We start from the raw sequence: 56642 nt of genomic DNA, 5'->3' as shown, positions 1-56642 counted from the left end.
GACAGCTTCCCCGGCCGCTACGCCACCGGCCAGACCTGGGTCGAGGCGCTGCCGCCGGCCGCCGAGGGCGCCGAGCGCCGACCGGCCCGGGCCGGCGACGGCGTCAGCCCGATCATCATCACCGGCAACGACCTCGCCGCCGCCTGGGCGGTGGGCCGCCGTGGCGAGCCGCTCTACCCGGTGGTGGGCGGCGACCAGCGCCAGCGCGAGATGGCATTCCGCGGCGGCGTCAACATCGTGATGTACACGCTGACCGGCAACTACAAGGCGGATCAGGTGCACGTGCCCGCGCTGCTGGAGCGGCTGGGGCAGTGATTTTTTTGAACGCCACGACACGCGCCGCCGCTCCCCCTCCCCCCTCTGCGGGGGAGGGTACCCTGCGGAGCAGGGGGGGAGAGGGGTGCGACGGTGCCGGACTGAGCGAAGGCCTTCTTGACGGTCGCGTCATGTCCGGAAGCCAGGCTCCCCTCTCCCGACCCGGCCTGACGGCCGGCCCACCCTCCCCCGCAGAGGGGGAGGGAGACGCCGCATCACGGATCCGGAGCGCTCCGCCCCATGCTGAGCCTCAGCTTCACCCCCCTCCTCCCCTGGCCGGCCATCGCCGTCCTCGGCGTGATCGTCGCGGTCCTGGCGGTGTTCGCCGTGCTGGCCCGGGGCCGGACCGCACTCCTGCGCGTCCTCGTCCTTGCGCTCGTTCTGGCGGCGCTGACCAACCCGGCCCTCGTGCGCGAGGATCGCGAGCCCGTGAAGGATGTGGCGGCCATCGTGGTCGACCGGTCCGGCTCCCAGCAGCTCGGCGACCGGCCTCAGATGACCGACGCGGTCCGCGCCGAGTTGCAGCGTCGCTTCGGGGCGCTGACCAACATCGAGCCGCGCTTCATCGACGTTCCCGACGCCAAGGACGGCGACGACGGCACCAAGCTTTTCACCGCGCTGGGCCAGGCGCTGGCCGACGTGCCGCCGGAGCGCCTCGCCGGCATCGTGATGCTCACCGATGGCGTGGTCCACGACATCCCGGCCTCGCTCGCCCAGCTCGGCATCAAGGCGCCGCTGCACGTCCTCGTCACCGGCCATCCGGACGAGCGCGACCGGCAGATCAAGCTGCTGGAGGCACCCCGCTTCGGCATCGTCGGCAAGGACCTGACGATCCGCGCCGAGGTGATGGAGCGCGGCGGCACCGGCCACGCGGTCGTCACGATCCGCCGCGACGGCGAGGAGATCGGCCGGCGGGACGTGGCCACCGACAAGCCGTTCTCGCTGACCACCCGGATCGAGCACGGCGGCCCGAACGTCGTCGAGATCGAGGTCGAGCCGCTGCCGGGCGAGCTCACCACGGTCAACAATCGCGCGGTCCTGCCGATCGAGGGCATCCGCGAGAAGCTGCGGGTCCTGCTGGTCTCGGGCGAGCCGCACCAGGGCGAGCGGACGTGGCGCAACCTGCTGAAGTCCGACGCCAACGTCGACCTCGTCCACTTCACCATCCTGCGCCCGCCGGAGAAGCAGGACGGCACGCCGATCTCCGAACTCTCCCTGATCGCGTTCCCGACGCGCGAGCTGTTCGTCCAGAAGATTAAGGACTTCGACCTGATCATCTTCGACCGCTACGCCAACCAGAGCGTGCTGCCGCAGGCCTATTTCGACAACATCGTCCGCTACGTCCGCGAGGGCGGCGCCCTGCTGATCGCGGCCGGCCCCGAATTCGCCGGCCCGGCGAGCCTCGCCCGCACCCGGCTCGCCGGCATCCTGCCGGGCGATCCCGACGGACGGGTGGTTGAGAAGCCCTACAAGGCGACGCCGACCCAGACCGGGCAGCGCCACCCGGTCACGCGCGCCCTGCCGGGATCGGACGCGAACCCGCCCGCCTGGGGCGACTGGCTGCGGATCGTCGAGGCGCGCACCCGCGCCGGGATCCAGCCGATCCTGTCGGGCGCCGAGGGGCTGCCGCTGTTGGCGCTCTCGCGCGAGGACAAGGGCCGCGTCGCCCTGCTCCTGTCGGACCACGCCTGGCTCTGGGCGCGGGGCTACCAGGAGGGCGGCCCCTATCTCGACCTGCTGCGCCGCCTCGGCCACTGGCTGATGAAGGAGCCGGCCCTGGAGGAAGAGGCCCTGCGCGCCCAGACCACCGGCCGCGGCCGGGAGGTCCGGGTCGAGCGCCAGACCATGGCGGATCAGGCCGATCCCGTCACCGTCACCGGTCCCACCGGCAAGGTGACGACGCTGACGCTGAAGCCCAGTGAGCCCGGCCTGTTCACCGCCACCTTCGACGCCGAGACGCTGGGGCTTCACACCCTGCGCTCGGGAAACCTCGTGGCCTTCGTCAGCGTCGGCCCGGCCAATCCCCGCGAACTCGCCGACGTGTTCAGCGATACCGGGCACCTGAAGGCGGTGGCCGAGGCCTCGGGCGGCTCGGTCCGGCGGGTCGCCGAGACCGGCGGCGCCGTTCAGGTACCGCGCCTCGCCACGGTGCGCAGCGGGCGCCTCGCGGGCGGCGACTGGATCGGCTTCCGGCCGAGCGACAGCGCCAACATCCGCGGCGTCGAGGTCTACCCGCTGGCGCTGGGCCTCGCGGCACTCGCCGCCCTCGCCGCCGCCGTGCTGGCCATGTGGCTGGTGGAGGGCCGCCGGGGCCGGGCTGCGTGAGGGGTTTTTTCGAACGGTGTCCCCCTCCCCTCTCGGCGGGGGAGGGAAGACCTGCGCCTCGGCACGCCGTGCGCCTGCGCGCTCGACGGCTTGGGCTTCCCCGGCCTATGAGCCTCGATGCCCATCCGCGCCCGGCGCGGCCCAAACCAACGGAGACAGCCTGCCCGTGACAGCGCAGACCGTGACCGGACGCCTCCTCGCCGCGACGCTCCTCGTCGCCTGCCTCCAGCTCGCCCCGGCCCGCGCGCAGGAACCGTCCGCGATGCCGTCGACGCCGCCGACGCTGCCAGCCGCCAACGGCCAGTGGACGCACGCGATCACGCTGATGGGCCAGCCGAAATATGGTCCCGACTTCAAGCACTTCGACTACGCCGATCCGGCCGCGCCCAAGGGCGGTGTCGTGCGCCTGGGTGCGCAAGGCGGGTTCGACAACTTCAACATCGTCGTGGCCGGCCTGAAGGGTGATCTCGAAGGCGGCGTCCAGCAGATCTACGACTCGCTGATGACCGAGTCTTCGGACGAGCCGTTCACCTCCTACGGCCTGCTCGCAGAGGCGGTGCGGATCGCCCCCGACCTCGGCTCGGTCTCGTACCGGCTGCGCGAGAACGCTCGCTGGCATGACGGCAAGCCGATCACCCCAGAGGACGTGGTCTGGTCCTTCGACGTGCTGAAGGCCAACAGTCCGTTCTACGCCGCCTACTATCACACCGTCGCCAAGGCCGAGGCGACCGGGCCGCGCGAGGTGACCTTCACCTTCACGGAGACCGGCAACCGCGAGTTGCCGCAGGTGATCGGGCAGCTCCGCATCCTGCCGAAGCATTGGTGGACCGCCAAGGACGCCAACGGCAAGCAGCGCAGCGTCACCGAGACGACCCTGGAGCCGCCGCTGGGCTCCGGTCCCTATCGGCTGGCGAAGTTCGAGCCCGGCCGCACCGCGACCTACACCCGGGTGCCGGATTACTGGGGCAAGGACCTGCCGGTGAATGCCGGCCGCTACAACTTCGACACCGAGCGCTACGAGTATTTCCGCGACGGCACCGTCCTGGTCGAGGCGCTGAAGGGCGACCTCTACGACTTCCGCGTCGAGAACATCGCCCGCAACTGGGCCACGGCTTACGACGATTTCCCGGCCGTGAAGGAGGGGCGCCTCATCAAAGAGGCCTTCCCCGACCGCGGCATGGGCATCATGCAGGCCTTCGCGTTCAACACCCGCAAGGACAAGTTCAAGGATCCGCGGGTGCGCCGGGCCTTCAACCTCGCGATGAACTACGAGGAGATGAACAAGGCCCTGTTCTACGGCCTCTACAACCGGATCAACTCCTACTTCTTCGGCTCGGAGCTGGCCTCCTCGGGGCTGCCGGAGGGCGACGAGAAGGCGGTCCTCGAGAGCGTCAAGGACAAGGTCCCGCCCTCCGTGTTCACCACGCCCTACGCGAACCCTGTCAACGACAACCCCGAGGCCGTGCGCAAGAACCTGCGCGAGGCGGTCGGCCTGCTGCGCGAGGCCGGCTACGAGCTGCGCGGCGGCAAGATGGTCAACAAGGCGACGGCTGAGCCGCTCACCGTCGAGTTCCTGGAGTTCCAGAACACCTTCGAGCGCGTGATCCTGCCATTCTCCGCGCAGCTCAAGCTCATCGGCATCGACGCCACCCTGCGGGTGATCGACCAGGCGCAGTACCAGAACCGCATCCGCAACTTCGATTTCGACGTCACGACGACGTCGTGGGGCGAGTCCCTCTCGCCAGGCAACGAGCAGCGCGAGTACTGGGGGTCGGCGGCGGCCGACAAGCCCGGCTCGCGCAACCTCATCGGCATCAAGGATCCCGGCATCGACGCGCTGGTCGAGAAGGTGATCTTCGCTAAGGACCGCCCCGGCGTGATCGCCGCGACGCGGGCGCTCGACCGGGTGCTGCTGGCCCACGACTACGTCGTCCCGCAATGGTCCTCGAACCAGCAGCGGACCCTGCGCTGGAACCGGTTCGGCCACCCCTCCATCCTGCCGCTCTACGCCAGTTCCGGCTTCCCGACGACGTGGTGGTACGACGAGAAGCTCGCCGCCAAGACCGGGGCGCCCCGTTGACGGGCCGTCTCTGGACGCCGACCCGACGGGGGGTTGTCCTCGGCGCCGCCGCCCTGGCGACGGTCCGGTTGGGATGGGCGGATGAGGGGGAGCGTCACGGGCTGTCGAGTTTCGGCGAGCTGAAATATCCGCCCAGCTTCGAGCGCTTCGACTACGTGAACCCGATGGCGCCCCGCGGCGGGCGCTTCTCGGCGCAGCTTTCCGGCACGATCGGCAATCAGGCGTTCAACACCTTCAACACGCTCAACATCTACGTGCTGCGCGGCGAGGGGGCCGCCGGCCTGAACCTGACCTTCGACAGCCTGATGGTCCGCGCCCTCGACGAGCCGGACGCGCTCTACGGGCTGGTGGCGCGGTCGGTCACGGTGAGTCCGGACGGTCTCACCTACACCTTCGCCCTGCGTCCGCAGGCGCGGTTCCACGACGGCTCGCGGCTCACCGCGCGGGACGCGGCCTTCAGCCTCAAGCTCCTGCGCGAGAAGGGACACCCGGAGATCGCCGAGGTGATCCGTGCCATGACCGACGCCCGCGCCGAGGGCGACGAGCGGCTGGTCGTCACCTTCGAAGCCGGCCGCGCCCGGGACCTGCCGCTGTTCGTGGCGCAACTGCCAATCTTCTCGGCGGCCTATTACGGCGGCCGCGACTTCGAGGCCTCGACCCTGGAGGCGCCGCTGGGCTCCGGTCCCTACCGGGTCGGCACGGTCGATCCCGGCCGCTCCATCGGCCTGGAGCGCGTGCCGGATTACTGGGCGGCCGAACTGCCGGTGAACGTCGGCCAGAACAACTTCGACACGATCCGCTACGAGTACTTCCGCGACCGGACCGTGGCGTTCGAGGCGTTTAAGAGCGGCGCCTTCACGTTCAGAGAAGAGTTCACCGCCCGGGTCTGGGCCACCGGCTACGACTTCCCGGCCCTGGCCGAGGGGCGCGTCGTCCGCGAGATGGTGCCGGACGCACGTCCGAGCGGCACGCAGGGCTGGTGGATCAACACCCGCCGGGAGGCCTTCCGCGATCCCCGGGTGCGCGAGGCGATCGGCTTGTGCTTCGACTTCGAGTGGTCGAACCGGAACCTGATGTACGGCGCCTACACGCGCACGGCCTCGTTCTTCGAGAACTCGGACCTCAAGGCCACGGGGAAGCCCTCCGCCGAGGAACTCGCCCTGCTTGAGCCGCTGAAGGATCTGCCCCCGGAGGTGTTCGGCGAGGCGTGGTCGCCGCCGGTCTCGGACGGGTCCGGCCAGGATCGGGCCCTGCTCAAGCGCGCCGACGCGCTGCTGCGCGAGGCAGGCTGCACCCGCCAGGGCGGCAACCTCGTGCTGCCGGGCGGGCAGCCGCTGAGCCTGGAGTTCCTCGACGAGGATCCGGTGTTCCAGGCGGTGACCCAGCCCTTCATCCGCAACCTGGGCCTGCTCGGGATCAAGGCGAGCCTGCGCACGGTCGATCCGTCCCAGTACCAATCCCGGCTCAAGGAGTTCGACTTCGACGTCACGCCGCGCCGCTACAGCAGCGGACTGACGCCGGGCGCGGAGCTGCGCGAGACCTACGGCGCGCGGGCGGCCGCCACCGCGGGGTCCAACAACCTGTCGGGGATTGCGAGCCCGGCCATCGACGCCCTGCTCACCGCCATCGCCGACGCGAAGTCGCGCGCCGATCTCACCACCGCCTGCCGGGCCCTCGACCGGGTGCTGCGGGCCGGACGCTACTGGGTGCCGATGTGGTACGCCTCGACCCATCGTCTCGCCCTCTGGGACGTCTACGGCCGCCCGGCGAACCCGCCGAAATACGACCTCGCCGCGCCGGCCACGTGGTGGTTCGACGCCGACAAGGCCAAGCGGATCGGGCGGGACTGACGCGATGCTCGCCTACATCCTGCGCCGCATCGGCCTGATGATCCCGACCCTGTTCGGGATCATGCTGATCACCTTCACCATCGTGCAGTTCGCCCCCGGCGGCCCGGTGGAGCGCGTGCTGTCGCAGCTTCAGGGCCAGCGCGACGGAGCCATGTCCCGCGTCACTGGCGGTTCCGGCGATCTCGGCGGGGCTAGCCGGCCATCGGGCGGAGGCGGCGAGGCGAGTTCGCGCTATCGCGGCGCGCAAGGGCTGAGCCCGGAATTCATCGCCAAGCTGGAGAAGCAGTTCGGCTTCGACAAGCCGGCGCCGGAACGCTTCGCCAAGATGCTCTGGGACTACGTCCGGTTCGATTTCGGCCGCAGCTACTTCCGCGACGTCACCGTGATCCAGCTCATCAGGGAACGCCTGCCGGTCTCGATCTCGCTCGGCCTGTGGATGACGCTCCTGTCCTACGCGATCTCGATCCCGCTCGGCATCCGCAAGGCCGTGAAGGACGGCGAGCGCTTCGACCGCTGGACCTCCTTCGTGGTGATCATCGGCTACGCGATCCCGGGCTTCATGTTCGGGCTGATGCTGATCATCCTGTTCGCGGGCGGCTCGTTCTACCAGTGGTTCCCGCTCCGGGGCCTGACCAGCGAAGGCTGGGACGGGTTTTCGACCTGGCACAAGGTCACCGACTACGCGTGGCACATGGTGCTGCCGTTGACCGCCCTGGTGATCGGCGCCTTCGCGACCTCGACCCTGCTGACCAAGAACTCGTTCCTCGACGAGATCCGTAAGCAGTATGTGCTGACCGCGCGGATGAAGGGCCTGTCCCAGCGGCGGGTGCTCTACGGCCACGTCTTCCGCAACGCCATGCTGATCGTGATCGCGGGCTTCCCCGGGGCCTTCATCTCGGCCTTCTTCACCGGCTCTCTGCTAATCGAGACGATCTTCTCCCTCGACGGGCTCGGCGAGTTGTCGTTCCGGGCGATCGTCGGACGGGACTACCCGGTGGTGTTCGCGACCCTCTACATCTTCTCCCTGCTCGGGCTCGCGGTGAACCTGCTGTCGGATCTGATCTACGTCTGGATCGACCCGCGGATCGATTTCTCGGCGCGGGCGACCTGAGGCGCGATCTCAGGACAAGGGTAAGCCCGGATCCGGCAGTGCGACGGTCGAGGTCGCCTCGAGGATCTGATCCGGCCCGCCCTTCGGCGGCCAGAGTCCGGAGGCGTAGGCGTTCCCGCGCAGCGTCGCGCGCTCCTCCAGGCTGGAGAAGGCCCAGATGTGCGTGATCCGGGGCGGGCCGTCGAGGGCGTAGAGGTTGGTCACGAGGTGCGACGTGTAGGGACTGGCCGGCCCGATCGCCGCCTCCCAGGCAGCCAGTGTCGGAGGCAAGCCGCCGGGCTTCAGGCGATAGGTGCGAAACTCGTAGACACCGCCGCGGGCTCCGGTGCGCAGCGGCGGCAGAAACGGGAACAGCGCGTAACTGTCCATCGTCAGGGCCGTGAGGAGATCGCCCGCGTTGAACGGCGCGGCGCTCATCAGGGCGCGCCGCCGCTCCGACGTCATGCCCTCGGGAGTCTCGAAGCCGCGCAGGAGGAGCACCCGCCCGAGGGTGCCGATCTCGGTCCGCCAGCAGCCGAGCAGGGTCCCGGTCTCGGCCTCGGCGGCCCAGGCCCGCGCCCGCTCGCAGACCTGACCGACGGCGAGGAGCGGAGAGGACAGTGTCGTGAACTCGTAGAGCATGGCCCATCCGGTATGCGGTTGAACGAAGCGGCCGTCACCGTCTTCACGAGCGGCGCGAAGTGACCCAGGGCAGCGCGCCATCGGCAGGCCTGGCATCCCTGAATGGCTTCGCTCCACGCGCACGGAATATAGGGCCGTGGCCCTCGACCGGCGGCGGCATGACGCCTCCGCCGATCGCGCCATCTCCTCGAAGCTAGATCACTCCGGCTCCCGGGCCAGGATCACGCAGGCGCCTGCCCCGCGACAGCCGGACCCAGCACCCGCGTCACCGTCAGGCGCAGCGCCTGGGCGCTCCGGTAGCCCACCGCCTCCGCCACCGCCCGGGGCGAGCGTCCCTCCGCCGCCAGCGCCAGGGCGCGGATCACCCGGGCCCGAGCCCGCCAGTCCCCGAAGCTCAAGCCCGTCTCCGTGCGGAAGCCCCGGGTCAACGTGCGCCGGCTCGCTCCGGCGCGGTCGGCCCAGGCATCGAGATCGGCCTCCGAGGCCGGATCCTCGATCAGCCCGAAACAGACCCGGCGCAGGCGCGGGTCGCGGGGCAGCGGCAGGGCGAGGGGCGTCGCGGGAGCGCGGCCGATCTCGTCGAGCACGAGGGCGGCGAGGTGGCCGCCGCGGCCATCCTGGTCGTACAACACCGGCTCCTCCGCCAGCGCGATCAGAGCCGCGGCGAGGAGGGACGAGACTGCGATCACCCGGCAACTCTCCGGGAAGTCCGCGACGGCGATCGGGTCGAGATAGGCCGAGCACATCGCCACCGCGCCGTGGGTCGCCACCGCGTGGGGCAGACGCGGCGGGATCCAGAGGGCGTGACCCTCGGGCACGACCCAGGTCCCGTCCTCGGCCGACGCCATCATCAGGCCGGCCGTGGCATAGAGGAGTTGCGCCCGCGGGTGGAAATGGCGGTCCAGCACCATCCCGGCCGCGTAGGATTTGGGCATCACCGCGACCGCGCGCGGCACGTCCTGATAGTCGGCGGCGTTCGTGGATCGCGCAGGGCGCGGCGCCTCGGCCGGCGAGAATGGCCCGTTCGCATACATACTCGGCCCGACACCTCCATCGGGTCAGGCTATCAGGAAGCGATCCCGGAGGATATGCCGCGATGGAACCGGACACGCTGTCCCGCCGCACCCTGCGCTTCGTGAACGTCGCGCACGCCCTCGATCACTTCGTCCTGCTGATCTACCCGACCGCGGTCATCGCCATCGCGAGCCAGACCGGCCTCGGCTACGGCGAGCTGATCGGGCTGGCCACCGGCGCCTTCGTGGCCTTCGGCCTGTGCTCCCTGCCGATGGGGTCGCTGGCCGACCGGTTCGGGCGCCGCAACATGCTGGCGATCTTCTTCTTCGGCTACGGCCTGTCGTGCCTCGGCGTGGCGAGCGCCTCGACGCCCCTCGCCTTCGCCGTGTGGCTCTGCGTGCTCGGCCTCGCCTCGGCGATCTACCACCCGGTCGGCTCGGCCATGCTGGTGACCCACGCCCGCCGGCTCGGGCGCGACCTCGGCATCAACGGCGTCTGGGGCAATTTCGGCGCGGCCTCGGCCTCCGGCATCACGGCGCTGCTCGCCGCGACCGTGAGCTGGCGCGCGGCCTTCGTGGTGCCGGGCCTCGTCTGCCTCGCCTGTGGGGCCGCCTTCGTGGCGATGGTGCCGGGGGACGGCGAGGCCGCGGGCCGGAAGGCCGGCGGCGCGGCGGTGATCCCGGTGACCCGGCCCTGGGCCCTCATGGCGATGTTCGCCCTGTCGATCTTCGCCGGCGGCCTGACCTTCAACCTCACGACGATCAGCCTGCCCAAGGTGATCGACGAGGGTGTCGGCCACGCGCTGCCCCTGGCGATCACCGGCTCGCTGGCCACCGGGGTGTTCCTGTTCGGCGCGCTGATGCAGCTCGCCATGGGCCGGCTGATCGACCGCTACAGCCTGCCGTCCCTGTTCGTGGCCCTCTCGGTTCTGCAGCCGCTTGGACTCGGGATCGCGGCGCTCTCGACCGGCGTGCCGCTCCTCCTCGGCCTGATGCTGGCCATGACGGCGATCTACGGGCAGGTGGTCATCAACGACGCGATGATCGCCCGCTACGTGCCCCCTGCCTACCGGGCCCGGGCCTACAGCGTGCGCTACTTCGTGGGCTTCACGGCGAGCGGCTTCGTGGTGCCGGCGATCGCGCTGCTGCACGACCGCGGCGGCTTCGGACTGGTGCTGGGCGTCGCCTCCGCCTGCGGCGCGGTGATCTGGCTGTCGGCGTTCGGCTTCCTGAAGCTGACGCAGGGTGGCGCGCGGCCGGGCCTCGCGGCGGCGGAGTAGAAGGGCCGTTTGCGAGCCGGGGCCGACGCTGCTACGCGGCGGCCATCCGACCCGCGCGCTTCCCGTAGCTCCACCGTAATCCTGCCGTGACCCTGCCGTGACTCCCTTGTCCCTCGTCATCCGGCCCGAGCGGCCGGAGGATACCCTCGCCATCGAGCGGCTACAGGCCCGCGCCTTCGGACCCGGCCGGTTCGCCCGCACGGCCTATCGCCTGCGCGAGGGCGCGGCCGAGCGGCTCGACCTCGGAGTCACCGCCTCCGTGGGAAGCTTCCTCGTCGGCTCGGTGCGGATGGGGCCGGTGCGGACCGGAGCGACGCCGTTCGTGATGCTCGGTCCGCTGGCAGTGGATCCGAGCTTCGAGGGCCGCGGCATCGGCGGTGCCCTGACCCGCGCGGCGATCGAGGCGGCCCGTCAGGCGGGCGAAGGGCTGGTCATCCTGGTGGGCGACGCGCCCTATTACGGCCGTTTCGGCTTCGTCCCCGTGGCAGCCGGGCGCCTGAGCCTCCCCGGACCAGTCGATCCGGCGCGCCTCCTGTGGCTGGAACTTGCGGCGGGCTTCCAGGATCGCGTCGCCGGTCTCGTCGAAGCCGTGCGATCCGGGCCACCATAAAACATCGCCCCGCCCGATCGGCCGATCGAGCGGGGCGGACAACGGCGTGTTAGCGGCGGGTGCCGGAACCGCTGGTGCCGGACGTCCCGGACGTCCCGGTGGCCGAGCCGCCTGTCCGCGACGTCGAGCCGGTCGATTCCGAGGTACCGGACTTCATCTCGTGGCCGGGGGCGTAGCCGGACGCGCCGGGGCTGCCCGCCTTGCTCCCATGCTCCTGCATTTCATGACCCGGCGTGCGGGACGAGGCGCCCTGCTCGGCCGCGAAGGCGGTACCGCCGAGGGCGAGCGTAGCGAGGACGATGATCGGCAAGCGCTGCATGGCGTGTCTCCAGTGGGTTGGGGCCTCTCAATGCCGTCCCCGCCAAGACCGTTCCGAAATACCCGGCCCGACGCAGGTGCGCCGCGCGTCGCGCCTCACGCCCGCCGCAGCGCCAGACCAGCGATCAGCCCGGCCGCGAGAAGCGCCAGCGCGACCGGCGTCGCCGAGGTCGCGGGCCAGGCCGAGGCGGCGGCCGTGAACACCGCCCCGAAGGTCATCTGGGTGAAACCGTACAGGCTGGAGGCGGAGCCCGCCGCGTGCGGATCGACGTTCATGAGGCCGGCCACCGCGTTGGGGCTGAGCAGGCCGACGCCCACCGCGTAGGCGAAGAGCGGCACGATCAGGCTGACGACGCCGAGCATCCCGGTCCGGTCCACGGCCAGCAGCGCCAGCGCCGCCGCGATGCAGAGGAGGTTGCCGCTCCGGGCGGCCTTCCGGATCGGCACCCGCGCGGCGAGCCGGCTCGCCAGAACGGCGCCGCCGACCATGCCGAAGACCACGATGAGGCAATCGAACCCGACTTCCTGCGAGGAGCGTCCGAGCCGGTCGACGAGGAGGAACGGCGCCACCGCCAGGAAGGCGTAGAGGCTGGTGCCGCCGCAGGCCCCCGCCACGAGGTAGGCGCGGAACACCGGGATCCGCACCAGCCGGAGATAGCCGGCGAGCACCGCGACGAAGCCCGGCAGCGCCACCTTGTGGCGGTTGGTCTCCGGCAGGGTGAACACAACCAGCGATCCCAGCACGGCGACGAGGGCGGCCAGCACCACGAACACGGCGCGCCACCCGAAGGCTTCGTTCACCACGCCGCCGATCGCGGGGGCCAGCGCCGGCGTGAGCGTCATGGCGGTGGTCAGAATCGCGAGCTTGCGGGCGGCATCCTCGCGGGTCGAGACGTCGCGCACCATCGCCCGGCCGATCACCAGCGAGCCGCAGGCGCCGAGCGACTGCAGGACGCGGGCGACGAGCAAGACGCCGATGTTCGGCGCGGGGATCGCGAGCAGCAGGCCGGCAAGGTAGAGGCCGAGGCCCCCGATCAGGATCGGCCGCCGCCCGTAGCGATCCGAGAGCGGGCCATAGAGGAGCTGACCGCCCGCGAGCCCGATCAGGTAGACCGTGATGGTGAGCTGCGCGCCGGCCGCGTTGGTTCCCAGATCCGCGGCCGCGGCAGCGAGCGCCGGCACGAAGATGTGCAGGGCGACCGTGCCCGTCATGGTCACGGCAACCAGCAGCGGCAGGGGCGCCCGGCGCTCCTCCGCTTCGGAGCTTCGCTCTGGCAAGGCCGTTCCTTCGCGGTTCATCGACCCGATCGGATCGCCGGGCCGCGGCCGCTCTTAGGCAAAGGCCAGGCCCGGAGCCATGCCCGAGGAACGTGCCAGACGCGAGGCAGGACGCTCCGCTACTGCTTCGGAAGCGGTTGCGGCGTCGGCAGCGGCGCGTTCAGATCCTTGGTCGGGCCGCCGACCTCGAGGTCCTTCGCCCGGTCCACCGCCTCCGGATTGGCCTGTGCGGGCGGCTCCTTGGCGGCCGGGGCCGACGGCGCGGTCGGCTCGGCGGGGATGAGGCTCGACGGCGTGCCCTGCTGGTCGCCGTCATGGGCGTTGGCCGGCGGCGACGGTGCGTTCCGGTCGCTCGATTCGCCGGTGGTGCGCGGGCTGCCGGGAGATTTCTCCTCCACGGGCTTGGCGGTGCTGGTATCGGCTGGCTTCGCCGGGCTGTCCTTGCCCTCGGAGGGCTTCGAGGCCGCCGGCTTGTCGGCGGACGGCTTCTCGGGCGAAGCCGCGGGCTTGTCCTCCGGCTTCGCCGCCGCGGGCGCGGCCGCAGGCGCCGCATCGCTCTTCTCGACGGCGGGCAGCGGCTTGGGATCGTCCGCATTCTTGCGCAGATAGGCGATGACGTTGGCGCGCTCCTGCGGCGAGGCGATGCCGGCGAACGCCATCTTGGTGCCCTTCACGTACCCTTTCGGGTTGGTGAGGAACTCGTCGAGGTCGGCATACGTCCAGGCGCCGCCCTTCTCCTTCATGGCCGCCGAGTACTCGAAGCCCGCATGGCCGCCCTTCGGACGCTCCACGACGCCGTAGAGATCCGGCCCGACCTTGTTGGGGCCGCCCTTCTCGAAGGCGTGGCAGGCATGGCAGGCCTTGGTGCCGGCCTCGCCCTTCTCGGCGTTGGCGCTGGCGAGGCGGACCGCGATCGGCTCGACCTTGGCCTCCGGCGCCGCCGCGGCAGCCTCCGGCTCCGGCTCGGGCAGGTCGTAGCCGGCTTTGCCCGCGGGCTTCGGATGATAGATCAGCTCGGCTACGAAACCCGATCCGGCCGCGAACAGCAGGGCACCGAGGACGGCACCCAGGACCTTGTTCACCTCGAACGAGTTCATGCTCTTCTCGCGACTTGGCCGGGCCAGTCGCGCGCCTGAGACGGGCCAGCAGACTCGGACACCGGACATTGGAGGATTTCGAGGTTGCCTTAGCCGTTCCGGACCGTCCCTGACAATGCCGCACGCGCCGTCCGCGTCGCTCAGGCGCAGGATTGTTCCACCGAATTGTCCAGCTTGTCACCGATCAGCATCTTCGCTCCCCCCACATCTGCCGGTCCGGATCGGGGACGACAACCGGGGACAGGCCTGTTAAGCACCCGCCCGCCTCCTGGCGCGGACGCCAGGTTCGAGCGCCCAGGCCTGAACTCACATGTCCGACCCCCTGGTCCTGATCCCGGCCCGCCTCGCCGCGACGCGCCTGCCGAACAAGCCGCTGGCCGACATCGCCGGCGAGGCCATGATCGTCCATGTCTGGCGCCGGGCCGTGGAGGCCGGCATCGGCCCCGTGGTGGTGGCCACCGACACCGCAGAGATCGCCCGGACCGTCGAGGCGGCGGGCGGGCTCGCCGTGATGACACGCACCGACCATCCCTCCGGCTCCGACCGGCTCGCCGAGGCGCTGGAGATCGTCGATCCGGAAGGCCGGCACGACGTGGTCGTCAACGTGCAGGGCGACCTGCCGACGATCGATCCGGCGATCATCGGCGCGTCCGTCCTGCCGCTCGCCGACCGCACGGTGGACATCGTCACCCTCTGCGCGCCGATCACCGACCCGCACGAGGCCGACAACCCCAACGTGGTCAAGCTCGTGGGCCACACGGTCGGCCCCGGACGGCTGCGCGCGCTCTATTTCACCCGCGGGCGCGCCCCCTGGGGCGAGGGCCCGCTCTGGCACCATATCGGCCTCTACGCCTACAGGCGCACCGCGCTGAGCCGATTCGTCGCCCTGCCGCCGGGGGAGCTGGAGGTCCGCGAGAAGCTGGAGCAGCTCCGCGCGCTGGAGGCCGGCATGCGCATCGACGCGGCCATCGTCGACGACCTGCCGCTGGGCGTCGACACGCCCGCCGACCTGGAGCGCGCCCGAGCCCTGCTCCGGGGCCGCCGGCTGAACTGAACCCGCCAACCGATCCTGACCGAGATGACAGACCGCACCATCGCCTACCAGGGTGAGCCCGGGGCCAACTCGCACATCATCTGCGCGGAGGCCTACCCGGACTGGAGGCCGCTGCCCTGCAACACCTTCGAGGACGCCTTCGCAGCCGTCACGGAGGGCCGGGCCCAGCGGGCGATGATCCCGATCGAGAATTCGATCGCGGGCCGGGTCGCCGACATCCACCACCTGATCCCGCTCTCGCCGCTGCACATCGTGGCCGAGCACTTCCTGCCGATCCACTTCCAGCTGATGGTGCTGCCGGGGACGAAGGTCGAGGCGCTGAAGAGCGTCCACAGTCACGTCCACGCGCTCGGCCAGTGCCGTCGGATCATCCGCCGCCTGGGCCTGAAGGCCGTGGTGGCCGGCGACACCGCCGGCGCGGCCCGCGAGATCGCCGAGATCGGCGACCCGACCCGGGCGGCGCTCGCCCCCGCGCTCGCCGCCGAGGTCTACGGCCTCGACATCGTGGAGCGCGACGTCGAGGACGAGGTGCACAACACCACCCGCTTCGTGGTGTTTTCCCCCGAGGCCGAGCCGGTCGCGCCGGGGACGCAGGCCTGCGTGACGAGCTTCGTGTTCCGCGTGCGCAACATCCCCGCCGCCCTCTACAAGGCACTCGGCGGCTTCGCGACCAACGGCGTCAACATGTCGAAGCTTGAGAGCTACATGATGGACGGCGAGTTCACCGCCACGCAGTTCTACGCCGAGGTGGACGGCCACCCTGAGGATCCGGGCCTCGCCCGGGCGCTCGACGAGCTCGGCTTCTTCTCCCGGGAGCTGCGGGTGATCGGCACCTACCCGGCCCACCCGTTCCGGGAGGCCGCGCGGCCGGCCGCGGAGTAGACGCGTCCTCACTCCCGCCGCAGCAGCCGGTCCACCGCCAGATCCGACCAGAAACCCGGCCGGAAGTCGCGCTTGAGCGCCTCCGGGTCGTAGATCGTCTCGACCCAGGTGAGGAAATCGATCCCGTTCGCCTCGCCCTCCACGCGGTACCGGGCGAAGAACGCGTCGAGGATGCCGGTCTTGGCGAAGCGCAGGTGGCCGTACCGCGCCGAGAGCTGCCGCGCGGCTTCGGCGACGGGGCGGCCCTCGTGCAGGATCAGGTAGAGCGCCGAGGCGAGGCCGGCCCGGTCGGCGCCCGATTTGCAATGCATCACCGCCGGATACGCGACGCTCGCGAAGAACGCCCTGGCGCCCAGGATGGTCTCCCGGTCCGGCGCCTCCCGGGAGCGCAGCACGAACTCGCGCAGGATCAGCCCGTGGCGCTCGCAGGCCTCCCGCTGCAGCGGCCAGGAGCCGTGCTCGCGCCCGCCCCGCAGGGAGATGATCGTCCGCACGCCCTCGGCGCGGAACCGGGCGAGCTGGTGCGGGCCGGGCTGGGCCGAGCGCCAGAGGCCGCCCGAGCCGACCCGATGGCGGTTCAGGTAGGCGAGGCGGAACACCCCGTGGTCCATCAGCAGCATGTTGGCCCAGGCCTTGAGCCGGTCGCCGGGGCCGGCGATCGGCCGCTCGAAGCGGGCGATCCGCGCCATGCGCCGCGCGTAGCGCGTCTCGGGCTTGAGGAAGCGGTTGAACAAGGCCGTGCTGCCGTGGGACGAGCGTGGGCTCTATCAGCCGCCCGAGAGCCCGGCAAATCGCTGCGCCGCGCTGTGCCGAGGCATCCGCGCGGCAATCGGCGCCGTTCTTGCCTTCACTCCGCCCGGATCGGGATCGAACCTGGGCGGGCCGCGCGGGTTATCCGCCGGTCGGACGATGGGAGACCCGAAGCCCATGAGCACGCGCACCACGAGCATCCGCCGGGCCCGCGAGGCCGATATCGGCGGCTTGTCCAGGGTGTTCGATGCGTCGTGGCGCGAGGCCTATCGCGGGATCATCCCGGGCGTGGCCCTGGAGCGCCTGATCGCCAGCCGCGACCGGGCGTGGTGGCGCGGCGCCCTGCGCCGCGGGCGGCCCGTGGCGGTGGTGGAGACGGGGGATCTGCTGGTCGGCTACGCCTCCTACGGCCGGACCCGCAGCCGCACCCTCGGCACCGAGGGCGAGATCGACGAACTCTACCTCCTTCCGGAATACCAGGGCGTGGGCCTCGGCCGCCGCCTGTTCCGGGCCGTGCGCAACGACCTCTCGGATCACGGCCTGACCCAGCTCGGCGTCTGGAGCCTGGAGGACAACGACCGCGCCGGAGCCTTCTACGAAGGTCTCGGCGGCCGTCCCGGACCGCGGACCCTCGACCGCATGGCCGGCCTCGCCCTGCCCAAGGTGGGCTACCTCTTCGGCTGACGTTTTCCAGCGCTCGTTGCCGGCGCGCGACGTCGCCAGATTTGCTTTGCCGGGCGGCGCCTCTAAGAGGGCCTGGAAGCGGAGCTGACCGCGTTCCGGGACCAATACGCCATGAAGATCGACGCCATCCCGCTCGGCAAGAAGCCGCCGCACGACGTCAACGTGATCGTGGAGGTGCCGCTCGGCGGCGAACCGATCAAGTACGAGATGGACAAGGAGTCCGGCGCGCTCGTCGTCGACCGGTTCCTCTACACGCCGATGTTCTATCCGGGCAATTACGGCTTCATCCCCCACACCCTGTCGGGCGACGGCGATCCCTGCGACGTGCTGGTGGCCAACACTCGCGCTGTGGTGCCGGGCGCCATCATCAGCGCGCGCCCCGTGGGCGTGATGGTGATGCAGGACGAGGGCGGCGAGGACGAGAAGGTCATCGCGGTGCCCTCCCGCCACCTGACCAAGCGCTACGACCGGGTCGAGAACTACACTGACCTGCCCGAGATCACGATCCAGCAGATCCAGCACTTCTTCGAGCACTACAAGGATCTGGAGCCCGGCAAGTGGGTCAAGTTCGTCCGCTGGGGTGACAAGGAGGAGGCCCACCGGCTGATCGAAGAGGCGATCGAGCGCGGCAAGGCCAAGAAGTAACGGGTGCGGCCGCCCCGACAGGGGCGGCCTCCTCCTTCAGGCGTCGATGCGGCGCAGCCCGGCCCTGTAGCGCCGGGCGTTCTCGACGTAGCGCTGGGCGGCCTGCCGCAGGCCCTCGATATCGGCCTCCTCGAGGATGCGCACGGCCTTGGCGGGCGCCCCCACGATCAGGCTGTGGTCCGGGAAGGTCTTGCCCTCCGTCACCAGCGCGTTGGCGCCGACGAGGCAGCCCCGGCCGATCACCGCGCCGTTGAGCACCGTGGCGCCCATCCCGATCAGGCTGCCGTCGCCGATCGTGCAGCCGTGGACGATCGCCCCGTGGCCGACGGTGACGTCCGCCCCGATGGTGAGCGGGAAGCCGGGATCGACGTGCATGATCACGCCCTCCTGTACGTTGGTCCGGTCACCGATGCGGATCGGCTCGTTGTCGCCGCGCAGCGCAGAGCCGAACCAGATGCCCACATCGAGGCCGAGGTGGATCCGGCCGATCACCTGCGCGTCGGGCGCAATCCAGACGCGGTCGGGATCGGCGAGCTGCGGGACGTGTTCGTCGAGGGCGTAGAGCGGCATCGCTGGCTTCCGTAGGCTTGAGCGCGCGGACATCCGGTCGATCCGGAACCCCGCGGTGCGGGATCGGATCGTGTCGCCGGAATGGCACAGGCGTCGGCAGCCTGCCAATGCTATAGGGATTCGCGTGTCGACCTGAAGGCGGCACGGCCCGTTGCGGCTCCGGAAACCGGGATGAGGCGGATGAGACGGTTCTCGGTACCGGTCGGCCCCCTGACGTTTCTGGGCGTCCTCGGCCTTCTGCTCGCACCGGCGGCGGCGGCCGACCTGGGCAGCGCGCAGCCCCCCCGCGGCGGATTTCGCGCGACCTGCGAGGATCTCGGCACCTTCTGTTTCGCCGAGACCTGCGGGGGTGACCAGATCGACGCCGCCCAGAACTGCCGGACTCGATGCCCGAGCGCCGCGATCCTCAGCGTCGTGCCGGCAGCCTGTCGCCGACCGGGGCCGGTCGTCCTGCGCAGCCGAGGTTGAGGCTCCCGGCCGTTCCGTATTGGTGAAAAATAGGTTTCGCCTGCGGCAACGAAACGCGGCAGGCGGCATTGAACTCTCTGGACGATGACACACCAGCGACGGGGGCGCGGACGAATGCTCGCGAATGGGCGCGAGGTGCGCGCAGCAACGACATTGACGAGTGACCTCCACCCGCCGCGGGCCGGTCCGGGTTCGGATCCCGTCCTGTACGGCGTGGCGGCAGGCCTGGAGAGCCTCTTTCCGCCCGTGTCCCTTCACGTCCGCGCCCTCCGCGACGCGGATGATGCGGACGATTCCCCGGATCGTCGCGAAGCCGCCGGCTCGGACTGAGACTGGAGTCCGACGTCTCGCGACGCAGGTCCCGGCGTCAGACGGCGAGGCGAACGATCAGGAGCAGCGTCGCTGCTGCCGGAACGGCGGCCGCGAGCCACAGGGCTCCGGGATGGAAGCCCTCCGGCCCGGAAAAGCGGAGGGCCCGCGCGGCTCCGGGGCGCACCGTCTGCCTGTGTCCGCTTCCGATCCCGACTGGCATCCGCCGCCTCCTCGCCACGGGACGAGTGAGGCCTGCGGCCCGTCAAGGCTGTCTGAATCGCAGGCTGCCTTCGCGCGGCGTGGTGAACCGGTCCTTAAAGGGCGCGGTCGAACTTGAGTTCGCCGTTCGGGCTCTTCAGGACGAGCTGCGAGCCCACCATGTCCCACACGGCCGAGGTGCGCAGGGCGATGAAGAAGGCCTGCTCGGTCGCGGCCAGCCCCTTGTCGCAGCTCTTCTTGGTGAGGGCGAGCGGGCCCACCGCGATGTGCTGCTCCTTGAGCGGGAACGCAGTCGCCGCAAAGGTGTTGCAGCCGCCGTAGCCGCGGGCCCGGTACTGCTTATCGATGATGAAGCTGGGGCGGTCGCCGCCGGCGAACGGCTTGCCGTTGAGGCTGACGGCCGTCCAGGTCGAATCCAGCGGGAAGATCTTCTCGCTGGCCTTGGCACCCGGCACGTACTGGGGCTTCTTCTCGTCCTCGCCGCCGGGACGGCGGTTGCCGCGGCCGAAGCCCGTCGGGGCTCCGCCCATCTGCGCCTGCGCCTGCGTTGCCGCGGAAAGGTCTGCGGCCAGCACAGCACAGGCCACAGTCGCGATCAGCACCCCTCTCATCGTTCCGTCCTCATCTCGCGCTCAGTGCTCACGTCGTCCCGGGTCGGGAAATGCAGCGCCCGCGGCGCGTGCCGGCCCTGCGCGGAGGCCGCCCCGAATCCATGCGCCTCAGCGGATGGAACAGGATTTCAGCACAATTATGGTCACGCCTCGCCCTGACGGGCGCGGAAACGATCCGGGACCCGAGCCGTTGTTGATGATCACAGCTCGGGAGGGTGATGTTGGCCGGGTCTGACGAAGGAGCGCAGAGCGGGGCGAGCGCAAGGGCGATGAGCCCGGCACAGTCGCGGGCGGCCCGCGGTCTGCTCGGGTGGTCCGAGGCGGAACTTGCCGCCAAGGTCGGATGCGACGAGAAGCTTGTGCGCGATTTCGAGGGTGGCTATGGCGACCCGCCGAGCGGCCAGATCGAGGCGATCCGGAGCGCGCTGAGCGTGGCCGGAGCCGTGTTCACCGACGCGCCGACGCCGGGCGTCCACCTGAGGGAACGGCGCGGCGCCGACGAGGGGACCCGCCTCGACGCGCTGACCACGGAGAACGACCGGTAACGGCCATGAACGGCTGACCGCGCCGCTCATGGCGCGTTCAGCCGTCCGCGCCGATAGCTCGGGGATCGACCCGCCGTCGTTCCAGGAGCGATCCGTGCCCGATCTTTTCAACCGCAGGTCCTGTTGCGGGACGCGCCCCGCGGCTGCCCCGGGCCCGGCAGCACGCTGATGCGCGCCGACGCCTTCCTGGCAGCCGCCGACACGCTGCCGCTCGCGAGCCTCGACGAACTCGCGGGCCCCGGCGGCCTCGTGGTCGTAGCGCCCCACCCCGACGACGAGAGCCTGGGCTGCGGCGGCCTGATCGCCGCCGCGTGCGCGGCCGGGCGGCCCGTGCGTCTCGTGGTCGTCAGCGACGGCTGCGGGTCGCACACCCAGTCCCGGCTCTATCCGCCGGACACGCTGCGCACCTTGCGCGAGGCGGAGACCTTGCGGGCGGTGGCGGTTCTCGGCCTCGCGGCGGAGGACGTCACCTTCCTGCGGCTGCCCGACGCGCATGTGCCGAGCGACGGCCCGGCCGCCGAAGCGGCGGCCGCGGCGGTGGCGCGTGCGGCTTCCGCCTGCGGCGCCGGCGCGGTGTTCGTGACGTGGCGGCATGACCCTCATTGCGATCACAGGGCCGCCGCCCTCATCGTCGCGCTGGCGCGTCCGCGTCTGCCCGGGGTGCGGATCTACGAGTATCCGGTCTGGGGCTGGACGTTGCCGCCCGAGACCGAGGTCGGGCCGGCCCCGACCGGCCTGCGCCTCGACGTGTCCGCCCACCGGGAGGCCAAAGCTCACGCGGTCGCCGCGCACGAGTCCCAGACCACCGACCTGATCTCGGACGATCCCCAGGGTTTCCGGCTGGAGCCCGCGATGATCGACCGGCTCTGCGGTCCCTACGAGCGCTTCGTGGCGGTGCCGGCATGAGCCGACGCACCGAGACCCTGCCGGACGATTATTTCGCCGGCATCTACGCGAGCGACCCCGATCCCTGGCGGTTCACGAGCTCGCCCTACGAGCGCGACAAGTACGCGGCGACTTTGGCCGCCCTGCCGCAGGCGCGGTATCGGTCCGCCTTCGAGCCGGCCTGCTCCATCGGCGTCTTCACCCGCGCCCTATCCGAGCGGTGCGAGCGCCTGCTCGCCACCGATCTGGTCCCGGCAGCCGTGCAGGCCGCGCAGGCCCGCTGCGCCGACCGGCCCCACGTCGAGATCCGCCAGGGCGCGGTGCCGGCCGATTGGCCGCCGGGCCGGTTCGATCTGATCGTGCTGTCCGAGTTCCTGTACTTCCTGGCACCCCGTGACCTGACCGAGTTGGTCCGCCTGGTCGGCGAGGCCGTCGAGCCCGACGGCGACATGGTGCTGGTGCACTGGCTCGGGGAGACCGACTATCCGCAATCGGGCGACGGCGCCGCCGAGGGTTTCATCGGGTTGGCCGCGCCGTTTGCCCGGGTCGTGCACCAATCGCGGACGCCTGAGTACCGGATCGACGTCCTGCGCGCCGGGACGGCGTCGTGAGCACGGCGGTCATCACCCTCAACAAGGGCCGGCGGTCGCATCTGATTCGTCTGCTCGAAGGGCTGGGTCGCGGCGCGCTGCCGGATGGCTGCATCGTCGTGGAGATGGGCGGAGACGACGCGCCCCTGCCCGCCCTGCCCTTCCCGGTGGAGCGGGTGCCGTTTCCGCATGACGGCCTGCCGCTGGCGGCGGCGCGCAACGCCGGCCGCCGGGCAGCCGGGGCCGACACGCTGATCTTCCTCGACGTGGACTGCATCCCCGCGGCGGGCCTCGTCGCCGGCCTCTCGCGGGCGGTGGCCGAGCAGGACGGCCTGATCTGCTGCGAGATCGGCTACCTGCCCTCCGGAGCGGTCACGGACGGCTGGCGCGAGGCCGATCTGGACCGACTGGGACACCCGCACCCTGTGAGAAGCTTCCCGCAGCCGGGAGCGGTGATTCCGGCACCGCAGCCGGGCCTGTTCTGGTCGCTCGCCTTCGCGGTGCGCGTAGCGACCTACGACCGGCTCGGCGGGTTCGACGAAGGCTTCTCGGGCTACGGGGCGGAGGACACCGACCTCGCCTTCCGGGCGGACAAGGCCGGCGTGCCGATCCTGTTCCTCGGCGGTCCGAAGGCCTACCACCAGCACCATCCGGGTTTCGACCCGCCGCTCCAGCACTTCCGCGACATCGTCACCAACGCGTCGCGCTTCCACGACCGGCACGGGATCTGGCCGATGGACGGCTGGCTCGACGGCTTCGCCCGGCTCGGGCTGATCGCTGCCGACCGGCGGGAGGGGATCGTGGTTCAGCGCGATCCGACGCCGGCGGAGATGGCCGCCGCGCGGCTGCCGGACGCGCGGCCGTTCTGAGGTTGCAGCCCCTCTGGCCGGCGCCGTCTTTGCGAGCGGAGCGAAGCAAGCCAGGGCAGCGCCCGATATCCGTACGTGGCGGTTTCCTGGCTTGCTTCGCTGCGCTTGCAAAGACGAGAAGCTCGAAGGCGAAGGGCTGAGCCCGGCTCTGCCCTTCGCCTGATAGGCCTCAGCCCTTCATGGCATCCGCCTTCTCGATCAGCGCCTCGGCCATGCGGATGGAGGCGATGTCGATCAGGCGGCCGTCGAGCGAGACGGCCCCGCGGCCGGCCTTGGCGGCCTCTTCCATGGCCTCCAGGATGCGGCGCGCCTTGGTCACCTCGGCCTCGGACGGGGTGAACACTTGGTTGGCCAGATCGATCTGGCTCGGGTGGATCGCCCACTTGCCCTCGAAGCCGAGGGCCGCGCAGCGCCGGGCCGCCGAGGTGTAGCCGTCCGGATCCGAGAAATCACCGAACGGGCCGTCGATCGGGCGCAGGCCGTAGGCGCGGCAGGCGATCAGCATGCGGTTCTGAGCGAAGAGCCACGGGTCCTGCCAGTGAGTCTGGCGGTTGCCGCCCTCGTCCTTGTCGGTGAGCACCGAGAAGTCCGGGTTCACGCCGCCGATCACCGTGGAGCGGGCGCGGGTCGAGGCGGCGTAGTCGGCCACGCCGAACGACATCGCCTCCAGGCGCTTCGAGGACTGGGCGATCGCCTCGACGTTGGCCATGCCGAGCGCGGTCTCGATCAGCACCTCGAAGCCGAGCTTCTTCTCGCGCTTCTTGGCCTGCTCGATCTGGGTGACCAGCACGTCGATCGCGTAGACGTCCTGCGGCACGCCGACCTTGGGGATTAGCACCATGTCGAGCCGCGGGCAGGCTTCGACGATGTCGACCACGTCGCGGTACATGTAGTGGGTGTCGAGACCGTTGATGCGGATCATCATGGTCTTGTTGCCCCAATCCAGGTCGTTGAGCGCCTGGATGATGTTGGTGCGGGCCTTCTCCTTGTCGTCGGGGGCGACGGCGTCTTCCAGATCGAGGAAGATCACGTCGGCGGCCGAGGAGGCCGATTTCTCCATGAAGGTCGGGTTCGAGCCCGGCACGGCCAGCTCGGAACGGTGCAGGCGGGCCTTGGCCTGCGGGATCAGGGTGAAGCTCATCGTGGGTTCTCTCTCCTGGTGACGGTTCTGGTGCCGTTGCGGGATGCGATCCCGTTCATCGGCGGCAAATGGCGCGCGTAGGACGGCCTGACAGGGCGCGGAGGCGCGTTTCACTCTGCACCATAGGCTCCCGCGCTCCCCCTCCCCCGCAGAGGGGGGAGGGAGGGCGCGTGAAACTACTGGACCGCCTCACCCCGTCGCCCCGAAGCCGACCGCGATGCAGTTGATCGACAACAGCAAGGCCGACTTCACCGCCTCGCGCCGGTCCTCGTCGGTCTCGGCGCGGTAGCGGGCGAGCAGTTCCACCTGCTCGCGGCCGACCTGGTTGATGGTCGGCAGCCGACCCTTGAGCCGGTCGCGGAACAGCGGAAAGCGCTCGGCCAGGTCCGTGCCGCCGCTCACCCGCAGCACCATCTCGCGGGTCAGCGCGTACTCGGCCTCGATCATCCCGAAGATCCGGTCGCGGATGGCGGCATCCGGGACGAGGCCCGCATAGGCGCGGGCGATGTCGAGATCGACCATCATCAGCGTCTTCTCGACCTCGTCGAGGACGAGGCGCAGCACGCGGGATTCCTGGAACAGGCGCTTGAGGGTCGCCTCGCCCTCGCGGCCGCGCACGTCGAGGAAGCTCGCGAGCCCCGAGCCGACGCCGTACCAGCCGGTGATCACGTGCCGGTTCTGCGACCACGCGAACACCCAGGGGATGGCCCGCAGGTCCGACAGCGAGCGGGCGCCGAACCTGCGGGCCGGACGCGAACCGATATTGAGGAGTGCGATCTCGTCGAGCGGGCTCGCGGCCTGGAAGTAGTCGACGAGACCGTCGGTCTGGAGGAGTTGGACGTAGGCCGCCCGCGAGGCGCCGGCGAGCGCCTCCAGGGCGTCGTCGTGGCCCGGCCCCGCCCGCTCGCCGTCCCCTGCGAGCGCGTGCTCGAACACCGAGGCCGCCAGCAGCTCCATCTGGTAGGCGGCGGTTCCGCGGTTGGCGTACTTGAACGAGACGACCTCGCCCTGCTCGGTGGTGCGGAACCGGCCGCGGATCGAGCCCGGCGGCTGGGCCATGATGCCCTTCTGGGTCGGGACGCCGCCGCGGCTCACCGAGCCGCCGCGGCCGTGGAAGAAGGCGATCCCGACGCCGAGTTCCTCACCCAGCCGCGTCAGCTTGCTCTGGGCCTTGAACAGCTCCCAGTTGGCCGCGACGAAGCCGCCATCCTTGTTGGAGTCGGAGTAGCCGATCATCACCTCCTGCACCCCGCCCTGCCAGCGGGTCGAGCGGCGCACCACCGGCGTGCCGAGGAGCGCCCGCATGATCGCCGGGGCGGCGCGCAGGTCGTCGATGGTCTCGAACAGGGGCACGATCGGGAGCGGGCAGATCTCGGTGCCGGCGGAATCGAGGAACACACCCGCCTCCTTGGCGAGCAGGTAGGCGCCGAGCACGTCCTCCACCGAGCGGGTCATCGACAGCACGAAGGCGCCGAAGGCCTCGCGGTCGAGGGCGTCGCGCATCTCGGCGACGAGGGCGAAGGTGGCGAGCGTCTCCCGGGCGGCGTCGGGCAAATCCTCGAAGGAGCGCTCGGGATCGCGCGGCCGGGCGAGTTCCGCGTCGAGCCACTGGCGCCACGCCGCCGAGCCGAGCGCCGGCGGTTCGCCGTCGCCGTTGCGCTGGCGCCAGAGGGCGTGGAGCGTGTCGGTGGTGCGGGTGGTGTTCTCGCGCAGGTCGAGCCGCACGGTGGTGAAGCGGAAAATCTCCACCATCCGCCGCACCGGGCGGACGAGGTCGCGGGCGAGCGCGCCGCACTTGGCCTCCGTCAGGCCGCGCTCGAGAATGCGCAGGTCCTCGATCAGGCCGTCCGCGCTGGCGTAGTCGGGGCCGGAGGGATGCTCGCCCTCGTTGCGGGCGATCGTCGCCTCGAGCTTGCGCAGCACGCAGGAGAGATACTGACGGTACGGCTCGCCCGGGTTGCGCCGGGTGATCGCCCGGGACTGTCCGCTTTCCGAGAGCTGCCGGTTGAGTTCGAGGCGGAAGCCCTGAGGCAGCGGCAGGGAACGCTCGGTGAGCGACAGGGTCCGTCCCAGCTCGCGCACGCCGTCCCGGTAGCGGGTCAGCGAGGCCAGCGCGTTGCGGTGCAGGGTCTGCCGGGTGACGGCGGCGGTGACGTAGGGGTTGCCGTCCCGGTCGCCGCCGATCCACGAGCCGAACTGGAAGAACGGCGGCACCCGGAAGTCCGTGCCCGGATAGGCCTCGGCGAGGGATTCCTCCAGGGTCTCCATCGTCTCGGGCAGCATCTCGAACAGGGTCTCGTCGAAGAAGTGCAGGCCCCAGGCCACCTCCCGCTCGACGGTCGCCTTCTCCAGGTGCAGCTCGCCGGTCATCCAGACCAGCTCGATCTGGTCGCGCAGCTCGTTCATGAGCCCGTTGCGCTCACGGTCGGTCCAGCGCGGCATCTCCAGCTCGCGGAGCACGAGGTAGATGCGGCGGAACTTCTCCAGCACCGTGACCCGCTTGCCCTCGGTGGGGTGGGCGGTCAGCGTCGGGCGGATGCGCAGGTCGCTGAGCAGCGCCTGGATCTTCTCCGGCGGCACCCCCTGCTTGCGCGCGTCGGAAAAAACCTTGGCGAAAGAACCGCCGAGGGCGGCACGGCCCTCCGTCCGCTCCACGTGGCGGCGGCGGCGCATCGCGGCGTTCTGCTCGGCGATGGAGATCAGCTGGAACCAGATGCCCTGCACCTGCAGCGCGCGCGCCAGCATCTGCGGCGAGAAGCGCGAGATGTCGGCCGTGCCGTGCAGGACCGCTTCGAGGTCGGGGTCGTGCCGGCGCGCGACGTCGAGCAGCGCCTGGAACAGGATGTCCAGCGCCTGCTCCGACGACGTGCCGACGATCACCGGCGGCGCGAAGGCCGTGGCATCGACGAGACCTGGGGTTGCGTGAAGGGTACGGGTCATGGGGCCACCTCGTGGCGCAAAGCTGCGCTCCCCTCCCCTTGCGGGGAGGGTTTGGGGTGGGGTGGTTCAGAAGGCGCCGGATCGCTCGATCCTGCACCACCCCCACCCTCGGTCCCTCCCCACAAGGGGGAGGGAAGGATCTAAGCCGCCCGGGCGAGCACGTCGGCCACGGTCTGCCCGAACGATCCGGGATCGGGCGCCACCGTCAGCCCGTAGGAGCGCATGATCTCGGCCTTCTCGGCGGCGCTGTCGCCCGCCGCCGAGATGATCGCCCCGGCATGGCCCATCCGGCGGCCCTTCGGCGCCGTGAGCCCGGCCACGAAGCCGATCACCGGCTTCGACATGTTCTCGCGGATCCAGGCCGAGGCCTCCGCCTCCTGCGGGCCGCCGATCTCGCCGATCATCAGCACCGCGTCGGTGTCCGGATCGGTCTCGAACAGGGCGAGGTGGTCGAGGAACGACGAGCCGTTGATCGGGTCGCCGCCAATGCCCACCGAGGTCGAGATCCCCAGTCCCAGCTCCTTGAGCTGCGAGGCGGCCTCGTAGCCGAGCGTACCGGAGCGGGAGATCACTCCGACATTGCCCGGGAGGTAGATGTGGCCGGGCATGATGCCGAGCATCGCCTTGCCGGGCGAGATGATGCCGGCGCAGTTCGGGCCGACCACCATGGTCCGCTTCTCTTTCGGGTAGCGGTAGAGGTAGCGCTTCACCCGCATCATGTCCTGGGCCGGGATGCCGTCGGTGATCGAGCAGACCAGCCGCAGCCCGGCATCGGCCGCCTCCATGATGGCGTCCGCCGCGAAGGGGGCGCCACGAAGGTGATCGACGTGGTGGCGCCGGTCGCCGCCACGGCCTCCTTGACGGTGTTGAACACGGGCAGGCCGAGGTGGGTGCGCCCGCCCTTGCCCGGGGTGACGCCGCCGACGACGTTCGTGCCGTAGTCCAGCATCTCCTTGGCGTGGAAGGTGCCCTTGTCGCCCGTGATGCCCTGGACGATGATCGGGGTAGTCTCGTCGATGAGGATGCTCATGGCGCGGTCTCCCCTCAGTGCTTGGTCTTGGCGGCCGCGCAGGCGTCGACCGCCTTCTTGGCCGCCTCCGCCAGGGTGTCGGCGGTGATCAGGTCGAGGCCGCTCTCGGCCAGGATCTTCTTGCCGGCCTCCACGTTCGTGCCGGCGAGGCGCACCACCAGCGGCACGTCGATCTTCACCTCGCGGGCCGCCTGGATGACGCCCTCCGCGACCCAGTCGCAGCGGTTGATGCCCGCGAAGATGTTGACCAGGATCGCCTTGACGTTGCGGTCGGAGAGCACGAGCCGGAAGGCCGTCGCCACGCGCTCGGGCGAGGCGCCGCCGCCGACGTCGAGGAAGTTCGCCGGCTCGCCGCCCGCGTGCTTGATCATGTCCATGGTCGCCATGGCGAGGCCGGCGCCGTTGACGATGCAGCCGATCTCGCCCTCGAGGCCGATATAGCTGAGGTTGTGCTCGGCGGCCTGGGCCTCGCGGGGGTCGCCCTGCGAGGGGTCGTGCATGTCGGCGATGCCCGGCCGGCGGAACATGGCGTTGTCGTCGAAGGACATCTTGGCGTCGAGCGCCAGCACCCGGTCGTCCTTGGTCACGACGAGCGGGTTGATCTCCAGCATGGTGCCGTCGCAGTCGCGGAACGCCCGGTAGGCGTTCATGATCGTCTTCACCGCGGCCGAGACCTGCTTGATGTTGAGCCCGAGCTGGAAGGCGATCTCCCGCGCCTGGAACTGCTGCAGGCCGACCGCCGGCTCGACCACCACCTGTATGAGCGAGTCGGGCTCCTTGGCGGCGATCTCCTCGATGTCCATGCCGCCGCGCTGGCTGGCGATGACCCGCACGCGCTCGGCCTTCCGGTCCAGCACGTAGCCGAGATACAGCTCGCGCTCGAAGGGGTCGGCGGTCTCGACATAGACCCGCTGCACGGGCTTGCCCTCGGGGCCGGTCTGGTGCGTGACGAGGCGCTTGCCCAGCAGGTCCTTGGCGGCGTCGCGGACCTCATTGTAGGTCCGGCACAGCTTGATGCCGCCGGCCTTGCCGCGGGCGCCCGCGTGGATCTGGGCCTTCACGGCCCAGAACGAGCCGCCGAGTTCCGTGGCGGCGTAGACCGCCTGGTCGGGGCTGAAGGCGATAGCCCCTTTCGGGACGGCCACGCCGAAGCTCGCAAGCAGCTCCTTGGCCTGATACTCGTGGACGTCCATTCGGCGCCTCCTCCGCGGTTCGTTGCCGCCGTTGACGCCCTCTACTTTAGTTGAGTCGGAAGATTACGCCCGTCAAATTTTTTAGGGCGCTGATTGACCGAGACTTTTTCGCGGTCGCAACACGGATCGTATTCGATGTTGCGCCGCAGCATACAGAAAACAATTGAGGCCGGGGCGTGATGCACCCGGCCTCAATTGTTGATCCGATACGATATTTGTTCGAGCGCTTCGTTTGAGTCGCCCGCACCGTCATCACGCGCGCAGCGAAGTGGCCCAGGGCAGCGCGACCTCTAGAATCGTAGTGCCGACCGGATTGCTTCGCTCCGCTCGCAAAGACGGCAGCGTCGACGTGATCGAACGGACACGCTGTTCAGCTTGGCGCTGACCCAACAGGCAGGCGCCCGTCTTCCCCTGAGCGGGAGAAAGGACGTCGCCGGTTCAGTTCACCTTGCCCTTCACGACCTCATAGACCTTCTCGGTCAGCGGTCCGGCATCCGCGAGCAGGCCCTCCAGCTCTTTCAGCCGCTCCTCGGCGAACTCCCGGTCTTCCAGACCCTTGGCGTTCACGTAGACGTTGAGCGCCGCGCTGCGGAGCCCGGCATAGGCCGAGAGCACCGCCACGCCGGCATCCGACACGACGTTGAGATTGCCCTTGTCGGCGGTGATCGCCGCGAGGTCGATCACGTTTCGGCAGGCCCGGCAGCAGGCGAGCGGCACGTCGCAGGCGGTCTTGAGGGCGGCCTGGATCTTCTCGGCGCGGGCCGCCTTCTCGTCGTCCGTCGCCTTGGGCAGGCCGTAGGCCCCCATGACGGCGTCGAAGGCCTGGACGTCCTCGCCGATCATGCCGGTGAGGACGACCCGCAGGCCTTCGGATTTGGCCAGCACGTCCTTCAGCTCGGCCTCGACCTCGACGTACTTCTTCTTGCCGATGGTCAGGTTGCAGACCATCGACACCAGGGCCGCGCCCATGGCGCCGGAGATCGCCGCCGCGCCGCCGCCGCCAGGGGTCGGGGCGGCGCTCGCCAGCTCCGTCAGGAAGGTCTGGATGGACGCGTTCTCGGGCGGTTGCGTGTCGGACATGGGCGCCTCTCCGGTCAGGCCATTTTCTTCGCGAGGGCGTAGATCTCCTCGGCGTCGAGCACCTGCTCGGTGCTCTCGAAGAGCTGGCCCACGCAGGCGCGGTGCAGCTTGAGCTTCAGGCCGCCGATGCCGAGCGCGCCGAAGGCCTGCTTGCCGTTGCGGTCCTTGCCCTTGTCCATCACCTCGATGCCGCCGATGCCCGTCGGGGGCTGGGCGTTGTAGTCGGCGACGAACTCGATGGACGATTCCTGAGCCCAGGCGGCCTCCGGCAGCAGCTCGACGCCGATGGCGCCGGCCGTGAACACGAGGTTCGTGCCCTTCACCAGGGCGACGCGCGACGCCTCGTCGGGGGTCGCGGCGGCCTTCACGTTGACCTTGAAGCGCTTGTTGATCTGGTCCGCGGCGGCCTGGGTCTTGTCCAGCGCACGGCCCGCGATCGTGACCTCGGCCCCCTCGCCGGCGAGCAGCGCCGCCGAGCGCATGCCCACCGGGCCGGTCCCGGCGAGCACGACCGCCTTCTTGCCCTGGAGCGAGCCGGCGGCCTTGGCCACCAGCGCGACGCCCGCGGCGGCCGTGGTGTTGGAGCCGTTGGAATCGAGCATGACCGAGACGCGGAACGGGCCGAAGAAGCGCTTCTTGACCGCGGTGAACAGCTCTTCGCCCGCCGCCATGCTGCCGCCGCCGACGAAGATCGCCGTCGACTTCTTCTCGGAGCCGCCGCGGGTGTAGATCGTGCCGTCGACCAGCGCGCCGACATTGTCGGGATTCACGCCGCCGTAGCCGGTGATGTGGTCGGCGCCGCCGTCGTAGCCGACCACCGTGTCGAACACGTTCGGCACGGCATCGGTGTCGAACAGGAACAGCAGCTTCTTGGTCATTTTTTAACCTCGGCCCGGGCTGGGCATCATCACGTCAGGGACATCCACCGAGTCATTCCGGGTCCGCGGAGCGGAGCCCGGAATCCAGACGCTCGGGTGGTTCTCGTTCTGCACCGTCAGCGGCTCTGGGTTCCGGGCTCGCCTGCGGCGCCCCGGAACGACGGTGTGCGTTCTACGGCTCAGCTCTCGACCACGTTCTGCGGCTTGCCCGCCACGAAGGCCTCGACATTGTCGACGAGCTGATCGGCCAGGATCTGCATCGCCTCCTTGCTGGCCCAGGCCACGTGGGGCGTGACGATCAGGTTCGGCAGGTCGGCGTCGCACAGGATGTTGCCGTCCTTGGGCGGCTCCTGCGCCACCACGTCGAAGCCGGCGCCCGCGATGGTGCCGTCCTTCAGCGCCTCGAGCAAAGCCGCCTCGTCCACGAGCCCGCCCCGGGCCGTGTTGATGAGGATGGCGCTCTTCTTCATCTTCTTGAGCTCGGCGGCGCCGATCATCCCCTTGGTGTCGGGGGTCAGCGGCACGTGCAGCGTGATCACGTCGGACTGGGCGAGGATCGTCTCGAAATCGACGAGCCCGTCCTGCGGGAACACGTCGTAGGCCAGCACCTTCATGCCGAGCGCCTCGGCGCGCTTGGCAATCGACTTGCCCAGCGCCCCGTAGCCGACGATGCCGAGCGTCGAGCCGGCGATGTCGTAGATCGGGTAGTCGAAGTAGCAGAACTGCTTGGACTTCGCCCAGTCGCCGCGCCGCACCGAGTTGGCGTAGGGCACGATCGCCCGGCGCAGGGCGAACATCAGCCCGACCACGTGCTCCGGAACCGTGTTGAACGCGTAGTTGCGGATGTTGACGACCGTGACCCCCTGGGCCTTGGCCTGGGCCTTGTCGACCACGTCGGTGCCGGTGGCGGCGACCGCGATCAGCTTGAGATCGGGGAGCTGCTTCAGCGTCTCGGCCCGCATCGGGACCTTGTTGATCAGCGCGATCTCCGCGCCCTGGAGGCGGGAGACGATCTCTTCCGGCGTCCAGGTCGACTCGTGCTCGACGTATTCGTGCGGGAAGTTGAACGGTCGGACCCTGGCATCGAGGGATTCACGATCCAGGAACACGATCTTCTTGGTCATAGGACCCCTCTCGGACGACGGGCTGTTTCCTCGATAGCCTTGGTCTTACTTGCGCGCCGGGGCGGGCCCGGCAACCCGGACCCGCCCCGATCGCGTGCGCGGCTCACGCCTTATGCAGCGGATTCTCGCGCAGGTAGCTGGAGGCGGCGGCGACGCCCGAGCCCGGCGTGACCTTGATGCCGCAATCGAGCATGGCCATCTCGGCGCCCGCGATGGCGCCCAGCAGCGACAGCTCGTTCAGGTCGCCGAGGTGGCCGATGCGGAACACCTTGCCGGCGACTTTCGACAGGCCTGCGCCCAGCGAGAGGTTGTAGCGCTCGAAGGCGTGGATGATCACCTTGGCGGCGTCGGCACCCTCCGGCACCACGATCGCCGTGACCGTGTCGGAGTTCCACTTCGGCTCCTTGGCGCAGGGCTTGAGGCCCCAGGCCGCCACGGCCTGGCGGGTCGCCTCGGCGAGCACGTGGTGGCGGTGATAGACGTTCTCCAGCCCCTCCTCCTTGACGATCTCCAGGGCCTCGCGGAGGCCGTAGAGCAGCGGCAGGACGGGGGTGTAGGGGAAGTAGCCGGTGGCGTTGGCGGCCAGCTGGTCCTTCCAGGCGAAGTAGGCGTGGCCGAGCCGGTCGTTCCGGCCGGTGCCGCCTTCGGCGATCTTGAGCGCCTTGGGGCTGATGCAGATCAGGCCGAGGCCGGCCGGCAGCATGAAGCCCTTCTGCGAACCCGCGATGGCGCAGTCGACGCCCCACTCGTCCATCTTGAACGGCAGCGAGCCGATCGACGAGATGCCGTCCACGAACAGCAGCGCCGGGTGGCCGGCCGCGTCGATCGCCTTGCGCACCGCGCCGATGTCGCTGGTGACGCCCGTGGCGGTCTCGTTGTGGACGACCATCACGGCCTTGATGGCGTGGTCCTTGTCGGCCCGCAGGGCCTCCTCGATCTTCTGCGGATCGGCGCCCGCGCCCCACTCCTCGTCCTGGACGATCACGTCGAGGCCGAGGCGCTGGGCCATGTCGACCCAGAGGTGGCTGAACTGGCCGTAGCGGGCGGTGAGCACCTTGTCGCCGCGGCACAGGGTGTTGGACAGGGCCGATTCCCAGATGCCGGTGCCCGAGGACGGGAACAGGATGACGGTCCCGTTGGTCGAGCCGAACACCATCTTGGAGTCCTGCAGGAGCGGCTTCACCAGCTCGGGGAAGCTCGGCGAGCGGTGATCCTCCGACGGCACGTGCATCGCGCGCAGGACGCGCTCCGGGATGTTGGTGGGGCCCGGGATGAAGAGGTGGTTGCGACCGGGGCGCCGGGTTGCGGCCATGATGTTTCCTCCGAATAGTCCGTTGCGCGCGGGCTCGCACCCGCGCCGGTTGTCCAAGCATCCTCGGGAGTCGGTCCGGCGGCGGTCGCGGCGCGTTCCCCCGCGCCTTCGAACGTCTGCCCATGCCGTGAAATGGGGGGCGCTGCGGAGCGGCAGGCGGCCTCACGCCGCTCGCGTCGCGGCACGCCCCCGCGCGCCGGTCGCCTCCGAATTGCCGTCCCGTAACAACGGCCCCCAGGGCCGTCCTCGCCGCCTTCCTGTCTAAGCCCGGCTCAGCTCCCTGATGCCAGTTCCTGGTATTATGTGGCGGTAACGCTCGAAAGGAAAACCGGAAAAACTTCCGGAACTTGGCAAAAAAATTTTTTGTGCGCCGCAGCGAAGCGGACCTCCGGTTGAGAAGCTTTGCCGCACTGCACGTGGCTGCCGGCATGAGGGCCGTCGCGCGGCGCAGCATCAATACGCGTCATCAAACTGAGATGGGATCGCGCTCTGGATCCCGGCACCAGTCAGCCGCCGGGAGGGTGCCGTGGCCGAGGTTGAGGAGATGCCGGTCCGCGTGCGGACGCTGTTCCTGTCCGACCTGCATCTCGGCACGCGCGGCTGTCAGGCCGGCCTGCTGCTGTCGTTCCTGAAGGATTACGACGCCGACACGATCTACCTCGTGGGCGACATCGTCGACGGCTGGCAGCTGCGCTCCGGCTGGTACTGGCCGCAGGAGCACAACGACGTCGTCCAGAAGATGCTGCGCAAGGTCCGCAAGGGCGCGCGCATCGTCTACCTGCCGGGCAACCACGACGAGTTCCTGCGCGACTACGTCGGCACGAACTTCGGCGGCATCGAGCTCGCCGAGACCGCGATCCACGAGGCGGCGGACGGCAAGCGCTATCTCGTGATTCACGGCGACCAGTTCGACATGGTGGTCCGCCACTCGCCCTGGCTCGCCCATCTCGGCGACGGGGCCTACACGCTGGCGCTGAGCCTAAACACGCTCATCAACAAGGTGCGCCGCCGCCTGGGCCTGTCCTACTGGTCGCTCTCCGCCTGGGCGAAGCTGCGGGTGAAGAACGCCGTCAGCTTCATCGGCCGGTTCGAGACGATCCTGGCCGAGGAGGCCCGCCGCCAGGGGGCCGACGGGGTCATCTGCGGCCACATCCACCACGCGGCCGACCGGCCGATCGGCGAGCTGCGCTACCTCAACACGGGCGACTGGGTGGAGTCCTGCACCGGGCTGGTGGAGCACTACGACGGCCGCATCGAGGTGCTGCACTATCCGAGTCTCCTGCGCGCCCGCGCCGCCGAGACCGTGCCGCAGGCGCTGCCGGACCGGCGCGCGGTGGCGTGAGGACCGCTTCCGTGAAGCTTCTCATCGCCAGCGACGCGTGGCACCCGCAGGTCAACGGCGTGGTGCGCTCCCTGGAGCAGATGGTCCGCCGGGCCCCGGAGCACGGCTTCGAGACGGCGCTGCTCACGGTGGCGGATTTCCGGTCGCTGCCCCTGCCCGGCTATCCCGAGATCCGCCTGGCCTATGCCGGACGGGAGCGCGTGGCGGCGCGCTGGAAGGCCGAGCGGCCGAGCCACGTCCACATCGCCACCGAGGGGCCGGTGGGTCTCGCCGCCCGGCGGCATTGCCTCGCCCACGACCTGCCTTTCACGACCAGCTATCACACCCGCTTCCCCGAATACCTCGCCGCGCGGGCGCCGGTGCCGGAGGCGTGGTCCTACGCCTACCTGCGCCGCTTCCACGGGGCCGCGCGGGGCACGATGGTCAGCACCGCCACGCTCCAGGGCGAGCTGGCGGCGAGGGGCTTCGGCCAGCTGATGCGCTGGACGCGCGGCGTCGACACCGAGCGGTTCCGCCCCGCCGAGCCCGGCGCGCCGGCACCGGCCGACCTCGCCGGGCTGCCGCGGCCGCTGTTCCTGTATGTCGGGCGCTTGGCGGTGGAGAAGAACGTCGCCGCCTTCCTGGGCCTCGACCTGCCGGGCACGAAGGTCGTGGTCGGCGACGGGCCGGATCGCGCGCGCCTGCAGGCGCTGGCCCCCGGGGCGCGCTTCCTCGGCACCCGCACCGGGGCCGCCCTCGCGGCGGTCTACGCTGCCTGCGACGTCTTCGTCTTCCCGAGCCTCACCGACACGTTCGGGATCGTGCTCCTGGAGGCGCTGGCCAGCGGCCTGCCGGTGGCGGCCTTCCCGGTGCCCGGCCCCGACGACGTGGTCGGGGGCAAGCCGGTGGGATCCCTCGATCGCGACCTGCGGGCCGCCGCCCTCGCCGCCCTCGACCTGTCGCGGGCCGCGTGCCGCGCCGAGGCCCTGCGCTGCGGCTGGGACGTGAGCGCCCGCCAGTTCTTCGGCAACATCATCGAGGCGCATGGCGGCGAACGGGGCAGCCGCGACGCTGCCTGACCGGTGACGGCGCCCGCGCGGGATGGCAGGAGGGCGCCATGCCGCCCGCTCCCAAGCCGTCCGCTCCCAGGCCGCTCAATCCCAGGCCGCCGAGTTTCAAGCCGAGTGCTCGGAAGCCGCCCGCCACCGACACTCCGTTCGATCCGGCCCAGGCGGCCAGATATCCCGCCGTCATCGGCTGCGACGAGGTCGGGCGCGGCGCACTCTGCGGCCCGGTGATCGTGGCCGCGGTCTGGTTCGACCCCGCGGCGCTCCCGCCGACCCTGCTCGGCGCCCTCGACGACAGCAAGCGCCTGCTCGAGCCGGTCCGTGCCCGGCTGGCGCCGCTGATCCGCACCCATGCGCACGTAGCGGTGGCGGCGGGCTCGCGGGCGCTGATCGATCGGATCAACATCCGCGCCGCGACGCTGGACGCCATGGCGCGCGCGGTGGGCCGCCTCGGGATCGCGGCGCCGGTCCTGGTTGACGGTCGGGATGCCCTGCCCGGGCTTCCCGGCGGGGCGGTGGTCGGCGGGGACCGGCTCGTGCCGCAGATCGCCGCCGCCTCGATCGTCGCCAAGGTCTTCCGCGACGCCCTGATGCGGCGCCTCGCCGAGCGCCACCCCGGTTACGGCTGGGAGCGGAATGTCGGCTACGGCACGCAGCTCCACCGGGCCGGCCTGACGAAGCTCGGCCGCAGCCCGCATCACCGGCTGAGCTTCACCCGGGGCTTCGAACGCTGAGCGGCCTCGCTTCGGCAGGCCACGGCACCACAGCAGCGGGAGGTGACGTCGGCTGTCCCGTTCTCGACCGCATCCCGAGGCGATGCGTTGGATGGACCACGCCCCTTCTCCGGCCCGTCAGAGCAGCGTCAGTTGCTCCCCCGGCCTGCGGAAGGCGTCCCGGTTCAGCGTCATCCGCCCGAACGCGAAGCCGAGCCGGGTGCCGGCAAGCCGCACGCGCTGCCCGATCATCGACGCGTAGGCACCCTCGCCGCGGAAGCGGTGACCGAAGCGGGGATCGTTCTCGCGGCCGCCCCGGGACTGCCGCAGCAACCCGAAGGCGCGTTCCTTGCGCTCGGGATAATGCTCGGAGAACCAATCGGCGACGAGGTCGGCCACCTCCCCCGGGAGCCGCAGGAGCGCGTAGCCGATCCGGCTCGCGCCGCTCTCCCGGGCGCGGTCCAGGATCGCCTCGATCTCATGGTCGGTCAGGCCTGGAATGATCGGCGAGACGTTGATCATCACGGGCACGCCCGCCTCGGCCAGCCGGCGCATCGCGGCGAGCCGCTTCTCCGGCCGGGGCGCCCGGGGATCGAGGCGCCGCGCGAGGTCCGGATCCAGGGTCGGCAGCGAGACCGCCACGAGGACGAGATCGCGCGCGGCCATCTCGGCCAGGATGTCGAGATCGCGCAGGACGAGGTCCGATTTCGTGGTGATGCCGACGGGGTGCCGCGCCTCGCGGAGCACGTCGAGGATCCCGTGGGTGATGCGGTGCTCGCGCTCGGCCGGCTGGTAGGGGTCGGTGGCGGTGCCGAGGGCGATCGTCTCCGGTTGGTAGCCCGGCGCCGCGAGCTCGCGGGCGAGGAGCCGGGGCGCGTCCGGTTTGCTGAAGATCCGCGATTCGAAGTCGAGCCCCGGCGACAGGCCGAGCCACGCGTGGGTCGGCCGCGCGTAGCAGTAGATGCAGCCGTGCTCGCAGCCGCGATACGGGTTGATCGACCGGTCGAACGGGATGTCGGGCGACGTGTTGCGGGCGATGATCCGGGCGGATCGTTCCGGCGTCACCTGCGTGCGCAGGGGCGTCGGATCATCCGGCGCCCACTCGGCATCGTGGAACGCCTCTCGCCGGGCTGCCTCGAACCGGCCGGTGGGATTGGCGGTCGAACCGCGACCGCGCCGAGCCTGTTCCGGCGGCGTGCTCGCACCGAGCCGTCGCGTCGCGCTCGTGCCGACCGCGTCCCCTTTCGGCGTCATGACCCGTCGCCCCCGTGTTTCACGTGGAACATAGAGCGAACATGGCGGCGGGTAACGCCTCTTTTTAAGGCAATCCCGGCATCGCCGCGTCTCTCGGACGCGGCCGGTCCTTCGAAAGACGGTTCAATGGTTTACGGCTGCGCAAAATCGTCTATGCGCCCGCTCATGCTCTCCGCGGTGACCTATCTGGCCGACCCGGCTGATCCGGACGCGATCGACCGCTTGGCCGACACGCTCAGCGTGCTCGTCTCCGGCGTGGCCGGCGGCTTGGTCGGCGACGCCGTGATCGTGACGGGTCGCGAGAGCGAGGCCGTCGCGGCCGTCGCGGAAGCGACCGGGGCGACGTTGGTCGTCCACCGGAGCGGCAACCCCTACGCGGATGGCGCGGGCGCGGCCCGGCGGGACTGGGTCCTGTGCCTGGAGGCCGGCGACGTCCCGGCCGAAGGGTGGATCCGCACCCTGGACCGCTTCGTCGGGACCGCCCGGCCGGAGACCGGGCTCGGGCGCCTGCACCGTCCGGCGGCCGGCTGGAGCGGGCGTCTGGTCAACCGGATCGAGAGGCTGATGGGGGCCCGGCAGGCCCGGGCCGGGGACGTGGTGCGGCGGGAGGTGCTGCGCGGCGGATCGGCCTTCGGCTCCCGGATCAAGGTGAAGGCGCTGCTGGCGCGGATCGACCGGGCCTGACCGGCAGAAACTTGTGCCCTTCCACGTTGTTGTCGGTCCCGCCTCCTCTACAACTCCGGGGGCGCGGGAGAAGATTTGCCGTCTCTCCACTGTCGCGAGGACGTTGAAATCGCTCCCCTCGGGAAGGATCGCACAATGGATTCGTCGGGCCTGATGGGGCGCAAATCGGTCGACGACATCCTCGAGAGCGGCGAGGGCGAGCAGCAGCTCTCGAAATCGCTGGGTGCCCTCTCGATCACCGCCATGGGCATCGGCGCGATCATCGGTGCCGGCATCTTCGTCCTCACCGGCACGGCGGCGGCGCAATATGCCGGGCCGGGGATCATGCTGTCCTTCGTGCTCGGCGGCATCGCCTGCGCGTTCGTGGGCCTCTGCTACTCCGAGATGGCGGCGCTGATCCCGGTGGCGGGGTCGAGCTACACCTACACCTACGCGACGCTGGGCGAGTTCTTCGCGTGGCTGATCGGCTGGGATCTGATCCTCGAATACGCCATGGGAGCCGCTACGGTGGCGGTGGGCTGGTCGGGCTACGTGACCAGCATCCTGAAGGATGTCGGGATCGTGATCCCGGCCCAGTTCGCCCACGCGCCGGGCACCCCCATCGACGGCGGCGGCACCGCCCTGTTCAACCTGCCGGCGGTGGTGATCGTGGCGCTGATCACGATCCTGCTGATGCGCGGCACCAAGGAATCGGCCCGCTTCAACAACATCATGGTGGCGGTGAAGCTCACCGTGGTGGTGGCGTTCATCGCGCTGGGCTGGGGCCATGTCGACACGGCGAACTGGAAGCCGCTGATCCCCGACAACGACGGTACCTTCGGGCATTTCGGCTACAGCGGCATCCTGCGCGGCGCGGGTGTGGTATTCTTCGCCTTCATCGGCTTCGATGCGGTCTCCACCGCCGCCCAGGAGGCGCGCCGGCCGCAGAAGGACATGCCGATCGGCATCCTGGGCTCGCTGGCGGTCTGCACGATCCTCTACGTGCTGGTGGCGGCGGTGCTGACCGGCCTCGTCCCCTACAAGGAGCTCAACGTCCCCGACCCGATCGCCAAGGGCGTCGACGTCATCGGCATCGGCTGGTTCTCCCTGCTGATCAAGCTCGGGGCGCTGACCGGCCTGACCACCGTGATCCTGGTCCTGCTCTACGGCCAGAGCCGGATCTTCTTCACCATGGCGCAGGACGGCCTGCTGCCGAAGATGTTCTCCCACGTGCACCCGACCTACCAGACACCCTACCGCAGCCAGGCGCTGATCGGGGCCGCGGTCGCCCTGGTGGCGGCGCTGGTGCCGATCAACATCCTGGGCGAGATGGTCAGCATCGGGACGCTGGCGGCCTTCATCCTGGTCTGCGGATCGGTGATCTACCTGCGGCGCACCGACCGCCACATGAAGCGCCCGTTCAAGGCGCCCGCCGTGCCGGTGGTGCCGATCCTCGGCATCCTGTTCTGCCTGCTGCTGATGATCGGCCTGCCGCTCGATACGTGGCTGCGGCTGGTGATCTGGATGGCGATCGGATTGCTCGTGTATTTCTTCTACGGGCGGAAGCACTCGGTCCTGCGCCGGAAAGAGGGGACTGCGGCGTAGGGCCATTCGGGAGCCGGTAGCGCGCGGGCTCCCGCCCCCCTCTGCGGGGGAGGGAGAGCGTCGCGCCCCTTCAAACCGAAATGCTCGCCCCCCGTCGCAGGTGCTCGTCGAGTCGCGGCATGATCTCCACGAAGTTGCAGGGCCGGTGCCGGTAGTCGAGCTGCTGGGCCAGGATCCCGTCCCAGGCGTCCCGGCAGGCGCCGGGCGAACCCGGCAGCACGAACACGTAGGTCGCCCGCGCCACCCCGGCGGTCGCCCGGGACTGCAGGGTCGAGGTGCCGATCTTGTCATACGAGATGCGGTGGAACACCGCCGAGAACCCGTCCATGCGCTTCTCGAACAGCGGCTCCAGTGCCTCCGGCGTGACGTCGCGGCCGGTGAAGCCGGTGCCGCCGGTGGTGATCACCACGTCGATGCCCGGGTCGCGCAGCCACGCCTCCACCTGGCCGCGGATCGCCGGGATCTCGTCCGGCACGATGGCGCGGCCCGCCAGCCGGTGTCCGGCCTCCGTGAGCCGCTGGCTCAGGGTATCGCCCGACCGGTCGTCCTCCGCCAAGCGGGTATCCGACACGGTGAGCACCGCGATGTGGAGGGGGATGAAGGCGCGGGCGGCGGACGGTTCGGCCATGGCGTGAAGTCTCCGGAACACATCGACGATATGGGCCGGCCGCATCCGGATGTCGCCCCTTGCAGCGGGCCGTAATCTCGGCTGTGGTCCCGCATCCTCGTCGGAGACCCTCGCCCATGCACATGTACGGCAACTGGCGCTCAGCCGCGGCCTTCCGGGTGCGGATCGCCCTCAAGCTGAAGGGCATCCCGTACGAGGAGACCTTCATCGACCTCGACGCGGGCGACCAGCACAAGCCGGAGTTCCGCAGGATCAACCCGCAGGGCGCGGTCCCGGCCCTGTTCGACGGCGACGGGCCGCCGCTCACGCAGTCGCTGGCGATCCTCGATTACCTGGAGGAGACGAACGGCGGCGTGCGCCTCCTGCCCGAGGAGCCGCGGGCGCGGGCCCGGGCGCGCTCCCTGGCTCAGGTGGTCGCCTGCGACACGCACCCCCTCTACGTGCCGCGGGTGCGCACCTTCCTGATGGAGCATTACGGCCTGCCCCGGGAGCGGATGCTCGACTTCCTCCGCAACGCCTTCGAGACCGGCCTCAGGACCCTGGAGGCGCGCCTCGGTGCCGAGCCGGGGACCGGCCGGTTCTGCCAGGGCGACGCGGTGAGCCACGCGGATCTATGCCTCGTCAGCCTCTGGGTCGGCACCGGCATCTTCGGGATCGACACGGCGGCCTATCCCACGGTCGCACGGATCGCCGAGGCCTGTCTCGCCCTGCCGGAGGTCGCCGAGGCACACCCGTTGCGTCAGCCCGGAGCCCCGTCCGCGTGACGTCGGGGCGCGTGCGCTCTGGTCACGTGTGTTCCTGACAGGCAGATGTGGCAATCGGACACCGGGCGCGTGTAAGCAGTCCGGCGTTTGAACCCGGTTCGGGAAAGAAAGAGTGTCGATGGTACCCGTCGAGAACGAGTCCGGCCTGCATCGCGTCGTCGTGGTCGGCGGCGGCGCCGCCGGGCTGCAGCTGGTGACGAAGCTCGGCGAGAAGCTCGGACGCGGCAAGCGTGCGCACGTCACGCTGGTCGACCGCGCCCGCACGCACATCTGGAAGCCGCTGCTCCACGAGGTCGCGGCGGGCAGCCTCGATGTCGGCCATCACGCGGTCGATTACCTGCACCACGCCCACATCCACGGCTTCCGCTACCGGATCGGGCGCATGACCGGGCTCGACCGGGAGGCGCGCACGATCCAGCTCGCCGCGAGCCACGACTCGGAGGGGCGCGAGGTCACGCCGGAGCGCTCGGTGCCCTACGACACCCTGGTGATGGCGGTGGGCTCCACCACCAACGATTTCGGCACGCCGGGCGTGGCCGAGCACGCCATCGCCCTCGACACGCAGGACCAGGCGGTGCGCTTCCACCAGCGCCTCGTGAACGCGTCCCTGCGGGCGCACACCCAGGAGGGGCCGGTCCGGCCCGGCCAGCTCCACGTGACGGTGATCGGCGCCGGCGCCACCGGGACCGAACTCGCCGCCGAGCTGCACCGGACCCTTCGCCACGTGGTCTCGACCGGCCTCGACAAGATCGACCCGGGCAAGGACATCCGCATCACCCTGGTGGAGGCGGCCGATCGGATCCTGCCGGCGGTGCCGCAGCGCCTCTCGGCCGAGGTGATGCAGCTCCTCAACAAGATCGGCGTCGACGTCCGCGTGCGGGCGCGGGTGACCGAGGTGCGGGCCGACGGCGTGCAGCTCGCCGACGGGACCTTCATCCCGTCGGAGCTGGTGGTCTGGGCGGCCGGCGTGAAGGCGCCGCCGTTCCTCCAGGGCATCGGCGGCTTGGAGACCACGCGGACCAACCAGCTGGTCGTCACCCCGACGCTGCAGACCACCCGCGACCCCGACATCTTCGCGGTGGGCGACTGCGCCTACCTGGTCGAGGCCGGCTCCGACACGCCGGTGCCGCCCCGGGCCCAGGCGGCGCACCAGCAGGCGAGCCACCTGATCGGCCAGATCCAGGCCAAGATCGACGGCAAGCCGCTGAAACCCTTCAAGTACAAGGATTTCGGCTCGCTGGTCTCGCTCGGCGAGTACTCGACGGTGGGCAGCCTGATGGGCTTCGTCCGCGGCAAGAACATGCTGATCGCCGGCCTGTTCGCCCGGATGATGTACCGCTCGCTCTACAAGATGCATGAGCGGGCCCTCCACGGCACCGCCAAGACGGCGCTCGACACCCTGGCGCGCGCACTCACCCGCAGGACCGAGCCGCGGGTGAAGCTGCACTAGATCCGTCCTGTCACGCGCCCGTCGCGCCGGACCGGCGTCCACTTCGGCGGTGAGCGCCCTAGCTGTTGCCGGGCGCCCGGACCGTCGGGCGCGTCCGCAAGGGAGGAAAGAGCACGATGATCCTGGTGAGCGTGATGTACCCGGCCGGCCCGAGCTTCGACATGGGCTACTACCTCGGACACCACATGCCGCTGGTGCGCGAGCGCTGGTCGTCCCTCGGCCTGCACGAGGCCAAGGTGGTCAAGGGCGCCGGGACGCCCGACGGCGGCGCCGCCCCGTTCCAGGTGATGGCCCTGCTGACGTTCGAATCGGTCGACGCCTTCAAGAAGGCCGCGGCCGCCCATGGCGAGGAGATCTTCGCCGACATCCCGAACTTCACCCAGGCCCAGGCCCAGGTGCAGATCAACGACTTCGCGGAGAACCCGTGATCGACATCGTCAAGGCGGTGCAGGAGGCCGATCCCGGCCTCGGCACCTACGTCATCGTGCTGCGGGGCGATTCGCGCGCTCTCGACGGGCCGGAGCGGCTCACGCCGGACGCGCAGGCGTGGCTCGCCGCCAACGCCCCCGGCGGCCGCCTCGCCCGCGTCACGATCCAGCTCGCGCCCTATCCGGGGGCGGCGCCGGCCGAACGCGAGGTGACCGTGGTGGCCTTCGCGGACGCCCGGGAACTCGCCGCCTTCGCCACGGCCTGGACGGGCGATCCGCTGCCGGAGGAGGGCGAGGAGCCGGCCTGACTCGGCTTCTCCGATCCACACCCTCATCCTGAGGTGCGGCGGAGCCGCCTCGCTTCGGCAAGCCAGGATGAGGGTGCGCGCGGTCGCCGGAAAAATCCGCGCGGTCCGTGCGGCGCCCCCCGGCGGGCGCCTCAAGCCGCCCGCAAGTGCCGGATCGCCCGCAGGGCCGTCGCCCGCTGCACCTCCAGGCGCCGGATGAGCGGCATCAGGTCGGCGCCCGCATGGGCGGCGGCCTCGACCTCGCGGCACAGGCTCGATAGGCCGACGAAGCCCAGGAGCCCGGCCGCCGCCACGAGGGCGTGGGCGTCGTGGGCGATCTGGAGCCGATCGGTCTCGGTCGGCCGGAACCGCTCCGACAGCTCGTTGGCCAGCAGGTCCAGGAGGGCGGCCACGCGGTCGGTGCCGAAGCTCGCCTTCATCTCGGTGAGCACGGACGCATCGAGGACGGCGGAGTCGACTTCGGGGACATGGCACGGCTCGTCGGCCCGGACAGGCTTTCGTGCCCCGGGTGCCGTCCAGCGGCTGATCGTGGCGAACAGATCGGCGCGGCGGAACGGCTTGCCGACGTAATCGTCCATCCCGGCCTCGCGCAGCTCCTCGATCTGGGCCGGCAGGACGTTGGCCGTCATGGCGACGATCGGGATGTCGCAGGCCGGGGATGCCAGGGCGCGGATCCGGCGGGTGGCCGTGAGCCCGTCGACGCGCGGCATCTGCACGTCCATCAGCACGAGGTCGTAGGCGCGTCCGGAGGCGACGGAGGTTCCGACCGCCGTGATTGCCTCGGCCCCGTCGCCGGCCACGTCGACCGCGTAGCCCTGCGATTCCAGCACAGCGCAGGCGAGTTCCTGATTGAGCGGCACGTCTTCCACGAGCAGCAACCGGAGTTGCGGCGCGGCCGCCGACTCCGGCGCGGCGGCCGCGGTCACCGGCGCCCGCGGCTTCGCGTCCGCCTGCTCCACCTGCGCACCGTGCGTGGCGGCGGTTTCGGCGCTCCGCGGGAGGACGAGGCGGAACCAGAAGGTCGATCCTGCCCCCTCGCGGCTCTCCACGCCGATCTCGCCGCCCATGAGGGTCACGAGGTGCCGGGAGATGGCCAGCCCGAGGCCGGTCCCGCCGAAGCGCCGGCTGATGGAGCCGTCCACCTGGCTGAAGCGCTTGAACAGGCGGTCCTGCTGCGCCGGCGCGATGCCGATGCCGGTATCGGTCACGGCGAAGCGCACGATGTCGCCAGGGCTGCCGTCGGGAGCGACGCCCGCGCCCTCCCGCTCCACGGCGACCGTGACGGAGCCCTCGGAGGTGAACTTCACGGCGTTGTTCAGCAGGTTGAGCAGCACCTGCCGGAGGCGGCTGGCATCGCCGACCACGAAGGCCGGGAGCGCGGGATCGATCCGTGCCCCGATGGCCAGCCCGCTCCGCAGCGCGCTGCCGCGCACGATCGACACCGTGGCGTCCACCGTCGAGACCAGCGGGAAGGAGACGGGATCGAGGACGAGTTCCCCGGCCTCGATCTTCGAGAAGTCGAGTATGTCGTTGACCACGGTGAGCAGGGCCGCACCGGAACTCTGGATCAGCTCCAGGCGCCGACGATCCTCGTTCTGGATGGCGCTTTCCTCCAGGAGGAGGTCGGCATAGCCCAGGATGCCGTTGAGCGGCGTGCGGATCTCGTGGCTCATCGCGGCCAGGAACTCGCTCTTGGCCTCGCTCGCCCGCTCCGCCTCGGCGCGGGCCGCCTCCGCGTCGAAGGTGGCCGCGCGCAACGCGGCCTCGGCGGCCTTCCGCTCGGTGATGTCGAGGTGGAGGCCGACCATGCTCTGCGGCTGGCCCTCGGCTCCGAACAGCGTGCGCCCGCGGGCGTAGAGCCAGCGTTCCCCGACCCGGAACTCCGCCGTGTAGGTGGTGGAGGTCTCGACCGCGCGCCGGATCTCGTTCCAGACGTCGGCGACGTCGTCGGGGTTCAGGAGCGCCGTCCACTCGGCGGCGGTGAGCGTGTGCGGCCCGTCCGAGTCCGGCAGGCCGTGCATGCGCGTGCTCTCGGGGCTCAGGGACGCGAGCCCGGTGCGCATGTCCCAGGACCATGTCCCGGCCTCGGCGGCGTCCAGCGCGAGGCCCAGCAGCCCGCGCGCCTCCTCGACGGCGAGCCGCGCGGTCACGATGTCGTCCACGTCGAGGGCGGTGCCGAGCCACTCCGCCACGGCGCCGTCCGCAGGATCCAGGCGGATCGGGATCAGCGAGAGCTTGTGCCACCGGTAGACGCCGTCCTGGCGCCGGATCCGCCACTGGCCGCTGTAGCCGGTGCCGGTCTCGCAGGCGCGAGTCCAGGCCGCCTCCATGGCGGCGGCATCCTCCGGATGGTTGCGGGCGAGGCGCTCGGCCCGCTCCGGCCCGATCGGCCCGTAATAGGCGTGGAACTGCGCGTTGGCGTAGGTTGCCTGCCCGTCGCCGACCCGCATGGTCCAGACCAGGAGCGGCAGCGTCTCGGCCAGGCCCCGGTAGCGCAGCGCGCTCCGCCGCACCTCGTCCTCGGCGCGCCGCCGCTCGGTGACGTCGATGAGCACGCCGACGAGACCGGCCGCCGCGCCCTCCCCCGGCACAGGCCCCGGACGACGACGTCGCGGACCGTGCCGTCGGGCCGCAGGAGCCGCGCCTCGAAGTCGAAGCTGGCGCGGCGGGCGACGGCATCGGCGACGATGCCCTCGAGCCGGGCCCGGTCGTCGGGATGGTAGATCTCGGCGAATTCGGCGAGCCGGGGCGGCGACGTCCTCGGATCCCGCCCGGCGATGGCGTAGAGGCTCGCGGACCAGACCGGCCATCCGTCCGAGAGATCGACGCGCCAGTTGCCGATATGGGCGAGCTGCTCGGCCATGGTCAGCTGGTGGTTGGCGGCCTCCTGGGCCTTCGCACGGGCATTGATCTCGCGGTGCTGCTCGCGGATCAGCGCCTCGCGGATCGTCGCCTGCTCGATCTCGCGATCCCGGCGCACATTGGCCTCGGTCAGCCGCAGATGGGCGACGACGATCTCCGCCAGATCGCGCAGGGCCGCCTGGTCGGCCTCCGTGAAGGTTTCGCGCGGTTCGGGGTCGGCGAGGCAGAAGGTGCCGATCCGCAAGCCCTTCTTGAGGCTCAGCGGAACGCCCGCGTAAAAGCGGATCCCATCCGCGCGCGTGACCAGGGCCGCGTCGCGGAACCGCGGATCCAGCCGGGCATCGGGAACGACGAGCAGGGCGTCGCCGCGGATCGTGTGCTGACAGAAGCTCTCCGCGCGCGGCATCTCGCTGGGGACGTCGACGCAGGGGGTCTTCAGCCACTGATGCGTGTCGTCGATCAGGGCCACGAAGGCGCTGCGCACGCCGAACAGGCGGCAGGCGGTGCGGCAGACGGCGTCGAAATGCGGCTCCGGCGCCGTGCCCAGGATCTCGAGGGCGTGCAGGGCCGCGAGCCGATCCTGCTCGTTGTCCGGCTGTGTCGTCACGTCCAGTCTCCGGATGCGGTTACGCCGTTCGGTGACCGCCCCCGCGGCGGGGGAGCGATGGCGCGGCTGGGCCCGGGTTTCAAGCGTCACCGGCCTGCCGCGGCGCGGCACGCAGCCGCGCCGCCTCCAGCGCCCAGACCATGCCGAGCATCATGTAGACGTGACGCCACTTCTCGATGTCGATCTGGAAGGCCTGCAGGAAGAACATCAGCAGAGCCGGCCACACGATCTGTGCGTGCGCCCGGACCGGCGAGGGCCGCGCCAGCAGCCGGAAGCCGACGACGCCTGTGGTCAGCACGAGGCCGATGAACACCGCGCCTCCGAGCCAGCCGCCGTTGGCGAAGGAGCCGATGTAGGAGTTGTGCGGCTCCAGCCCGAAGACGAGCCGCCAGTGCATCGGGCCCATCCCGAACGGGCGCTCCAGCAGCATCGCGATGCCGCGCAGCTGGTTGCCGAAGCGGCCGGTCTCGCCCTGATCGTAGTCCTGCGCCAGGGACGCGCGGATCTCGAACATCTTGTGCACGTGGTCGACCGAGAGTAGGGCGATCACCGCGACCGTGCCGAGCACGAGGGTCCCGACGGTCAGGAGCACGATGCGGCGGCGCAGGCGCAGCGAGGTGCTGCCCGCGTAGACCGAGCCCACCATCAACAGCACGGCGACCCCGCTGCCGGCCCAGGAGCCCCGCGAGAACGACAGGAAGATGCCGGCCACGATGACCAGCAGGCCGACGAGCGACGCCAGGGGCCGCCGGGCCGTGCCGGTGAGCAGGCCGTGCATCAGGTAGAGGGCGCCCAGCGTCAGGAACGAGCCGAACACGTTCGGGTCCTGGAAGGTGCCGGAGGCGCGGTCGTACTTGTAGAACAGGTCCTCGATCCCGAGCCACTGCAGGTAGCCGACGATGCCGAGCGCGGCCGAGAACACGCAGCTCGCCGTGTAGGCCTTGAGCGCCAGCTCCATCCGGGCATGCGTGTCGTCCGCGAAGAACATCGCGAAGAAGATGCAGGTGACCGAGAGGTAGATGAGCTGGATGGTCCAGGTGACCGGGAAATCCTCGTTCAGATACGGGAGCAGCGCCAGGACGATCGCCGTCAGGTAGAGGAGCAGGAGCGCGAGCAGCGGCACCATCCCCCGGTGCAGGCGCACGCCGAGGCAGAGCCACAGCAGGATCGTGGGCAGCGCCACCGCATCGTAGGGCGATGTCTCCGAGAAGGCGAAGCAGGCGAAGAAGATGAAGGCCGCGAACAGCGCCTTGGCCAAGCCCTGGACGGCGGCCAGAAGGGGAATGCCCGCCTGCGCCCCGGACGGGACCGGCGCGCCGGGGGCTGCGGTGTAGGCCATGATACGCGGGCTCCGCGGGCCGGATACGCGGGCCCACGGACGCTAGACTGACAGTCAATGGTTGAGATTCGACTTCGGGGTAGGAGCCGAAGTGTTTGGGGCTACGAGGCGTGAGCGCGGCGGATCCGCGTCCCCCTCCCCCGCAGAGGGGGGAGGGATCCCGCGCCCGCCTCTCCTTCAACCCATCACGCCCGGCAGCCCTCGAACCCGTCCCGGATCGCCGCCTCGTCGAGGTTGCGCCCGATGAACACCACCCGGGAGACCCGCTCCTCGTCCGGCTTCCAGTCGCCCTGGACGTCGCCGTCGAGGATCATGTGCACGCCCTGGAAGACGAAGCGCTTCGGCTCGTTCGGGAAGGCCACGATCCCCTTGCAGCGCAGGATGTCGGGCCCCTGGACCTGCGTCAGGTTCGAGATCCACGGCATGAACTTCTCGGGATCGACCTCCCCTTCGATCTTCGCCGAGATCGAGCGGATGTCCGAATCGTGATGGTGGTGGTGCCCCTCCTCCAGGAAGTCGGGCTCCACGTCGAGAATGCGGTCGAGGTCGAAGGCGTTGCGCTCCAGCACGGCGTCGAGGGGCACGGCGCAGTTCTGCGTGCGATGGAGCTTGGCCAGGGGATTGATGGTGCGGATCTCGGCCTCGACCCGGTCGAGGTCGGCCGGCGCCACGAGGTCGCTCTTGTTGAGCAGGATCACGTCCGCGAAGGCGATCTGGTTCCTCGCCTCGGGGGCGTCCTTCAGGCGGTCGGAGAGCCACTTGGCGTCGGCCACCGTCACCACGGCGTCGAGCCGGGCGGCCTCGCCGACGTCCTGGTCGACGAAGAAGGTCTGCGCCACCGGGGCGGGGTCGGCGAGACCGGTGGTCTCGACGATGATCGCGTCGAACTTGCCCCGGCGCTTCACCAGCCCGTCCATGATCCGGATCAGGTCACCCCGCACGGTGCAGCAGACGCAGCCGTTATTCATCTCGAACACTTCCTCGTCAGCGCCCACGACGAGGTCGTTGTCGATGCCGATCTCGCCGAACTCGTTGACGATCACGGCGTAGCGCTTGCCGTGGTTCTCGGTGAGGATGCGGTTGAGGAGGGTGGTCTTGCCGGCGCCGAGATAGCCGGTCAGTACGGTCACGGGGATCTTGCTGGCGGGGGATCCGGACAGGGCGGAGGCAGCGCTCGTATCGGTCATGCTCGGTTCTTCGATGGCGGCGGACAGGGTCGGGCGGGCCCGGGCCCGCCACCGTTGTCATATTGTAACAGTTTCCGTCAAAGGAAGGCGCAGCCACACGGTTTCGCGACCGGAGGCGCCCGTCGATTGCGAGTCGGAGAAGCTTTGCTCTAGGCAGACGGCGCCGCACGAATGTTGCGCGCGGCTTGCCATAGAAAAGCACCTGCGGTCGGATTGATGTGGGCGGCGTTCCGGCGCGAAACCATTCCTCCTCGACTGGCCCGGTTCCTGAAGAACATCCCATGGACGCCCGCAATCCGCTGGAACAGGACGAGGCCGTCACCGCACCGTCGCGCAGGCGGCGGTGGCCGGGGCTCGTGGTCGTCCTCGTGCTCGTCGGGGCCGTGGCCGGCCTCGCCTTCGCCTTTCCGGAGCGCGCCCGCGAGACTGCGTCGAGTCTGGTCGGTGCACTGACCGGCCTGTTCGCGCCGGGCAATCCCGATCCCGGCCTCGACGTGCAGAAGGCCGGCCCGGTGGAGCGGATCTTCCGCCCCACCAAGGAACAGCGCGCCGCCTTCGAGATCCTGCCGGTCGCCACGCAGGTGTTCCGCCCGGAAGGCTCCGCCGAGGGGCGGATCGCCCTCAACGACGACGACAACGTGCCGGTGGTCTCGCCCTATGCGGGCCGGGTGACCAAGGTCCTGGTGCGGGCGGGCGACGACGTGAAGGCCGGCGACGTGCTGCTGACGCTCGAGGCCACCGACATGGTCCAGGCGCAGAACGACTATCAGGCGGCCCTGAACAACCTCCAGAAGCAGCAGGCGCTCCTGAAGCTCGACCAGACCATCGCCCAGCGCCAGCAGGAGCTGTTCCAGGCCCACGCGACGGCGCTGAAGGATTACCAGTCGGCGCAGAACGACGTCATCGCGGCCCAGAGCGACCTGAAGACCGCCGAGGCCGCCCTCGACGCGGTGAAGAACCGGCTGCGGCTGCTGGGCAAGACCGACGCCGAGATCGCCGCCTACGAGAAGAAGGGCACGATGAGCCCGGAGACCCAGATCCGGGCGCCGATTCCCGGCACGATCGTGCAGCGGAAGGTAGGCATCGGCCAGTACCTCTCCGCGTCGAGCGACCCGGTCTTCGTGATCGGCGACCTGTCCACGGTGTGGCTCGTCGCCAACGTCCGCGAGAGCGAGATCCCGAAGATTCGCATCGGCCAGGAGGTCGAGGCCAAGGTGGCGGGCTTCGGCGCGCGGGTGTTCAAGGCCCGGGTGAACTACATGGCCTCCAGCCTCGACCCGGCGACCCGGCGGCTCGCGGTTCGCAGCGAGGTCGACAACCCAGACCGGGTCCTGCGCCCGGAGATGTTCGCCACCTACACGATCGTCACCGGCAAGGGCGAGCCGTCGCCCAGCGTGCCGGTCGCCGCCATCGTGTACGAGGGCGACCGCACCCACGTCTGGGTCGCCCGGCCGGACGGAGCCATCGAGGCGCGCGACGTCAAGCTCGGACTGATCAATGGCGACAACGCCCAGGTCGTCCAGGGCTTGCGCGCCGGCGACCAGGTCGTGACTCGCGGCGCCCTGTTCATCGACCGGGCAGCCACCGGCGACAAGGCGTCCTGAGCGAGGATCCGGTCCGATGAACGCCCTGATCGCCTTCTCGCTCCGCCAGCGGGTGCTGGTGGTGCTGATGTTCGTGCTGATGCTGGGCATCGGGTACGGCGCCTACACGCAGCTCAACATCGAGGCCTATCCCGATCCGGTCCCGCCGCTCGTCGACGTGATCACCCAGAACCCGGGCCAGTCGGCCGACGAGATCGAGCGCTACATCACGATCCCCCTCGAGGTGGCGCTCGCCGGCATCCCCAACGCCCAGGTGGTGCGGACGATCTCGCTGTTCGGCCTCTCCGACGTGAAGATCCAGTTCAACTACGAATACACGTACGAGGAGGCGCTGCAGCGGGTGCTCAACCGGCTGTCGCAGGCCCCCTCGCTGCCGAACGGAGCCACGCCGCAGATCTCGCCAACGAGCCCGGTGGGCGAGATCATGCGCTACAAGCTGGTCGGCCCGGCGGGCTACTCGCCCACCGACATGAAGACCCTGCAGGACTGGGTGCTGCAGCGCCGGTTCAAGGCGATTCCCGGCGTGGTCGACGTCACCGCCTTCGGCGGCAAGGCCAAGGAATACGAGGTCGCGGTCGACCTGAACCGCCTCCAGGCGCAGGGCCTGACCCTCGTCCAGCTGACCACGGCGCTCAACAACGCCTCGATCAACGTCGGCGGGCAGACGCTCAACGTCGGGCAGCAATCGGCGGTGGTGCGCGGCATCGGCCTGATCCGCGACATGGACGACATCCGGGACACGATGATCAGCCTCGTCAACGGCACGCCCGTGCTGGTGCGCGACGTGGCCGAGGTGCGGGTCTCGAACGCACCGCGACTCGGGATCGTCGGCCACGACGACCAACCCGACATCGTCGAGGGCATCGTGCTCATGAGCCGCGGCGGCAAGAGCCTGCCGACGCTGGAGCGGGTCGAGGCCGAGATCGACAAGATCAACAGCTCCTCGATCCTGCCGCCCGACGTGAAGATCGAGCGGATCTACGACCGGTCCGGACTGATCCACACGACGACCCACACGGTGATGCACAACCTCATCTTCGGCGTGGTGCTGGTCTTCGTGGTGCAGTGGCTGTTCCTCGGCTCGCTGACGAGCGCGATCATCGTGGCGGCGACGATCCCCTTCGCGCTGGGCTTCGCGATCCTGATCCTCGTGGTGCGCGGCGACTCGGCCAACCTCCTGTCGCTCGGCGCCATCGATTTCGGCCTGATCGTCGACGCCACCGTGATCATGGTCGAGAACGTGTTCCGGCACCTCGCCGAGCCCGACCACGTGAAGGGCGACGCGCCGCCCGCCGGGCTGACCGGGCGGCTCGGCACCATCGCGGTCGCGGGCCGGGAGGTGAACCGGGCGATCTTCTTCTCGGCGACGATCATCATCGTGGGCTTCCTGCCGCTGTTCACGATGACCGGCGTCGAGGGCCACATCTTCGGGCCGATGGCCAAGACCTACGCGTACGCGCTGCTGGGCGGTCTGCTCGCGACCTTCACGGTCTCGCCCGCGCTCTCGGCGCTGATCCTGCCCAGGAAGCTGGAGGAGCGCGACACGCTGATCGTGCGGCTCCTGCGCTTCGGGCACGAGCGCATCCTGGCCTTCGGCCTGCGCAACCGCGTGCTGTCGCTCGCCGTGACGCTGGCGATCCTGCTCGTCTCGGGCCTCGTGGCGCGCAATCTCGGCCTGGAATTCCTGCCGCGCCTCGAGGAGGGCAACCTCTACGTGCGCGGGACGATGCCGTCCTCGATCTCGCTGGAGGCCGGCAACGCCTACGTCCAGCGCATGCGCAAGATCTTCCAGGAGGTTCCGGAGGTCACCACGGTCCTGTCCCACCAGGGCCGGCCGAACGACGGCACCGACGCCACCGGCTTCTTCAACGTCGAGATCCTGGCCCCGCTCAAGCCGATCGACCAATGGCGGAAAGGACTCGACAAGGAGACCCTGATCGCCAATCTGAGCAAGCAGCTGGCGGCGGAGTTCCCCGGAATCGAGTTTAACTTCTCGCAGTATATCGAGGACAACGTCCAAGAGGCGGCCTCAGGCGTGAAGGGCGAGAACTCGGTCAAGATCTACGGCAACGACCTCGCGCAGCTCACCAAGACCGCGAACGCCGTGAAGGCGGCGCTCGCCACCGTCCAGGGGGTCACCGACCTGTCGGTGTTCGAGTCCCTCGGCCAGCCGACGGTCCGCATCGACGTGGACCGGCACAAGGCCGCCCGCTACGGCCTGTCGATCGGCGACGTGAACACCACCATCCAGGCGGCGATCGGCGGCCAGACCGCCGGCGACCTCTACGAGTACGGCTCCGACCGCCACTTCCCCATGCGGGTGCGCCTCGCCAAGGAGTATCGCTCGTCGCTCGCCGGCATCCGCAACATCGCGGTGGGCGCCCAGAATCCCAACGGCGGCGTGGTCCAGGTACCGCTCTCCGAAATCGCCGACGTGGACCTCGTGTCGGGGGCCTCGTTCATCTACCGCGAGGACCAGGAACGCTACATCCCGGTGAAGTTCTCGGTGCGCGGTCGCGACCTCGGCAGCGCGGTGCTCGAGGCGCAGCGCAAGGTCGCCGAGGCCGTCGACCTGCCCCCGGGCTACCGGCTGGAATGGGTCGGGCAGTTCACCAACCTGAAGGAAGCGGCCGCCCGCCTCAGCCTCGTGGTGCCGATCACGCTGCTGCTGATCGCACTGCTCCTTTACATCAACTTCTCGTCGGTGGCCGACATGCTGCTGACGCTGTCGGTGATCCCGATGGCGATGATCGGCGGCATCTTCGCCCTGTTCCTGACCGGCACGCCGTTCTCGATCTCGGCGGCGATCGGCTTCATCGCGCTGTTCGGCATCTCCACCATGGAGGGCGTGATCCTGCTCGCCTACTACAACCAGCTCCTCGACGAGGGCTGGAGGCGGCAGGAGGCGGTCTGGCACGCCGCCGTGGTGCGGATGCGCCCGGTGATGATGACCTGCGTGGCCGCCTGCGTGGGCCTGCTGCCGGCCGCCGTCTCCACCGGGATCGGCTCGCAGGTTCAGAAGCCCCTCGCCCTCGTGGTGGTGGGCGGCATCATCCTGGCGCCGAACCTGATCCTCGTGGTCGTGCCGGTGCTGATCTCCCTGTTCTCCCGCCGCCGGCCGAACCCGGACGCGCGGGGGCGGACCGAGCACCGGGCCGCCGCGTGATCCGGTCCGGGCGCCCTCGGGCAATGGTGCGGCGCGTTGCAGGGGCGCCACAAGGCTGGTCCCGCGGGCGGGACTTAGGGACGGCCGGATTGACTTGGACGCGCGCCGGGTCGCTCTACCAAGTCGAGCGGTTCGGGGGCAGGATGGTGAGCTGGGCGCCGGAGAGGTGCGGACGGGCGGCCCTTGTGCTGGCAGCCTCCCTGTCCCTGTCGGCCTGCGCGGTCGGCCCGAACTACGTGCCGGCGGAGGATCCCCCAGTCAGCCGCTACACCAAGGAGCCGCTGAAGAACCCCTCGGCCGCCGACAAGATCCGGACCCGGGCGGGCGGCTCGGCCGACCAGAGCTTCGTCTCCGGCGCCGACATTCCCGGGCAATGGTGGGGCCTGTTCCGCTCGAGGGCGCTGAACCGCCTCGTCGATCAGGCGCTCGCCAACAACCCGACCCTGGAGGCGGCGCAGGCCTCCCTGCGGGTCGCCCAGCAGAACGTGCTCGCCCAGAAGGGCACGCTCTACCCGAGCCTCACCGCGACCCCGCAGATCCAGGGAGCGCTGGCGCCGGGCCTCGACCTGCAATCGCCCCTCAACAACCAGAACCAGTATCTCTACAGCCTGTCCACGCCGCAGGCGGTGGTCTCGTACAATCCGGACGTGTTCGGCGGGAACCGCCGCCAGATCGAGTCGCTCGAGGCCACCACCGAGAACCAGCGCTTCCAGCTGGAGGCCGCCTATCTCAGCCTGACAGGCAACGTGGTGGCGGCCGCGATCCAGGAGGCCTCGCTGCGGGCGCAGATCGACGCGACCCGCAAGGTGATCCAGGCGCAGACCGAGATCCTGCAGCTCTACAACAAGCAGCTCTCGCTGGGTCAGATCGCGGGGGCAGACGTGGTGCAGCAGCAGGCAGCGCTGGCCCTGTCGCAGCAGCTGCTGCCGCCGCTGGAGAAGCAGCTGGCGCAGCAGCGCAACCTGCTCACCGCGCTGGCCGGGCGCCTTCCCTCCGACGAAGTCTCGGAGACCTTCGACCTGTCGGCCCTGCACCTGCCGACCCGGCTCCCGGTCAGCCTGCCCTCGCGGCTGGTTCAGCAGCGCCCCGACGTGAAGGCCGCCGAGGCCCTGGTCCAGCAGGCGAGCGCCAATGTCGGCGTGGCGGTGGCCAACCGCCTGCCGCAGTTCAGCCTGACCGCCACCGGCGGCTCGAGCGCCACGCGGATCGCACAGGTGACCAGTCCCGGTGCGGCGTTCTTCACGATCATCGGTCAGGCGACGGCGCCGATCTTCGATGCCGGCACCCTGTTCCGGCGCCAGCGGGCCTCCGAGGAATCGCTGACGGAGGCGCAGGCGCAGTACAAGGCGACGGTGATCACGGCCTTCCAGAACGTCGCCGACGCCCTGCGGGCGCTCCAGGCCGACGCCAAGGCGGTGGCCGCCGCCGACGCCGCGGTGAGCGCCACGAACCAGAGCCTCGGGCTGATCCGCAAGCAGTACACGGCGGGCGCCGTCACCTCCTCGCAGGTGCTGATCGCCCAGCAGGGATACCTCTCGGCGCTGGTGACTTCGGCGGGTGCGCGCGCCACTCAGTACGCCGACACCGCCGCCCTGTTCGTGGCCCTCGGCGGCGGCTGGTGGAACCGGGCCGACGTGGCACCGCCTCCGCCCGAGAAGGACCCGCTGAAGTTTCTGTAAGACCGTTCCCGGCCGATCGCTTGGGGGCCGCCGTCCTTCCGAGCGCAGCGAAGCGACGGCGGGGCGGGACGCACGGCCGAAGCGTTCGACCGGACACCCTATGACGCCCCTAGGACCGCCTCAGGTGTACATCGCGATGGCGTCCTGGAGCATCTGGTCGGTGGTGCTCATGACCTTCGTGTTGGCCGTATAGGCCTGCTGGGTCTCGATCATCTTGGAGAACTGATCGGCGATCCCGGCATTCGACTGCTCGACCGAGCCGGCGGCGATGGTGGCGCCGTTCAGGCCGTAGCTCGGCGTGCCCGACTTGTCGGTGG

The 56642-nt window shown here is 70.3% G+C and carries 49 protein-coding genes and 2 pseudogenes (2 of these 51 cut by a window edge); 28 read left to right on the top strand and 23 right to left on the bottom strand.

Features of this window, described 5'->3' with window-relative positions; all coding sequences use genetic code 11:
- The 5 genes from MMSR116_RS21155 to MMSR116_RS21135 all read left to right on the top strand — a co-directional run.
- Nucleotides 1-315, top strand: the 3' end of a protein-coding gene (locus tag MMSR116_RS21155; RefSeq protein WP_158169074.1) for a DUF4159 domain-containing protein. 2505 nt of this gene lie to the left of the window's left edge; 315 of the gene's 2820 nt are visible here — the last part of the coding sequence; the start codon falls outside the window, past its left edge; the stop codon is at nt 313-315.
- A gap of 240 nt (nt 316-555) precedes the next feature.
- Nucleotides 556-2640 (top strand): hypothetical protein, encoded by a 2085-nt coding sequence (locus tag MMSR116_RS21150; protein WP_010687136.1) that lies wholly within the window; start codon nt 556-558, stop codon nt 2638-2640.
- Nucleotides 2641-2806: 166 nt separating this feature from the next.
- On the top strand, nt 2807-4720 hold the full coding sequence (locus tag MMSR116_RS21145; RefSeq protein ID WP_010687135.1) for an extracellular solute-binding protein: 1914 nt from the start codon (nt 2807-2809) through the stop codon (nt 4718-4720).
- The gene (locus tag MMSR116_RS21140; RefSeq protein ID WP_010687134.1) at nt 4717-6570 is read left to right on the top strand and encodes an extracellular solute-binding protein; all 1854 of its coding nucleotides are present in this window, start codon (nt 4717-4719) and stop codon (nt 6568-6570) included. The genes MMSR116_RS21145 and MMSR116_RS21140 overlap by 4 nt, the downstream gene beginning before the upstream one ends.
- Before the next feature lie 4 nt (nt 6571-6574).
- Nucleotides 6575-7681, top strand: coding sequence for a microcin C ABC transporter permease YejB (locus MMSR116_RS21135; protein WP_010687133.1), 1107 nt, complete (start codon nt 6575-6577; stop codon nt 7679-7681).
- 9 nt (nt 7682-7690) lie between these two features.
- On the opposite strand, the gene MMSR116_RS21130 is transcribed toward MMSR116_RS21135, so the two are convergent.
- Nucleotides 7691-8302, bottom strand: coding sequence for an NIPSNAP family protein (locus tag MMSR116_RS21130; RefSeq protein ID WP_039894781.1), 612 nt, complete (start codon nt 8300-8302; stop codon nt 7691-7693).
- Nucleotides 8303-8523: 221 nt separating this feature from the next.
- Nucleotides 8524-9336, bottom strand: a complete 813-nt coding sequence (locus MMSR116_RS21125; RefSeq protein WP_039894780.1) for a helix-turn-helix domain-containing protein — start codon at nt 9334-9336, stop codon at nt 8524-8526.
- A gap of 62 nt (nt 9337-9398) precedes the next feature.
- Between MMSR116_RS21125 and MMSR116_RS21120 the strand changes: the two genes are divergently transcribed.
- Both MMSR116_RS21120 and MMSR116_RS21115 read left to right on the top strand, forming a co-directional pair.
- Entirely contained in the window at nt 9399-10595 is a 1197-nt protein-coding gene (locus MMSR116_RS21120) for an MFS transporter (RefSeq protein ID WP_010687130.1), read from the top strand.
- Nucleotides 10596-10692: 97 nt separating this feature from the next.
- Nucleotides 10693-11205 (top strand): GNAT family N-acetyltransferase, encoded by a 513-nt coding sequence (locus MMSR116_RS21115; protein ID WP_010687129.1) that lies wholly within the window; start codon nt 10693-10695, stop codon nt 11203-11205.
- Nucleotides 11206-11254: 49 nt separating this feature from the next.
- Here the strand turns inward: MMSR116_RS21115 and MMSR116_RS21110 are convergent, their stop codons facing one another.
- The 3 genes from MMSR116_RS21110 to MMSR116_RS21100 all read right to left on the bottom strand — a co-directional run bounded on the left by MMSR116_RS21110 (nt 11255) and on the right by MMSR116_RS21100 (nt 13898).
- Nucleotides 11255-11524 carry a hypothetical protein gene (locus MMSR116_RS21110; protein ID WP_010687128.1) on the bottom strand — a complete coding sequence of 90 codons (270 nt, stop codon included), beginning with the start codon at nt 11522-11524 and terminating at the stop codon, nt 11255-11257.
- A gap of 95 nt (nt 11525-11619) precedes the next feature.
- On the bottom strand, nt 11620-12822 hold the full coding sequence (locus MMSR116_RS21105) for a multidrug effflux MFS transporter (RefSeq protein ID WP_051072312.1): 1203 nt from the start codon (nt 12820-12822) through the stop codon (nt 11620-11622).
- 98 nt (nt 12823-12920) lie between these two features.
- On the bottom strand, nt 12921-13898 hold the full coding sequence (locus MMSR116_RS21100; RefSeq protein ID WP_010687126.1) for a c-type cytochrome: 978 nt from the start codon (nt 13896-13898) through the stop codon (nt 12921-12923).
- 310 nt (nt 13899-14208) lie between these two features.
- Between MMSR116_RS21100 and MMSR116_RS21095 the strand changes: the two genes are divergently transcribed.
- Together MMSR116_RS21095 and MMSR116_RS21090 are read left to right on the top strand one after the other, a co-directional pair.
- A complete protein-coding gene (locus tag MMSR116_RS21095) occupies nt 14209-14952 on the top strand; it encodes a 3-deoxy-manno-octulosonate cytidylyltransferase (protein WP_010687125.1) in 744 nt (247 codons plus the stop codon).
- Nucleotides 14953-14976: 24 nt separating this feature from the next.
- On the top strand, nt 14977-15834 hold the full coding sequence (locus tag MMSR116_RS21090; RefSeq protein WP_010687124.1) for a prephenate dehydratase: 858 nt from the start codon (nt 14977-14979) through the stop codon (nt 15832-15834).
- Between the two features lie 8 nt (nt 15835-15842).
- Here MMSR116_RS21090 and MMSR116_RS21085 read toward each other — a convergent pair whose 3' ends face one another.
- Nucleotides 15843-16568 (bottom strand): tyrosine-protein phosphatase, encoded by a 726-nt coding sequence (locus MMSR116_RS21085; RefSeq protein ID WP_010687123.1) that lies wholly within the window; start codon nt 16566-16568, stop codon nt 15843-15845.
- A 193-nt stretch (nt 16569-16761) separates the two neighbouring features.
- Here MMSR116_RS21085 and MMSR116_RS21080 point away from each other — a divergent pair, with 193 nt between their 5' ends.
- Both MMSR116_RS21080 and ppa read left to right on the top strand, forming a co-directional pair.
- Nucleotides 16762-17268, top strand: a complete 507-nt coding sequence (locus MMSR116_RS21080) for a GNAT family N-acetyltransferase (protein WP_010687122.1) — start codon at nt 16762-16764, stop codon at nt 17266-17268.
- A 111-nt stretch (nt 17269-17379) separates the two neighbouring features.
- Nucleotides 17380-17913 (top strand): inorganic diphosphatase, encoded by a 534-nt coding sequence (gene ppa, locus MMSR116_RS21075; RefSeq protein ID WP_010687121.1) that lies wholly within the window; start codon nt 17380-17382, stop codon nt 17911-17913.
- Between the two features lie 36 nt (nt 17914-17949).
- Here ppa and MMSR116_RS21070 read toward each other — a convergent pair whose 3' ends face one another.
- Nucleotides 17950-18483, bottom strand: coding sequence for a gamma carbonic anhydrase family protein (locus tag MMSR116_RS21070; RefSeq protein ID WP_010687120.1), 534 nt, complete (start codon nt 18481-18483; stop codon nt 17950-17952).
- A 180-nt stretch (nt 18484-18663) separates the two neighbouring features.
- On the opposite strand from MMSR116_RS21070, the gene MMSR116_RS32000 reads away from it, so the two are divergent.
- On the top strand, nt 18664-18951 hold the full coding sequence (locus MMSR116_RS32000; protein ID WP_039894777.1) for a hypothetical protein: 288 nt from the start codon (nt 18664-18666) through the stop codon (nt 18949-18951).
- A gap of 367 nt (nt 18952-19318) precedes the next feature.
- Here the strand turns inward: MMSR116_RS32000 and MMSR116_RS31435 are convergent, their stop codons facing one another.
- Both MMSR116_RS31435 and MMSR116_RS21060 read right to left on the bottom strand, forming a co-directional pair.
- Nucleotides 19319-19483 carry a hypothetical protein gene (locus MMSR116_RS31435; protein WP_010687118.1) on the bottom strand — a complete coding sequence of 55 codons (165 nt, stop codon included), beginning with the start codon at nt 19481-19483 and terminating at the stop codon, nt 19319-19321.
- Nucleotides 19484-19577: 94 nt separating this feature from the next.
- Complete coding sequence (locus MMSR116_RS21060; RefSeq protein WP_010687117.1) at nt 19578-20093, bottom strand: META domain-containing protein; 516 nt, start codon at nt 20091-20093, stop codon at nt 19578-19580.
- 269 nt (nt 20094-20362) lie between these two features.
- On the opposite strand from MMSR116_RS21060, the gene MMSR116_RS21055 reads away from it, so the two are divergent.
- From MMSR116_RS21055 to MMSR116_RS21040, 4 genes are all read left to right on the top strand, one after another.
- Nucleotides 20363-20638 (top strand): helix-turn-helix domain-containing protein, encoded by a 276-nt coding sequence (locus MMSR116_RS21055; protein WP_010687116.1) that lies wholly within the window; start codon nt 20363-20365, stop codon nt 20636-20638.
- 168 nt (nt 20639-20806) lie between these two features.
- On the top strand, nt 20807-21544 hold the full coding sequence (locus MMSR116_RS21050; protein WP_010687115.1) for a PIG-L deacetylase family protein: 738 nt from the start codon (nt 20807-20809) through the stop codon (nt 21542-21544).
- Nucleotides 21541-22134: an SAM-dependent methyltransferase gene (locus tag MMSR116_RS21045; RefSeq protein WP_010687114.1), complete on the top strand. Its 594-nt coding sequence runs from the start codon at nt 21541-21543 to the stop codon at nt 22132-22134. The genes MMSR116_RS21050 and MMSR116_RS21045 overlap by 4 nt, the downstream gene beginning before the upstream one ends.
- Nucleotides 22131-22982, top strand: a complete 852-nt coding sequence (locus MMSR116_RS21040) for a glycosyltransferase family 2 protein (RefSeq protein WP_010687113.1) — start codon at nt 22131-22133, stop codon at nt 22980-22982. Before MMSR116_RS21045 ends, MMSR116_RS21040 begins: the two co-directional genes overlap by 4 nt.
- Nucleotides 22983-23151: 169 nt before the next feature.
- On the opposite strand, the gene MMSR116_RS21035 is transcribed toward MMSR116_RS21040, so the two are convergent.
- From MMSR116_RS21035 to MMSR116_RS21000, 8 genes and pseudogenes are all read right to left on the bottom strand, one after another.
- Complete coding sequence (locus tag MMSR116_RS21035; protein WP_010687112.1) at nt 23152-24123, bottom strand: HpcH/HpaI aldolase/citrate lyase family protein; 972 nt, start codon at nt 24121-24123, stop codon at nt 23152-23154.
- 189 nt (nt 24124-24312) lie between these two features.
- Nucleotides 24313-27063, bottom strand: a complete 2751-nt coding sequence (locus tag MMSR116_RS21030; protein WP_010687111.1) for a phosphoenolpyruvate carboxylase — start codon at nt 27061-27063, stop codon at nt 24313-24315.
- A 140-nt stretch (nt 27064-27203) separates the two neighbouring features.
- Nucleotides 27204-28093 (bottom strand): annotated as a pseudogene (gene sucD / locus MMSR116_RS21025) (succinate--CoA ligase subunit alpha).
- A gap of 14 nt (nt 28094-28107) precedes the next feature.
- Nucleotides 28108-29286: a malate--CoA ligase subunit beta gene (locus MMSR116_RS21020; protein WP_010687109.1), complete on the bottom strand. Its 1179-nt coding sequence runs from the start codon at nt 29284-29286 to the stop codon at nt 28108-28110.
- 438 nt (nt 29287-29724) lie between these two features.
- Nucleotides 29725-30366 carry a methenyltetrahydrofolate cyclohydrolase gene (fchA, locus tag MMSR116_RS21015; protein ID WP_010687108.1) on the bottom strand — a complete coding sequence of 214 codons (642 nt, stop codon included), beginning with the start codon at nt 30364-30366 and terminating at the stop codon, nt 29725-29727.
- A 14-nt stretch (nt 30367-30380) separates the two neighbouring features.
- Nucleotides 30381-31244 carry an NADP-dependent methylenetetrahydromethanopterin/methylenetetrahydrofolate dehydrogenase gene (locus MMSR116_RS21010; RefSeq protein ID WP_010687107.1) on the bottom strand — a complete coding sequence of 288 codons (864 nt, stop codon included), beginning with the start codon at nt 31242-31244 and terminating at the stop codon, nt 30381-30383.
- Between the two features lie 179 nt (nt 31245-31423).
- Nucleotides 31424-32368 (bottom strand): D-2-hydroxyacid dehydrogenase, encoded by a 945-nt coding sequence (locus MMSR116_RS21005; RefSeq protein WP_010687106.1) that lies wholly within the window; start codon nt 32366-32368, stop codon nt 31424-31426.
- A 103-nt stretch (nt 32369-32471) separates the two neighbouring features.
- Nucleotides 32472-33680, bottom strand: coding sequence for an aminotransferase class V-fold PLP-dependent enzyme (locus MMSR116_RS21000; RefSeq protein ID WP_010687105.1), 1209 nt, complete (start codon nt 33678-33680; stop codon nt 32472-32474).
- 526 nt (nt 33681-34206) lie between these two features.
- Here MMSR116_RS21000 and MMSR116_RS20995 point away from each other — a divergent pair.
- The 3 genes from MMSR116_RS20995 to MMSR116_RS20985 are packed head-to-tail and all read left to right on the top strand — an operon-like array spanning nt 34207 to nt 36802.
- Nucleotides 34207-35022, top strand: a complete 816-nt coding sequence (locus MMSR116_RS20995; protein ID WP_039894776.1) for a UDP-2,3-diacylglucosamine diphosphatase — start codon at nt 34207-34209, stop codon at nt 35020-35022.
- A gap of 11 nt (nt 35023-35033) precedes the next feature.
- Nucleotides 35034-36080: a glycosyltransferase family 4 protein gene (locus MMSR116_RS20990; protein ID WP_010687103.1), complete on the top strand. Its 1047-nt coding sequence runs from the start codon at nt 35034-35036 to the stop codon at nt 36078-36080.
- Nucleotides 36081-36118: 38 nt separating this feature from the next.
- On the top strand, nt 36119-36802 hold the full coding sequence (locus MMSR116_RS20985; protein ID WP_010687102.1) for a ribonuclease HII: 684 nt from the start codon (nt 36119-36121) through the stop codon (nt 36800-36802).
- Nucleotides 36803-36919: 117 nt separating this feature from the next.
- Here the strand turns inward: MMSR116_RS20985 and MMSR116_RS20980 are convergent, their stop codons facing one another.
- A complete protein-coding gene (locus MMSR116_RS20980) occupies nt 36920-38035 on the bottom strand; it encodes a PA0069 family radical SAM protein (RefSeq protein ID WP_010687101.1) in 1116 nt (371 codons plus the stop codon).
- A 153-nt stretch (nt 38036-38188) separates the two neighbouring features.
- On the opposite strand from MMSR116_RS20980, the gene MMSR116_RS20975 reads away from it, so the two are divergent.
- Entirely contained in the window at nt 38189-38719 is a 531-nt protein-coding gene (locus MMSR116_RS20975; RefSeq protein WP_010687100.1) for a hypothetical protein, read from the top strand.
- A gap of 135 nt (nt 38720-38854) precedes the next feature.
- Nucleotides 38855-40303, top strand: coding sequence for an amino acid permease (locus tag MMSR116_RS20970; protein ID WP_010687099.1), 1449 nt, complete (start codon nt 38855-38857; stop codon nt 40301-40303).
- 70 nt (nt 40304-40373) lie between these two features.
- On the opposite strand, the gene moaB is transcribed toward MMSR116_RS20970, so the two are convergent.
- Nucleotides 40374-40931: a molybdenum cofactor biosynthesis protein B gene (moaB, locus tag MMSR116_RS20965; RefSeq protein WP_010687098.1), complete on the bottom strand. Its 558-nt coding sequence runs from the start codon at nt 40929-40931 to the stop codon at nt 40374-40376.
- 116 nt (nt 40932-41047) lie between these two features.
- Between moaB and maiA the strand changes: the two genes are divergently transcribed.
- The 4 genes from maiA (at nt 41048) to MMSR116_RS20945 (ending at nt 43881) form a co-directional block, all read left to right on the top strand.
- Nucleotides 41048-41695: a maleylacetoacetate isomerase gene (gene maiA, locus MMSR116_RS20960; protein ID WP_010687097.1), complete on the top strand. Its 648-nt coding sequence runs from the start codon at nt 41048-41050 to the stop codon at nt 41693-41695.
- A gap of 118 nt (nt 41696-41813) precedes the next feature.
- Nucleotides 41814-43145, top strand: a complete 1332-nt coding sequence (locus MMSR116_RS20955; RefSeq protein ID WP_010687096.1) for an NAD(P)/FAD-dependent oxidoreductase — start codon at nt 41814-41816, stop codon at nt 43143-43145.
- A gap of 116 nt (nt 43146-43261) precedes the next feature.
- Nucleotides 43262-43573 carry an EthD family reductase gene (locus tag MMSR116_RS20950; RefSeq protein WP_010687095.1) on the top strand — a complete coding sequence of 104 codons (312 nt, stop codon included), beginning with the start codon at nt 43262-43264 and terminating at the stop codon, nt 43571-43573.
- Nucleotides 43570-43881: a hypothetical protein gene (locus MMSR116_RS20945; protein WP_010687094.1), complete on the top strand. Its 312-nt coding sequence runs from the start codon at nt 43570-43572 to the stop codon at nt 43879-43881. Before MMSR116_RS20950 ends, MMSR116_RS20945 begins: the two co-directional genes overlap by 4 nt.
- 131 nt (nt 43882-44012) lie before the next feature.
- Here MMSR116_RS20945 and MMSR116_RS20940 read toward each other — a convergent pair.
- The 3 genes and pseudogenes from MMSR116_RS20940 to MMSR116_RS20930 form a co-directional block, all read right to left on the bottom strand.
- Nucleotides 44013-47350: pseudogene (locus MMSR116_RS20940) on the bottom strand (ATP-binding protein).
- Between the two features lie 79 nt (nt 47351-47429).
- On the bottom strand, nt 47430-48689 hold the full coding sequence (locus MMSR116_RS20935) for an O-antigen ligase family protein (RefSeq protein WP_010687093.1): 1260 nt from the start codon (nt 48687-48689) through the stop codon (nt 47430-47432).
- Nucleotides 48690-48874: 185 nt separating this feature from the next.
- On the bottom strand, nt 48875-49876 hold the full coding sequence (locus MMSR116_RS20930) for a CobW family GTP-binding protein (RefSeq protein WP_010687092.1): 1002 nt from the start codon (nt 49874-49876) through the stop codon (nt 48875-48877).
- Nucleotides 49877-50157: 281 nt separating this feature from the next.
- Between MMSR116_RS20930 and MMSR116_RS20925 the strand changes: the two genes are divergently transcribed.
- The 3 genes from MMSR116_RS20925 (at nt 50158) to MMSR116_RS20915 (ending at nt 56325) form a co-directional block, all read left to right on the top strand.
- On the top strand, nt 50158-51480 hold the full coding sequence (locus MMSR116_RS20925; RefSeq protein WP_010687091.1) for an efflux RND transporter periplasmic adaptor subunit: 1323 nt from the start codon (nt 50158-50160) through the stop codon (nt 51478-51480).
- A gap of 16 nt (nt 51481-51496) precedes the next feature.
- Nucleotides 51497-54646: an efflux RND transporter permease subunit gene (locus MMSR116_RS20920; RefSeq protein ID WP_010687090.1), complete on the top strand. Its 3150-nt coding sequence runs from the start codon at nt 51497-51499 to the stop codon at nt 54644-54646.
- A 143-nt stretch (nt 54647-54789) separates the two neighbouring features.
- Entirely contained in the window at nt 54790-56325 is a 1536-nt protein-coding gene (locus tag MMSR116_RS20915) for an efflux transporter outer membrane subunit (protein WP_039894774.1), read from the top strand.
- Nucleotides 56326-56445: 120 nt separating this feature from the next.
- Here MMSR116_RS20915 and MMSR116_RS20910 read toward each other — a convergent pair whose 3' ends face one another.
- On the bottom strand, nt 56446-56642 hold the final stretch of the coding sequence (locus tag MMSR116_RS20910) for a flagellar hook basal-body protein (RefSeq protein ID WP_010687088.1). It continues 595 nt past the right edge of the window; only the last 197 of its 792 coding nucleotides appear in the window; the start codon falls outside the window, past its right edge — the gene reads right to left on this strand; it ends in the stop codon at nt 56446-56448.

Origin of the sequence: Methylobacterium mesophilicum SR1.6/6 (assembly GCF_000364445.2) — a bacterium.
Classification (GTDB): domain Bacteria; phylum Pseudomonadota; class Alphaproteobacteria; order Rhizobiales; family Beijerinckiaceae; genus Methylobacterium; species Methylobacterium mesophilicum_A.
Note: the sequence above shows the minus strand (reverse complement) of the source record. Positions and strands in the feature narration are given on the sequence as shown.

Coding starts and splice junctions, on each gene's coding strand:
- MMSR116_RS21150 (WP_010687136.1), top strand. CDS start 556: ATGCTGAGCCTCAGCTTCACCCCCCTCCTCCCCTGGCCGGCCATCGCC.
- MMSR116_RS21135 (WP_010687133.1), top strand. CDS start 6,575: ATGCTCGCCTACATCCTGCGCCGCATCGGCCTGATGATCCCGACCCTG.
- MMSR116_RS21130 (WP_039894781.1), bottom strand. CDS start 8,302: ATGCTCTACGAGTTCACGACACTGTCCTCTCCGCTCCTCGCCGTCGGT.
- MMSR116_RS21125 (WP_039894780.1), bottom strand. CDS start 9,336: ATGTATGCGAACGGGCCATTCTCGCCGGCCGAGGCGCCGCGCCCTGCG.
- MMSR116_RS21120 (WP_010687130.1), top strand. CDS start 9,399: ATGGAACCGGACACGCTGTCCCGCCGCACCCTGCGCTTCGTGAACGTC.
- MMSR116_RS21110 (WP_010687128.1), bottom strand. CDS start 11,524: ATGCAGCGCTTGCCGATCATCGTCCTCGCTACGCTCGCCCTCGGCGGT.
- MMSR116_RS21105 (WP_051072312.1), bottom strand. CDS start 12,822: ATGAACCGCGAAGGAACGGCCTTGCCAGAGCGAAGCTCCGAAGCGGAG.
- MMSR116_RS21100 (WP_010687126.1), bottom strand. CDS start 13,898: ATGAACTCGTTCGAGGTGAACAAGGTCCTGGGTGCCGTCCTCGGTGCC.
- MMSR116_RS21095 (WP_010687125.1), top strand. CDS start 14,209: ATGTCCGACCCCCTGGTCCTGATCCCGGCCCGCCTCGCCGCGACGCGC.
- MMSR116_RS21090 (WP_010687124.1), top strand. CDS start 14,977: ATGACAGACCGCACCATCGCCTACCAGGGTGAGCCCGGGGCCAACTCG.
- MMSR116_RS21080 (WP_010687122.1), top strand. CDS start 16,762: ATGAGCACGCGCACCACGAGCATCCGCCGGGCCCGCGAGGCCGATATC.
- ppa (WP_010687121.1), top strand. CDS start 17,380: ATGAAGATCGACGCCATCCCGCTCGGCAAGAAGCCGCCGCACGACGTC.
- MMSR116_RS21070 (WP_010687120.1), bottom strand. CDS start 18,483: ATGCCGCTCTACGCCCTCGACGAACACGTCCCGCAGCTCGCCGATCCC.
- MMSR116_RS32000 (WP_039894777.1), top strand. CDS start 18,664: ATGAGACGGTTCTCGGTACCGGTCGGCCCCCTGACGTTTCTGGGCGTC.
- MMSR116_RS31435 (WP_010687118.1), bottom strand. CDS start 19,483: ATGCCAGTCGGGATCGGAAGCGGACACAGGCAGACGGTGCGCCCCGGA.
- MMSR116_RS21060 (WP_010687117.1), bottom strand. CDS start 20,093: ATGAGAGGGGTGCTGATCGCGACTGTGGCCTGTGCTGTGCTGGCCGCA.
- MMSR116_RS21055 (WP_010687116.1), top strand. CDS start 20,363: ATGAGCCCGGCACAGTCGCGGGCGGCCCGCGGTCTGCTCGGGTGGTCC.
- MMSR116_RS21050 (WP_010687115.1), top strand. CDS start 20,807: ATGCGCGCCGACGCCTTCCTGGCAGCCGCCGACACGCTGCCGCTCGCG.
- MMSR116_RS21045 (WP_010687114.1), top strand. CDS start 21,541: ATGAGCCGACGCACCGAGACCCTGCCGGACGATTATTTCGCCGGCATC.
- MMSR116_RS21035 (WP_010687112.1), bottom strand. CDS start 24,123: ATGAGCTTCACCCTGATCCCGCAGGCCAAGGCCCGCCTGCACCGTTCC.
- MMSR116_RS21030 (WP_010687111.1), bottom strand. CDS start 27,063: ATGACCCGTACCCTTCACGCAACCCCAGGTCTCGTCGATGCCACGGCC.
- MMSR116_RS21020 (WP_010687109.1), bottom strand. CDS start 29,286: ATGGACGTCCACGAGTATCAGGCCAAGGAGCTGCTTGCGAGCTTCGGC.
- fchA (WP_010687108.1), bottom strand. CDS start 30,366: ATGTCCGACACGCAACCGCCCGAGAACGCGTCCATCCAGACCTTCCTG.
- MMSR116_RS21010 (WP_010687107.1), bottom strand. CDS start 31,244: ATGACCAAGAAGCTGCTGTTCCTGTTCGACACCGATGCCGTGCCGAAC.
- MMSR116_RS21005 (WP_010687106.1), bottom strand. CDS start 32,368: ATGACCAAGAAGATCGTGTTCCTGGATCGTGAATCCCTCGATGCCAGG.
- MMSR116_RS21000 (WP_010687105.1), bottom strand. CDS start 33,680: ATGGCCGCAACCCGGCGCCCCGGTCGCAACCACCTCTTCATCCCGGGC.
- MMSR116_RS20985 (WP_010687102.1), top strand. CDS start 36,119: ATGCCGCCCGCTCCCAAGCCGTCCGCTCCCAGGCCGCTCAATCCCAGG.
- MMSR116_RS20980 (WP_010687101.1), bottom strand. CDS start 38,035: ATGACGCCGAAAGGGGACGCGGTCGGCACGAGCGCGACGCGACGGCTC.
- MMSR116_RS20975 (WP_010687100.1), top strand. CDS start 38,189: ATGCGCCCGCTCATGCTCTCCGCGGTGACCTATCTGGCCGACCCGGCT.
- MMSR116_RS20970 (WP_010687099.1), top strand. CDS start 38,855: ATGGATTCGTCGGGCCTGATGGGGCGCAAATCGGTCGACGACATCCTC.
- moaB (WP_010687098.1), bottom strand. CDS start 40,931: ATGGCCGAACCGTCCGCCGCCCGCGCCTTCATCCCCCTCCACATCGCG.
- maiA (WP_010687097.1), top strand. CDS start 41,048: ATGCACATGTACGGCAACTGGCGCTCAGCCGCGGCCTTCCGGGTGCGG.
- MMSR116_RS20955 (WP_010687096.1), top strand. CDS start 41,814: ATGGTACCCGTCGAGAACGAGTCCGGCCTGCATCGCGTCGTCGTGGTC.
- MMSR116_RS20950 (WP_010687095.1), top strand. CDS start 43,262: ATGATCCTGGTGAGCGTGATGTACCCGGCCGGCCCGAGCTTCGACATG.
- MMSR116_RS20935 (WP_010687093.1), bottom strand. CDS start 48,689: ATGGCCTACACCGCAGCCCCCGGCGCGCCGGTCCCGTCCGGGGCGCAG.
- MMSR116_RS20930 (WP_010687092.1), bottom strand. CDS start 49,876: ATGACCGATACGAGCGCTGCCTCCGCCCTGTCCGGATCCCCCGCCAGC.
- MMSR116_RS20925 (WP_010687091.1), top strand. CDS start 50,158: ATGGACGCCCGCAATCCGCTGGAACAGGACGAGGCCGTCACCGCACCG.
- MMSR116_RS20920 (WP_010687090.1), top strand. CDS start 51,497: ATGAACGCCCTGATCGCCTTCTCGCTCCGCCAGCGGGTGCTGGTGGTG.
- MMSR116_RS20915 (WP_039894774.1), top strand. CDS start 54,790: ATGGTGAGCTGGGCGCCGGAGAGGTGCGGACGGGCGGCCCTTGTGCTG.